Origin of the sequence: Amycolatopsis suaedae (genome assembly GCF_004214935.1) — a bacterium.
Lineage (GTDB): Bacteria > Actinomycetota > Actinomycetes > Mycobacteriales > Pseudonocardiaceae > Amycolatopsis > Amycolatopsis suaedae.
In genome coordinates this window covers 1-56,705 of sequence record NZ_SFCC01000024.1, presented here as the reverse complement: position 1 = coordinate 56,705, position 56,705 = coordinate 1, and the positions used below count along the sequence as shown (strand labels likewise).

Here is a 56,705-nt window from a genome sequence, read left to right as displayed (position 1 = left end):
CCAGCTCCGTCAGCAGAGCGGCGAGGATCTGCTCGGCGTGGGTCCACAGCACGGCGCCGCCGATGCCGGGCACCACGGTCCGCACCGCGCCGGGGATGCGGGTGGCCAGCGTCTGGCCGCGGTCCGGCGAGTGGGTGGTGTCGTCCTCGCCGTACCAGAGGTGCACCGGCACGGTGATCGACGACAGGTCGAACGGCCAGCGCCCCATGGCCAGGACGGTGTCGCGGGCGTACCCCGCCGCCGCGCCCTGCGCGAAGCCCTCCTTCAGCGCCCGCAGGTAGGCCTCGGTGAACGCCGGCTGCCGGTAGACCGCCAGGTCCGACGGCGGGCTGGCGGCCATCACCAGGTCGTACATGGCGTCGGCGTCGAAGCCGGTGAACATGCCCTCGTCGACCCGGCCGGCGGGTTCCACCTCGTCCGAGCCCGCGACGACGGCGAGGCAGGCGACGATGCCCTCGACGGCGCAGGCCAGCGCGAACGGCGCGCCCTGGGAGTTGCCGACCATCGCCGGCCTGCCGAGCCCGAGCCGCTCGCTGAGTTCGGCGATGTCGGCGGCGAACCCGGCGAACGTCCGCCCCGGCGCCGGGGTCGACACGCCCAGGCCCGGCCGGTCCACGGCGATCAGCCGCACGCCGAGACCGTCCACCACGCTCGAGCCGAACCCGAGCGAGCGGCTGGTCGCCGCGCCCGGGGAGAACAGCACCGGCCTGCCGTCGCGTGGTCCCCACTCCGCCCAGCCGAGCACCCGGCCGTCGGACAGCATCGCGTCCCCGCTGCGCCCGGGGCCCTCCATCGTGATCACCTGCCGGAGGCTAGCTCACGCGGCGTGAGCAGGACGACCGGAATTACCCGCGTACTCGTCGTAGAGCGGGAAGGAGGCCGAGCCAGTCACCGCACGGTCACCCTGAAGCCGGGCCGGGGAGATTCCCGGATGTCCGGGACCCCGGCCGCCACTAGCGTCGCGATCATGACCCGACGGATGTTGCTGACGGTATTGGTCGGCGCGGCGGTCCTGCTCGTACCCTGGACCGTCTACCTCGCACACACGCTGCCCGACCGGTTCGACACCGGCCAGTGGCGCCTGGCGTGGGTCGGATTCGACATCGCCCTGCTGCTGAGTTTCGCGGCCGCGGCATGGCTTGGGTTGAACCGTCGCCGGGCGGCCGTGCCCCTGCTGTCCGCCACGGCGGCTATGTTGTGCTGTGACGCGTGGTTCGACGTCATGCTCGGTTGGACCTCGCCCGAGCGGTGGAGCAGCGTCGCGCTCGCCGTCTTCGTCGAGCTCCCGGCCGCCGCGCTGCTAGTGTTCGCCTCGCGGCGGCTGCTCGGCGACGCTCTCCCCCGTCGATCGGTCACCTTGCGGGACATCGCCCTGCGGGAGGACCCTCGCTACCAGCGAGTGACCCACGTGCTTCCCGCCGGTGCGGCGGAGGTCGCGCGCCGAACGGGACTGGAGCGAGCCGAAGTCACCGAATGTCTGGAGAACCTGCGGGCGAACGGCTTCGTGCGCCATGACCGGAAGGGGAACTGGCTCCCGGTCCCGCAGGAGCTGCGTGAGCCGAAGCCGGACGACTACGACGGTGCGGACCGGCAGCGAGTCACCGCGTTCCTCGACGCGAAGTATGCGGAGGAGGTGGCCCTGCTGTCCTGGGCCGCGGAGCACCGCGACGAGTTCGGCCCGTGGGCGATGGCGCAGCGGACCTCGACGCGGCTGACCCAAGCGGAATTGCGTGAACTGGACGCCGAGTACCGCGAACTTGTCACGCGATACTGCCGACGTCGTCGTCCAGGAAAGGGTGAGAAGGAAATTTCCGTGCGGTTCTATGCCTTTCCGCCGCCAGGAGGTCACCCGGGTCTAGGCGCTCCTGGAGTTTCGCCGACCGGATTTTCGTAGCGGCCTGGCCACCACATGAGACGGTCAGCGCGGCTGGTAGGTGCGCAGCGGCTGCGTGGCCCGGACCAGGGCCCGCAGGTCGGCCAGCTCCCCCGGCACCACACCGAGCGCCCTGGCCTGCACCAGCGCGTTGCCCATGGCGGCGGCCTCCACCGGTCCGGCCACCACCGGCACGCCGCAGGCATCGGCGGTCAGCTGGCACAGCAGCTCGTTGCGGGCACCGCCACCGACCAGGTGCACCACGTCGACGGCGTGGCCGGACAGCCGCTGCGCGTCGGCCACCGCCCGGGCGTGGGCCCGGGCCAGGCTGTCCATGATGCAGCGCACCACGGCCGCGGGCCCCTCCGGCACCGGCTCACCGGCGCGGGCACACCAGGCGGCGATGCGGGCGGGCATGTCGCCCGGCGCCAGGAACTCCTCGTCGTCGGCGTCCACCACGGCACCCGGCGGCAGCCGGGCCGCCGCACGCAGCAGCTCGGGCAATCCCGCGCCGAGCCCGTCCGCCCGCCACTGCCGCAGGCACTCCTGCGCCAGCCAGAGTCCCATCACGTTACGCAGAAAGCGAACCGTACCGTCCACACCGGACTCGTTGGTGAACCCGGCCAGCCGCGCGTCCTCCGAGAGCACCGGTTCGGACAGCTCGACCCCCACCAGCGACCAGGTGCCGCACGAGATGTAGCCGAACCGTTCCGTGGCCGCGGGAACGGCGGCGACGGCCGACGCCGTGTCGTGCGAGCCCACCGCCGTCACCGGCGTCCCCGCGGGCAGGCCGGTGTCCGCGGCGACCTCCGGCCGCACCGGCCCCAGCTGCTGGCCGGGTGTCCGCAGCACGCCGAACAGCTCGCGGCGCAGCCCCAGCTTGCCGATCAGCTCGTCCGACCACTGTCCACTGTGGATGTCCAGCAGCTGGGTGGTGGACGCGTTGGTCGACTCCGCGCCGGCGACGCCGGTCAGCCAGTAGCCGATCAGGTCCGGGATCAGCAGCAGCCGCGCCGCGGCGGCCAGCCGCGCCGAATCCGCCTCGGCCACCAGCTGGAACAGGGTGTTGATCCGCAGCGGCCGCACCCCGGTGAGCGCGTACAGCTCCGGCAGCGGCACCTGGCCGGCCACCTCGTCGACCACGCCCTCGGTGCGGTCGTCGCGGTAGTGCACGGGCAGCCCGACGAGCGTCCCGGCGGCGTCGATCAGGCCGTAGTCGACGGCCCACGAGTCCACCCCGACACTGCCCGGCACCACCCCGGCCGACGTCACCGCCCGCAGCCCGTCCAGCACACCCCGGTACAGCCCCAGCACGTCCCAGTGCAGCGTGCCGCCGAGCAGCACCGGCTGGTTGGCGAAGCGATGCCGCTCGCTCAGCGCCAGCCGTCCCGGCCCGACCCGCGCGAGCATCACCCGGCCGCTGGACGCGCCCAGGTCGACCGCCACGACCGCGGTGCTCACAGCAGCCGCCGGTGCGCCGCCCACACGATCGCCTGCACCGGCGCGGTCAGGCCGAGCTGGTCACAGATGGCGCGGGTCCGCCGCCGCACCGTCCGCCCGGACAGGTCCAGCCGCCGCGCCACCGCGTCGATCGGCAGCCCGGTGGCCAGCAGCCGCAGCAGTTTCAGGTCTTCCTCCGACAGCTCCACCGGGTCGTCGGCGTCGCGCACAGCCGGCAAGATCCCCGTCATCGACCACTCCTTCCGTGCCGGTCACCGTAGGAACGCCGCGGCCACCCCCGAGTCCACCGGAACGTGCGTCCCGGTCGTCCTGGACAGTTCCCCGCCGGTGAGCACGAACACCGCGGCCGCCACGTGCTCCGGCAGCACCTCCCGCTTCAGCAGCGTCCGCCCGGCGTAGTAGGCGCCCAGGTCCTCCTCGGCCACGCCGTACACCGCCGCCCGCTGCGCACCCCACCCGCCGGCGAAGATGCCCGAGCCCCGCACCACCCCGTCCGGGTTGACCCCGTTGACCCGGATGCCGTGCTCCCCCAGCTCCGCGGCCAGCAGCCGCACCTGGTGCGCCTGGTCGGCCTTCGCCGCCCCGTACGCCACGTTGTTCGGGCCGGCGAACACGCCGTTCTTGCTGGCGACGTACACCAGGTCGCCGCCCATGCCCTGCGCGGTCATCACCCGCGCCGCCGCCCGCGACACCAGGAACGACCCGCGCGGCATCACCGCGTGCTGCCGGTCCCAGTCCGCGTCGGTGGTGTCCACCAAGGCTTTCGACACCGACAGGCCCGCGTTGTTCACCACCAGGTCGACCCCGCCGAAGACCAGGCACGCCGCCGCGAACGCCGCGTCGACGGCGGCCGAGTCGGTGACGTCGGCGGTCACCGCCACGGCGGTCTCACCGCCGATCTCCGCGCACACCGTCCGCGCCGCGTCCGCGTCCAGGTCGGCCACCACCACGCACGCGCCCTCGGCGGCCAGGCGCCGCGCGGTGGCCCGCCCGATTCCCGACCCCGCCCCGGTCACCAGCGCCACCCGCCCGGCCAGCGGCTTGGGAGCCGGCCTGCGGCGCAGCTTGGCCTCTTCCAGCTCCCAGTACTCGATGCGGAACTTCTCCCGTTCCTCGATCGGCCGGTACTCCGAGACCGACTGGGCGCCCCGCATGACGTTGATGGCGTTGACGTAGAACTCGCCCGCCACCCGCGCGGTCTGCTTGTCGGCGCCGAAGCTGAACATGCCGACGCCGGGCACCAGCACGACGGCCGGGTCGGCACCGCGCATCGGCGGTGAGTCCGGCTCGGCGTAGCGCTCGTAGTAGGCCCGGTAGTCCGCCCGGTACCCGGCGTGCAGCGCCCTGGCCCGCGCGAGGACCTCGTCCAGCGGCGCGTCCGCGGCGGTGTCCAGCACCAGGGGCCGGACCTTGGTGCGCAGGAAGTGGTCGGGGCACGACGTGCCCAGCGCGGCCAGCTCCGGCATCTGCGAGCAGGCCAGGAACTCCAGCACCTCGTCGCTGTCGGTGAAGTGCCCGACCTGCCGGCGGTCGGTCGAGGCCAGCCCCCGCAGCACCGGTGCCAGCGCGGCCGCCCGCTCCCTCCGCGCCTGGACGGGCAGCGGCTCCCACTCCGCCACCCGGGAACCGAACGGGTCGGGCCTGCCCCGCTCGGCCAGGAACTCCGTCGCGGTGCGGATGATCTCCAGCGAGTGGTCGCGGCACTGCTGGGACGTCTCGCCCCACGCGGTGATGCCGTGCCCGCCGAGGATGACGCCGATGGCGTCCGGATTGGACCGTTTGATCTCGGCGATGTCCAGTCCCAGCTGGAAACCCGGCCGCCGCCACGGGACCCACGCCACCCGGGAACCGAAGCACTCGGCGGTCAGCCGCTCCCCGTCGGCGGCGGTGGCCAGCGCGATCCCGGCGTCGGGGTGCAGGTGGTCGACGTGCGCGGCGTCGACCAGCCCGTGCATGGCGGTGTCGATCGACGGTGCCGCGCCGCCCTTGCCGTGCAGGCAGAAGTCGAACGCGGCCACCATCTCGTCCTCCCGGTCGACGCCCGGGTAGACGCCGGTCAGCGCCCGCAGCCGGTCCAGCCGCAGCACGGCGAGCCCGTCCTCGGTCAGCGTGCCCAGGTCGCCGCCGGAACCCTTGACCCACAACAGGTCCACCTCGTCACCGGTGACCGGGTCGGGCGCGCTCGCCTTCACCGAGGCGTTGCCGCCGGCGTAGTTGGTGTTGCGCGGGTCCGCGCCGAGTTCGTGGCTGCGTTCCAGCAGCGCCTTCACCTCGGGGTGTGTCATGCTCCCCATCCCATCGCCGCGCCGCCGGCGCGTTCGGACTCGATGCGCTGCTGGTAGCCGCTGCGGTGGTAGGCGGCGAGCGGGTCCGGGTCCAGGCCCATGTCCTCGCGCAGCCCGGCCAGCATCGGCCGCACGTCGGTGTGGAACGCGTCCATCACCACCGCGTGCGCGCCGAGTACGTCACCGTCCCGCTGCGCGGCGGCCAGCGCCTCACGGTCCACCAGCAGTGCCTTGGCGGTGGCTTCCTGCACGTTGACGATCGACCGGATCAGCGCCGGGATCTTCGGCTCCAGGTTGTGGCACTGGTCGAGCATGAACGCCACCCCGGAATCCGGCTCCAGCGCGCCGGCACCGGCCAGTTCGTGCAGGATGCGGAACAGCTGGAACGGGTCGGCCGCGCCGACCATGAGGTCGTCGTCGGCGTAGTTGCGGCTGTTGAAGTGGAACCCGCCGAGCCTGCCCTCCCGCAGCAGGATCGCCACCAGGAACTCGATGTTGGTGCCCGGCGCGTGGTGGCCGGTGTCGACCAGCACCTGCGCCCGCTCCCCGAGCCGCAGGCACTGCGCGAACGACGTGCCCCAGTCCGGCACATCCATGGTGTAGAAGTGCGGCTCGAAGAACTTGTACTCCAGCAGCAGCCGCATCGACTCCGGCATCGCGTCGTAGGCCTCGCGCAATGCCGCTTCCAGCCGGTCCTGGCGGGCCCGGATGTCGTCCTGCCCGGCGTAGTTGGTGCCGTCGGCCACCCACATCGACAGCACCGGCGACCCGATCCGCGCACCGATCTCGACGCATTCCAGCAGGTGATCGGTGGCCTTGCGCCGGACGGCCGGGTCGGGGTTGCACAGGCTGCCCAGCCGGTAGTCGTCCTCCTGGAACACGTTGGGGTTGACCGCGCCCAGCTCGATCCCCGCATCGGCAGCGTGCCGGGCCAGCGCGTCCCAGTCGTCCACCCGGTCCCACGGGATGTGCAGCGCCACACTCGGCGCGACCCCGGTGAACCGGTGCACCTGCGCGGCGTCGTCGATCTTCTCGAACGGCGTGCGCGGGATTCCCGGCTGCGCGAACACCTTGAACCGGGTCCCGGAGTTCCCGTAGGCCCACGACGGGGTCTCGATGCGCTGCCGCCGCAACACCTCTAGCACGTCGCGTCCCCTCAGAAGTCGAACCGGTCGATGTTGGCCTTGTCGAACACCGTCGGCGGGCCGAGCACGATCTCCCCCTGGGCACCGACGGTGTACTCGCCGAGGTTGCCCGCGCGGAACTTCTGCCCCTGCGCGCCGGTGATCTGGTTGGACGCCAGCGCGGCGGCGGCGAACGTCGCCAGGTAGCCCAGCTTGGCCGGTTCCCACAGGGCGAACGAGCCCACGGTGCCGTCCTTGACGTACTGCCGCATCTGGTTGGGTGTGCCCAGCCCGGTCAGCGCGACCTTGCCCTTGTACTCCGAGGAGGACAGGTACCGGCCGGCTGCGGCGAGCCCCACCGTCGTGGGCGAGACGATGCCCTTCAGGTTCGGGTGGGCCTGCAGCAGGCCCTGGGTCTTCTGGAACGAGGTCTGGTCGTCGTCGTTGCCGTAGGCCACCTCGACCAGCTTGAGCGCCGCGTACTTCGGCGTGGCCAGCTCCTGGCGCATCACCTCGATCCAGGTGTTCTGGTTGGTGGCGTTGGCGGTGGCCGACAGCACCGCGAACTCCCCCGCGCCACCGATGGCGGCGGAGATCAGCTCCAGCTGCTTGACGGCGACCTCGCGGGAGTCGACCTGGTTGATGAACAGGTCGCGGGCGTCGGGCGCGGCGTCGGAGTCCAGCGTCACCACCTTCATCCCGGCCGACCGGGCGGCCTTGAGCGCGGGCGCGACGGCGTTGCGGTCGTTGGCCGCCAGCACCAGCACGTCCTGCCGCTGCTGGGCGGCGGTGTTGATGTAGGTGACCTGGGAGGCGGCACTGGCCTCGGACGGCCCGGTCGCCTTGTACTCGGCCTTCAGCTCACCGGAGGCCTGCTCGATTGCCTTGCCCACCACGGTGAAGTACGGGTTGTTGACCTGCTTGGGCAGGAACGTCACCTTCAACCCGGTCTTCAGCTGGGCATTGGGATCGGCGGCACCCGCGGGCCCGGACGGCCCGGCCTGCTGGCCGGCGCCGTCGCGCGTGGTACATCCGGCCAGCGCCAGTACGGCTACAGCCAGTACGGCTAGTGTCCTCATGGGGAGGCTCCTTCCGTGGGACGTCTGATGCGGGCCGCTATCCGGGACACCGTCGGCGGCGTGAGGACGCCGAGCAGCAACAGCAGGCCGGTGACGACGGTGAGCGTCTCGGTCGAGACGTCGCCGAGAATGAGGACGTTGCGCAGCGCGCCGAGCAGCAGCACCCCGGCGATGACACCGCCGAGCGTGCCGCGGCCGCCGAAGATCGACACCCCGCCCAGCAGCACCGCGGCGACCACGGCCAGCTCCAGCCCGGTGCCGTTGTCGGCGCGGGCACTGGAGAACCGCAGCGTGTACACGATGCCGGCCAGGGCGGCGACGGCGCCGGTGAGCACGAACAGGATCAGCTTGGTGCGGTTGACCCGGATCCCGGAGAACCGGGCCGCCTCGGTGTTGGCGCCGATGGCGAACGTGGCGCGGCCGAACGGCGTCGCGTGCAGCAGCACCACGAACACCACGGCCAGCACGGCGAACGCGAGGATCGGGTAGGGCAGCCACGTCCCGGGGACCGGCGTGGTGCCGAACTGCGTGTAGGCGGCCGGGAAGTCGGCCACCGCTGTGTCGCCGAGCAGGACCAGCGCGAGCCCGCGGTACAGCGCCAGGGTGCCGATGGTGACCGCCAGCGACGGCAGGCCGAGCCGGGTGACCAGCAGGCCGTTGACCGCGCCGCAGGCGGCTCCGGCGACGATCACCGTCGGCAGGATCAGCTCCAGCGGCCAGCCGGCCGTCCACAGTGTACCGACCAGTGCGCTGGCCAGGCCCAGCGTGGACGCCACCGACAGGTCGATCTCGCCGGACACCACGACCAGCGTCAGCGGCAGCGCGATGAGCGCGATCTCGGCGATGTCCAGGCCGAGGTAGAACAGGTTGTCCCCGGACAGGAACGTGCCACCGGTGCGGACCGAGCCGATGACGGCGACCAGTACCAGCAGGACCACCAGCGCCGATTCCCAGCGCAGCACGCGGGTCATGTCCGCCCCCTTCCGCTGCTGCGGCGCAGCGCGGCGGCCAGCCGCAGCGCCACCAGCCGGTCCAGCGAGATGGCGGCCAGCAGCAGCGCGCCGGTGATGGCCTGCTGCCAGAACGCCGGAACGCCCAGTACGACCAGGCAGCCGGAAATGGTGCTCAGCAGCAACGCGCCCAGCGCGGCGCCGACCACGGTGCCGGACCCGCCGAAGATGGCCACACCCCCGACCACGACGGCCGCCACCACCTGCAGTTCGAGCCCGGTGCCCGCGGCGGCGTCGACGGTGCCGTAGCGGGCAGTCCACAACGTGCCGGCCAGCCCGGCGATGGCCCCGGACACCACGAACGCGGCGAACACCCTGCGCCCCACCGCAATCCCGGCCAGCACCGCGGCCTCCGGGTGCGAGCCGATGGCGTACAGCTCCCGCCCGGACCGGTAGGACCGCAGGTAGAACGCGGCCAGCAGCACCGCGGCCAGCGTCACCAGCACCAGGTAGGGCACGCCGAGCACCCGCCCGCCGCCGAAGCCCAGCAGGCCCGACGGCAGGTCGGCGGCGCCGACCTGGGTGCCCTGGGCGACGGCGAAGTCCAGGCCGCGCACGACGTAGAGCGTGCCGAGGGTGACGACCAGGCTGGGCACCCTGCCGACGGCCACGACGAGCCCGTTGAGCACCCCGCAGGCCACCCCGGTCAGCACGCCGACCGCCATCCCGGCGACGACGGGCAGCCCGGGATTGGACGCCAGCGTGTCGGCGGTGAGGAACGCGGACAGGCCGAGCACCGAGCCGACGGACAGGTCGACGTTGCGGGTGACCACCACGATCGTCTGGCCGACGGCGAGCAGCGCGACGATGGCGGCGTTGAGCAGGAGGTCGCGCACGCCCTGGGGATCGAGGAACCGCGGGTTGGCGATGGTCGCGGTGGCGACGACGAGCACGAGCGCACCGGCGATGCCCAGCTCGCGGACCCGGCCCACCCGCCGGGCCAGGCGGCGCGCGGTGGCCGGTTCGGCGCCGGTGGGCTTCGGGCGGCTGGTCAGCTCGGTGGTCATCGGCGCCCCGCCGCCGCCAGGGCCACCGACTGCTCGGTGGCGTCGTCGCGGTCCAGTTCGGCGACCAGCCTGCCCTCGTGCATCACCAGCACCCGGTCGGCCATACCGAGGACCTCGGGCAGTTCGGAGGAGATCATCAGCACCGCCACCCCGTCGGCGGCCAGTTCGGCCAGCACCCGGTGCACCTCGGCCTTCGTTCCCACGTCGATGCCGCGGGTCGGCTCGTCGACGATCAGCATCCTCGGGCGGCGGGACAGCCACTTGGCCAGCACCACCTTCTGCTGGTTGCCGCCGGACAGCACACCGACCGGGTCGGTGAGCCTGGCGAACTTCAGCCGCAGCCGGACCGCCCAGTCGCGGGCCAGTTCCCGTTCGTCGCGGCGGCGGATCAGCCAGCCGCGGCGCAGGCTGCCCAGCGACGCGAGCGCGGTGTTGCGTTCGATGGAGGCGTCCAGCACCAGGCCCTGCTGGCGGCGGTCCTCGGGCACGAAACCGATCCCGGCGGCCATGGCCGCACTCGGCGACGCCGCCCGCAGCGGACGGCCGTCGACGGTCACCGTCCCGGCGTCGAGCCGGTCCACGCCGAAGATCGCGCGGGCGACCTCGCTGCGGCCCGCGCCGACCAGGCCGGCCAGCGCGACCACCTCACCGGCCCGCAGGTCGAACGAGACGTCGGTGAACACACCTTCCCTGGTCAGCCGGCGCGCCGACAGCACGACGCCGCCGGGCGTGCCGCGGCCGTCCGGGTAGAGCGCCGACAGTTCGCGGCCCACCATGCGGTGCACCAGTTCGTCGGGCCCGACGCCGGCCAGCGGGCCGGTCCACACGTGAGCGCCGTCGCGCAGGACGGTCGCCTGCTCGCACAGCTGGAACACCTCGTCCAGCCGGTGCGACACGAACAGCACCGCGACGCCCTCGGCCAGCAGTGCCCGCGCGACGTCGAACAGCCTGCGGACCTCGGCGGGCGAGAGCGCGGCGGTGGGCTCGTCCATCACCACCACGCGGGCGTCGAACGACAGCGCCTTGGCGATCTCGACGACCTGCTGGTCGGCGATGGACAGCCCGCGGGCGGGCCGTTGCGGGTCCAGCGTGACGCCGAGCCTGCCGAACAGGCCGCGGACCAGCCCGTCCAGCGCGGCGGCGTCGATGCGGCGGCCGGACCGCAGCGGCTGGCGTCCCATGTAGACGTTCTCGGCGACCGAGAGGTCGGGGAACAGCGTGGGTTCCTGGTAGATCACCGCGATCCCGGCCGCGCGGGCGTCGGCCGGGCCGGTGAAGCGGGCCGGCCTGCCCGCGACCTCGACGTGGCCGGCGTCCGGGCGGTGCACCCCGGCCAGCAGCTTGATCAGCGTCGACTTGCCCGCGCCGTTCTCCCCCAGCAGCGCGTGAGCCCGGCCCGGCAGCAGTTCCAGCGAGACGTCGTCGAGGGCACGGACCGCGCCGAACGCCTTGCCGGTCCCGCGCAGGGCGACGACCGGCGCGGTGTCGTCCTCGGGCATCCGCGGCTCCAGTCTTTGAATCGTTTCAACCAGACATGCGGGATCAGCCTGCGTGACCGGGGTCACGCGTGTCAAGCCCCAGGGTGAATGGCCGAAGATCAACCGGCAGATGGGTTATCGTTCTGTGAGACGTTTCAATAAGGAGGTACCGCCGTGGCGGTGGGCATCCGGGAGGTCGCCGCGCTGGCCAGGGTGTCGGTGGCGACGGTGTCCAACGTGCTCAACAAGCCCGACGTCGTCGCCGTCGCCACCCGCGAACGGGTCCGGGCGGCGATCGCCGAGCTGGGGTTCGTGCGCAACGAGTCGGCACGGCAGCTGCGGTCCGGCACGGCCAGGGCGATCGGGCTGCTGGTGCTCGACGTCGGCAACCCGTTCTTCACCGACGTCGCCCGCGGGGTCGAGGAGGCCACCTCGGAGGCCGGGCACGCGGTGATCCTGTGCAACAGCGACTCCTCCCCCGGCCGCGAGGCACGCCACCTGGAACTGCTGGCCGAACAGCGGGTGCACGGCGTGCTGGTCACCCCGGCGGGACCGTCGCTGGACGGGGTGCGGCGGCTGCGCGACCGGGGCGTGTCGGTGGTGCTGCTGGACCACCCCAGCCGGGAGCCCGACCTGTGCTCGGTGGCGGTCGACGACCACACCGGCGGCGAGCTGGCGATCAACCACCTGCTCGCCGAGGGCTACCGGGAGATCGTCATGGTCAACGGCCCGTCCCGGCTGCACCAGGCACGGCAACGCAGGCGGGGCGCGGAGGACGCGGTGCGGGCCGCCGGCTACCCGGCGGGCACGCTCTCCGTCGTCGAGGTTCCGGCGCTGACCGTCGCCGGCGGCCAGCGGGCCGGGGAGCAGCTGCTGGCGCGGCGGAACCGGCCGCCCGCGATCTTCTGCGCCAACGACCTGCTGGCACTGGGCGTGCTGCAGGCCATGGTGCGGGCGGGGGTGCGGGTGCCCGAGGACGTCGCCATCGTCGGCTACGACGACATCGACTTCGCCGCGGCGGCGGCCGTCCCGCTGACGTCGGTGCGCCAGCCGCGGCACGAGCTGGGCCGCACGGCGGCGGCACTGGTCATGGCCGAGAGCCAGGACCCGGACGGGCACGAGCACCAGCACGTCCTGTTCACCCCGGAACTGGTGGTGCGCGAGTCCAGCCGCCGCCCCCGGGTCTAGCCCCAGGCCCCGTCCAAAGCTCGTGAAGGCCACCTTCATTACGTGAGACGTGGTGAAGGTGGCCTTCACGTGCCTTGCGTGTGCGACCCGGCTTTGCCGGGGCGCCGTGGTTCACAGGACGATGACGGTGCGCTCGCCGGGTGCGTCCTGGTGGGCCCAGGCCGCCTCGACCCGGTCGAGCGGGAACGGGTGCGGGCGCACGGCCATGCCACCCGCGGCGATCGTGGCGACGAGCTCGGTGAACTCCCGCAGCATGACCTGCATGTCCACCGAGCCGAAGCCGCTGCCCAGCACCCGGAACGCGGTGGACCGCAGGGTGTGCCCGGACAGCGTGATCGCGTCCCCGCCCATGCCGCCGATCTGCACCCAGTCGAGCAGGCGGGTGCGCTGGGTCCGGGCCCCGAGGACGGCACGCATGGCGAGTTCGGTCGGCGGCCCCCACACGTAGTCGAGGACCACGTCGACGTCGGCTGCGGCCTCGGCGAGCGCGGCCGCGGTGGCGTCCTGGTCGGGGACGAGCGCGACGATGTCGTCCGCGCCCTCGGCCGCGAGTTCGCCGAGGCGGGAGCGATTGCGGCCGGCGGCGATCACCCGCCCGGCACCGAGGTGCTTGGCGACCTTGACGGCCATGGACCCGGCGTTGCCGGTCGCGCCGTGCACCAGGACCGAGTGCCCGGCCTGGAACGGCACGCGGGTGCGCAGCGCTCCCCACGAGGACAGGGCGGGATTCATGGTCGCGACCAGGACCGCGGGATCGGCTCCGTCCGGGACCGGGATGACGGCCGCCGGATCGATGACGATCCGCTCGGCCAGCGTGCCCGCGCCCATCATCATCACGTAGGCGAGGCTGCCGTCCGCCCTGCGGACGACGGCGTCGGCACCGGCCAGCGCGGGCAGCGTCTTCGGGCTGGTGTAGTGCTTGCCCGCGGCGATGCCCCGGGTGGCGGGGTGCACGCCGACGGCGAGGACCTCCACCTCTTCCTGCCCGGGGGCGGGCTCGGGCGCGGGAACGGACCGGAAGTGCGGCGGCTCGTCGAACGACTCCACCACCGCGGCATTGATCATCGACATGTTCGTACTCCTTGCCTGCGTGTCACCCATAAGATACCGTTGCGTATCTTATGAACGAGTGTACGCCGAACATCGGGGAGCTGTGGTGAGCCGGCGGCGCAGGGGCGCCGCCCTGGAGAACGCGATCACCGATGCCGCCTGGGAGGTACTGGTCGAGCAGGGCTACCACGGCCTGACCTTCGAGGCGGTCGCGGCACGCGCCGGAACCAGCAAACCGGTGCTGTACCGGCGCTGGCCGCGGCGCGAGGACCTGCTGCTCGCCACACTCGCCCGGCACTGGCCCCCGCTCGACCTCCCCGACACCGGCAGCCTGCGCCAAGACGCGCTCACCGTCCTGCGCACGGTCAACGCCGAGCGCTCCCGCACGCTGATCCTCATGCGGGTCCAGCTCGCGGACTACTTCCGCGAGACCGGCACCACCTTCGGCCAGCTACGCGACCGCCTGCGTCCCGCGGACCGGACGCCGCCCTTCCCGGCGCTCGTCGCCCGCGCGGTCGAACGCGGCGAACTCGCGGACGTGCCGCGATCGCAACGCGTGGTGAACCTGCCCTTTGACCTGGTGCGCCACGACATGCTGATGAACATGGGCGCGGTACCGGACGAGACGATCACCGAGATCGTGGACACGGTGTGGCTGCCCCTGCTCGGCCTGCCGCCTAACCGACCCGGAACCGCAGCTCGCCCGAGCCGGCGGTGAACACCGCGAAGCCGTCCCGCATCTCCTGGAACCGCGCGCCCCCACGGCCGAGCACCCGCACCGACTCGCGGTCCGGCGCGGGCACGTGGATCGTCGCCGTCGTGTTCGGCGGCACGGTCACCGCCAGCGTCAGCACCGGCCCGGCCTGCCGCCAGCTCGACGCGACCGTGCCGTACACCGACTCGAAGCTCGCCTCGGCCGCGGTCAGCCCGCCGCCGGGCCGCGGCCGGATGTCGACGTGCCGCGCGGGCGCGTCCAGCGAGATCCCGCTGACCGTGCGGTACATCCAGTTGCCCACGGCGCCGTAGGCGTAGTGGTTGAACGAGTTCATCGCCGGGTCGCCGAACGTCCCGTCGGGTTTGATCGAGTCCCACCGTTCCCAGATGGTCGTGGCGCCGCGGTCGACCTCGTAGCCCCACGACGGGAAACTGCGCTGGGTCAGCAGCCGGTAGGCGACGTCGAGGTGGCCGGTGTCGGACAGCACGCGCAGCAGGTCCGGCGTGCCGAGGAAGCCGGTGGACAGGTGCCAGTTCCGCGATTCCAGCTTGCGCACCAGGTGCCCGGCGGCGGCCGCCCGGCGGTCGGCCGGCAGCAGGTCGAACGCCAGCGCCAGCACGTAACCGGCCTGCGCGTCGCCACGCAGCTTCCCGTCCGGTTCCAGATAGGTGGCCTGGAACGCGGCGCGCACCCGGTCGCGCAGCTCCCGGTGGGCGGCCGCGTCGGCCGGTTTGCCGATGGCCTCGGCCAGTTCGGCGGCCAGCCCCGCGACGTGCGCGAAGTACGCGGTGCCGACCAGGTCGCGGGGTGCCGGGTCGCCGAGGTTGAGCCAGTCGCCGTACCCGGCGTCCGGGCGGATGAAGCCGGTGCTGCTGGCGCGCAGGTAGTCCAGCCATCGCACGATCGCCGGATAGCTGCGCTCGACGACCCGGGTGTCACCGTAGGTCCGCCACAGGGTGTGTGGCAGCGTCACCACGGCGTCGCCCCAGCCCGCGTTGCCCGCGCCGACGATCGGCACGTACGGCACCACGTCGGTGACCGCGCCGTCGGGCCGCTGCGCGTCACGCAGGTCGCGCATCCACTTGTCGCCGAGGAACGCCGACACGTCGGCGTTGAACGCGGCCGTCGGGGCGAACACGTTGATGTCGCCGGTCCAGCCGAGCCGCTCGTCGCGTTGCGGGCAGTCGGTGGGGACGCTGAGGAAGTTGCCGCGCTGGGACCAGACGATGTTGTCCTGCAGTCGGTTCAGCATCGGATCCGACGTGCGGAAGGTGCCGGTGGCCGGGGTGTCGCTGGTGAGCACGACTCCGGTGACCGCGTCCGCGGGCAGCGGCCCGGGATGGCCGGTGACCTCGACGTAGCGGAAGCCGTGGAAGGTGAACCGCGGCTCCCACACCTCCTCCGCGCCGCCGCGGGCGAGGTAGTGGTCGGTGGCCTTGGCGCCGCGCAGGTTGGCGGTGTACAGGGTGCCGTCCGGGTTGAGCACCTCGCCGAAGCGCAGCGTCACCCTGGTACCCGGCGCGGCGCCGCGCAGCCGCAGCCGCGCGGTGCCGACCATGTTCTGCCCCAGATCCACAATGGATACCCCGGGTGCCGGGCTGGTGACGGCCTTCGCCGGCAGTTCCGCCACCGCGCGCACCGGCGGGTCGGCCTGGGCGACCAGGCGTGCGGTCACGTCGGTCTTGGGCCGCGCCGGCGTCCAGTCCCCGGCGTCGAACCCGGGGCTGCTCCAGCCGGTCAGCTCGGCACGGGCGTCGTGGGTCTCGCCGTGCTGGAAGTCGGCGGTGCGGATGGGGCCGACCGTGCTGCGCCAGCTCTCGTCGGTGCCGATCCGGGTCGTCGCGCCGCCGGGGTGGACGACCTCCAGTTGCGCGAGCAGCCCCGGTGAGCTGCCGTACAGGTTCTGCCCTGCCGAGGCGATGCTGCCCGCGTACCAGCCGGTGGACAGTGCCGCGCCGAGGGCGTTGCCACCCTCGCGCAGCAGCGCGGTGACGTCGTAGGTCCGGTACTGCACGCGGGTGGCGTAGTCGGTCCAGCCAGGCGCGAACCGGTCGGCGCTGACCCGGTGGCCGTTGATCTCCGGCTCGGACACGCCGAGCGCGCTGGTGTACAGCCGGGCCCGCTCGACCGGCCGGTCGAGCGTGAAATCCTTACGCAGCAGCGAGGTCCGGTGATCGGGCACCTCGGGTGCGGGGGTCCAGCGAATGGTCCGGTCGCCGGCCACCGGTTCACCGCCGGCGAACGCCTGCCCGTGCGGGTAGCCGTCGGCGGGATGGCTCCACCAGCCGACCTTGCCCCGGGGCTGCGACTGTTCGAGGTAGTACCGCCCGGCCGGAGCGGCCTCGGCCAGCGGCAGCTCACCCCAGCCGTTGTCGGCGTGGTCGTCCAGCCGCCGCGTGGCCACCCGCTGCCCGCCGGGGCCGTCGCGGTAGAGCGTCAGCGTCACGTCCGAGTCGGTGGTGTGCCAGGTGGGAAAACTGCCGGACACCGCCACGAACGGCCGGTCCGCGGTGAACGTCTGGCCGAGCGTGCCGTTCGCGGGAGTTTCCGCCGGGTCCTGCTTGGCGGTGTGCTCGGTCGGCAGCAGCGTGGGCGCGTCGTGACTGATCCAGCGTGCCGTCCAGTCCTGCTGCGTGAGCAGGCCGGTCTCGAACCACCTCGGCTCGGCCCAGCCGGAGGCCTGGCCGCGTTCGTCCCACACGCGGACGGTCCAGTGGTAGCGGGTGCGTGCCGCGAGTGGCCCGCCGGCGTAGGGAATCTGGACCGAGGCCCCGGAGGCGACCCGGCCGCTGTCCCAGACGTCGGCCCGCCCCTCGGCGAGTTTGTCCACAGTGGACGCTACGAGGACGTGGTAGGCGGTCTGCAGGGTGCCCGGCCGCCCGGCACGCAGCCGCCAGCCCAGCCGCGGTGCCGGCTCGTCGATCCCGAGCGGCCGGTCGGCCGACTCGGTGGTCAGGCCGGTCACCGCGGCCGGGGTGGCGCCGGCGGACGGCGACGCCGGCGCCACGCTCGACAGCAGGATCACCAGCAGGGCGGGGATCGCCAGGCGTCTCATCCCGCTCACCTCCCGTCCGGGTCGTCGCTGGTGAACCGCCAGAATCCGGAGGGCACGCGCAGCACGACGTAGCCCGGCTCGGTCCGCAGCACGGACGCGGCCGGGCTCGACTCGACGCCCGCCTGGGCGGGCACGTGCACCTCGGCGACCGAGCCGACCGGTACCTGAACCCGCATCCGCAGCTTCCGGGCGTCGCGCGACCAGGACACCGCGGCGCGGCCGCGTACGGTGTCCACCCCGAACCGGGCCCAGCTCAGCCCCACGCGTGCGTCCGGCCGGACGGTGAAGGTCCGGTAGCCGTCCTCACCGGGCCGCAGGCCGGCGACGTTCTCGTACAGCCACTGCGTGACGGTGCCCTGGAAGTAGTGGTCGCGGGAGCGTGAACCCAGGTGCCACATCTCCCACATGGTGTCGGCACCGTTGTCGAACCAGTGTCCCCAGCTCGGGTAGGTGCGCTGGGTGGCCACGGCGTGCGCGAGGTCGGCGTGGCCGTGTGCGGTGAGCACCGGCAGCAGGACGCTGGTGCCCAGCGCGCCGGTGTTGAGGTGGTTGCCGCGCCGCCGCACGTCGGCGGCCAGGCTCGCCACCACGGTGCCCACCGCGCCGGCGGGAACGAGCCCGAACGCGAGCGGGACGGCGTTGGACGTCTGCCGGTAGTCCGGGTCCTTCGCGGTGCGGTAGTGCCCTTCCGGGGCGAGGAACGCCGTGTTGAGTGCCGTTCGCAGGTCGTCGGCGGCGCCACGGTAGCGGGCCGCGGTGGCCTGCTCGCCGAGCAGCGTGCCCAGCTCCGCGGTGTGGATCAGCGCCCGGTGCAGGTACGCGGTCGCGGTGAGCCGGGTGTCCTCGGGCGGGATGCCGCCGGGATAGCCGGGTGGCAGGTAGTCGCCCAGCGCGGTGACGGCGAGGCCGTCGACCAGCCTGCCGAGTTCGTAGTCCAGGTAGCGGGTCAGCGGCCGCCAGTGCGCGCGCACCAGCTCGGTGTCGCCGTACCAGCGGTGCATCCCGCGCAGCACGAACGGGTACACGGTGGTCCACTCGGGCGCGGGTGCCAGCTCGCGGTAACCCCAGCCGCCGCTGGGCACGATCACCGGCGGCTGCCCGGCGTCGTTCTGGCCGTCGGCGATGTCGCTCAGCCACTTGGTGAACAGCCTGCGCATGTCGAACGCCGCCGCCATCGTCGGCGCGCCCAGCTGCGCGTCGCCGGTCCAGCCGTTCTTCTCGTACATCGGCGTGTCGGTGGGCAGGCCGTGCAGGTTGTTCAACAGGGTGCGGCGCATGGCCCGGTCGAACGTCTCGAACAGCGGCTCGGAGCAGCCGAAGTCGCTCACCGCCGGGACGGCACTGTGCACGACCCGGCCCAGGATGTCCGACGGGCGGGCGCCGGTGATCTCGACGTGGCGGAATCCCTTGTAGCTGAACCGCGGCTCCCAGGCCTCGGTGCCGGTCCCGGCGCTGACGTACTCGTCGACCTGGCTGCGGCCGGTGTAGACGTGCTCGTTGAACGAGTCGACGGTGCCGTCGTCGCGGACCTTCTCGCCGTAGCGGACACTGACCACCGTGCCGCGTGGCGCGTCGGCCGACACCCGCACCCAGCCCGCGGTGGTGCGGCCGAGGTCGGCCACCCAGGTGCCGGGTTTCACCTCCCGCACCGAGGCGGGCCGCACCGACTCGACGATCTCGATCGGCTCGTGCTGCTGGGCCCGCACCGCCCCGGCCGGTGCGGGGCGGACCACGGCCGGTGCCCAGCCGCTGTCGTCGAAACCCGGCTCGGACCAGCCGCCGACGGCCAGCCGCGCGTCGTAGGTCTCCCCCTCGTACAGCGAGTCGAACCGGGTCGGGCTCTCGGCGACCCGCCAGCCGCCGTCGGACACCACGACCGTGCGCGTGCCGTCCGGATGCTCCACTTCCAGCCGGGCCAGCAGCTTCGGTTCGGCCCGCCAGAACGCCTCGGTCCAGCGCCACGCGCTGGGTGTGGTCATCGAGTGGAAGCCGCGGCCCAGCGTGACGCCCAGCGCGTTGTCACCGTGGCGCAGTGCGGCGGTGACGTCGTGCGTGGCGTAGAGGACCGTGCGGTGGTAGGCGGTGAAGCCAGGGTCGAGAACCTGCGTGCCGACGCGGCGGCCGTTGAGTTCGGCCTCGTAGTAGGCCAGCCCGGCGATGTAGAGCCGCGCCCCGGCGATCGGCCGGTCCACCCGGAATCCCTTGCGCAGCAACGGAGCAGGGGCCGTCACCGGTACCGACACCCCGCTGCCCCACGGCCCCTGGCCGTACGGTGCGAGCACGGTGGCCGGCGCCCAGCCGGAGTCGTCGAAGCCGGGCTCGGTCCAGCCGGGGACCTCCGCGTCGGTGGCCCGCCAGCCGGGGCCAGTGACCAGTTCCCGCTCCCCCGACGCGGTCTCGGCGACCAGGCGCACCAGCAGCCCGGCGGGGTTGACCGACGCGCCGCCGCGGTTGGTCGCCACGGCCGCCAGCACGAGCCGCTCCGCGGGGGCGGCCTCGGCCTGCCGTCCGGTCCGCCAGCCGTCGGTGCGCTGCGGGGCATGCAGGAGCCGTTCGCCGTTGCAGTACAGGGTGAAGTCGTCGTCGGCGGTGGCCACCACCCGGACGCGCCGCACCCCGGCAGGCAGGTCCACCGCGCCGCGGAACCACCGCGGGCCGGGCGGCGCGCCGGACGTCGACCCGTCGGCCGTCCAGATCCACGACGCGCCCGCGAACGGCAGCGCGGGCTCCGGTTCGGGCGCGCCGATCCAGGAGGCCTGCCACGGCCTGCCCAGCAACGCGGTCTCCCACCAGCCGGGCTCGCTCCAGCCGCTGACGCCGCCGTGGGCGTCCCACACCCGTACCCGCCAGAAGTACCGGGTCGACGGCTTCAGGTCCGGCCCGGCGTACACGGCGGCCTGCGTGTCGCCGGGGACGCGGTCGCCGCGCCAGACGTCGGCGTGACCGGGCCGGGTGCCGACCTCCAGCTGGTAGGCGGTCTGGGTGGCGCCGTGCCCGTCGGCGGCCAGTGCCCAGGACAGCCGCGGCCGGGCGGTGTCGGTACCGAGCAGGTTCGGTGCGTGCTCGACGTAGCAACGGTCCACTCGCAGCACGGATTTCCTTCCACCGCCGGGTGTTGCCGCCGCCGCGGGCCCGCCGAACGCCGCCGCGCCGGCGACCAGGCCCGCTCCGGTGGCCGATCTCCGCAGGAATACTCGCCGGTCGAACCGCGTCATCGCATCTCCCGCCGGTGGTTTTCCCGCTACGGTAGGAAAATCGCCTGCCCGCGGACAATCGTGCTGTCCCGATGTGGCCATGTCGGCAGGCACGCCTAGACTCGCGGCATGTCTGCGGTGGACACCCTGCGCCGGGTCTTCGGCTACGACTCCTTCCGCGGCGAGCAGGAGTCGATCATCGACCACCTGGTCGCCGGCGGAGACGCGCTCGTGCTCATGCCCACCGGCGGCGGGAAGTCGCTGTGCTACCAGATCCCGGCACTGGTCCGCGAGGGCGTCGGGGTGGTGATCTCACCGCTGATCGCGTTGATGCAGGACCAGGTCGACGCACTGAAGGCACTCGGCGTGCGGGCCGGTTTCCTCAACTCGACGCAGGACTTCGCGCAGCGCCGGGAGGTGGAGTCGGCGTTCCTGCGTGGTGAGCTGGACCTGCTGTACCTGGCGCCGGAGCGGCTGCGGGTGGAGTCCACGATCAGCCTGCTCGACAAGGGCAGGGTGTCGCTGTTCGCCATCGACGAGGCGCACTGCGTCTCGCAGTGGGGGCACGACTTCCGGCCCGACTACCTCGGGCTGTCCGAGCTGCACGAGCGCTGGCCGGACGTGCCGAGGGTGGCACTGACCGCGACCGCCACGCAGGCCACCCGGGAGGAGATCGCCACCCGGCTGGACCTCACCGGCGCCAAGCACTTCGTGGCCAGCTTCGACCGGCCCAACATCCAGTACCGCATCGTGCCGAAGGACCGGCCGCAGCAGCAGTTGCTGAAGCTGCTGAAGACCGAGCACGCCGGTGACGCGGGGATCGTCTACTGCCTGTCCCGGGCGTCGGTGGAGAAGACCGCGGACTTCCTGACCGCCAACGGCATCGAGGCACTGCCCTACCACGCGGGCCTGGACAACCGGACGCGGGCGGCGCACCAGTCGCGGTTCCTGCGCGAGGACGGCCTGGTCGTCGTGGCCACGATCGCCTTCGGCATGGGCATCGACAAGCCGGACGTGCGGTTCGTCGCGCACCTGGACCTGCCCAAGTCGGTGGAGGGCTACTACCAGGAGACCGGCCGGGCCGGCCGCGACGGGCTGCCGTCGACGGCGTGGCTGGCCTACGGGCTGCAGGACGTGGTGCAGCAGCGCAAGATGATCGACACCAGCGAGGGCGACCTCGCGCACCGGCGCAGGCTGAGCACGCACCTGGACGCCATGCTGGCGTTGTGCGAGACGGTGGAGTGCCGCCGGGTGCAGCTGCTGGCCTACTTCGGGCAGGAGGGGCAGCCGTGCGGCAACTGCGACACCTGCCTCAACCCGCCGACGGCCTGGGACGGCACGGTCGCCGCGCAGAAGCTGCTGTCGGCGGTGTACCGACTGGACAACGAGCGCGGCCAGCGGTTCGGCGCCGGTCAGGTGATCGACATCCTGCTGGGCCGCAAGACGCCGAAGGTCGAGCAGTTCCGCCACGATCAGCTGTCGGTGTTCGGCGTCGGCACCGACCTGTCGGAGAGCGAGTGGCGGGGTGTGGTGCGGCAGCTGCTGGCGCAGCGGCTGCTGGCCGTCGAAGGTGACTACGGGACGCTGGCGCTGACCGAGGACAGCGGCGAGGTGCTGGGCCGCCGCCGCACGGTGCGGCTGCGGACCGAACCGGAACGCACCGCCGCGCCCCGGTCCTCGGCGCGTGCCAAGGCAGCGGCGGTGGACATGCCGGCCGAGGCGGCGCCGGTGTTCGAGCGGCTGCGGGCCTGGCGGGCCGCGGCGGCCAAGGAGCAGGGCGTGCCAGCGTACGTGATCTTCCACGACGCGACGCTGCGCCAGATCGCCGCCCGCTCCCCCGCCACGCTGGCCGACCTGGGCGGCATCAGCGGCGTCGGCGAGAACAAGCTGGCCCGCTACGGGCAGCAGATCCTCGACACCCTGGCCGAGCCCGCGGCGTCCTGACGGCTGGCGGAGGCTCGTGAAGGCCACCATCATTAGGTGAGCGTCAGGGCCCCGGCAAAGTCGGGGCGTCGTGGGCGATTGCCGTGAGGGCCCCCTTCACGGCATCAGACGCCACCACATCCGCCCTCACCCCGGCACACCCGCCCCACCAGCCTCGAACACCACAACCACCCCACCAGCCACCACGAACGAGACAACCCCAGCAAGCACCAGAGCACGTGAAGGCCACCATCACCACGTCACACGTAATGAAGGTGGCCTTCACGTGCTCTAACGGCTCCGGCCTGGCAAAGCCCGGCATCCGGCAGGGCGAGGTAGGTGGTCCCCCGAGCGCAGAACTCGCGTCAGGGCGGGGCTGTCTCGTCCGTGGTAGCTGATGCCGTGAAGGCCGCCCTCACGGCACCAGATGCCGTGAGGGCCCCCTTCACGGCACAGGCGAGGCGGCCCAGTGAGTCAGAAGCGGCTGGCGGCCAGCTCGCCGACGGCCATCACGTGCTCCATCAGCGTGATCAGCACCTGCTTGGTCGAGTCGCGGTCGCGCGCGTCGCACAGCAGCAGCGGCACCGTCGGGTCGACGTCCAGCGCCGCACGCACCTCCTCGGTGCCGTAGCGGTACGCGCCGTCGAAGCAGTTGACCGCCACCACGAACGGCAGCCCGCGCCGCTCGAAGAAGTCCACCGCGGCGAAACAGCTGTCCAGTCGCCGGGTGTCGGCCAGCACGACCGCGCCCAGCGCGCCGTCGGCCAGCTCGTCCCACATGAACCAGAACCGGTCCTGTCCCGGCGTGCCGAACAGGTACAGGATCAGCTCGGGGTTGATGGTGATGCGGCCGAAGTCCAGCGCCACCGTCGTCGTGGTCTTGCGTTCCACCCCGGTCAGGTCGTCGACACCGGCCGACGCCTCGGTGATCAGCTCCTCGGTGCGCAGCGGGGGAACCTCGCTGACCGAGCCGACCATGGTGGTCTTTCCTACTCCGAACCCGCCCGCTACCAGCAGCTTCACCGCGGTCGCGGTGAGGGACCGCCTCGGCGCGTCAGAGTTTCCGGATGCCATCGAGAACCGCCTGGAGTACGTGTTTGTTGGGTCGTTCGGTCACCGGGTCCGCCACCGTGGCCGTGCGGTAGAGCATGTGCCCGTCCTCGATGAGGTCGCCGAGCAGCACCTTGACCACCGGCAGCGGCAGGTCGACCCGGGCGGCCACCTCGGCCACCGAGAGGGGACGTTGGCACAGCCGGATGATCTGCGCGTACTCGGGGTCCATCGTCACGCATTCGGCGGCCGACCGCATGGCGACCACCAGCGTGATCATGTCCAGCCCCACGGCGGCCGAGCGCGTCCGTCCGCCGGTGACCGCGTACGAGCGGACCAGCGGACCGGCCTCCTCGTCGAACCACGCCTCGTGCCGGCCGCTCATGGCGAGCTTCGCTCGACCCCGGCGCCGGCCCGCGGCGCCGCCGTGAGCACCGCGCCGACGCGCTTGACCATCAGGTTCATCTCGTAGGCCACCATGCCCATGTCCGCCGTCTCCGTCGCCAGCAGCGCCAGGCAGGCGCCGCGGCCCGCGGCGGTGACGAACAGGAACGCGTGGTCCATCTCCACGACCGTCTGCCGCACGTTGCCGCCGCCGAAGTGCCTGCCGGTTCCCCTGGCCAGGCTCTGGAACGCCGAGGCCACCGCCGACAGGTGCTCGGCGTCGGCCTCGGACAGGTTGCCCGACCGCCCGATCAGCAGGCCGTCGGAGGACAGCACGACCGCTCTGTCCGCGCCGGCCACGCGCTTGATCAGGTCGTCGAGCAGCCAGTCGAGCTCGTTGACTCCCGCGTTGACCATCAGGCTCAGTCTCCATACCTGTCGTCGTGACCGTCCGGGTCCTGTTCTCGGGCCCGGCGGGTGCCCTGCTGGAACGCCGCCAGCCGGTTGCGGGCCATCTCCGGTGAATCGCCCCTGTCCTGCTCTCGCTCGACACCGGGCAGATCGTTACGCAGCTGCGGCACCAGGTTCTGCTGGCGGCGCCGCTGCGGCAGCGGCGGGCGTCCCGGCGCACCGGGACCGCCCGGCCCGCGCACCGGGGGCTCGGCGGGCGCCCGGCCGGCCGACCGCGGCGGGCGGGGTGGCGCCGGCGGCGGCGGGGTGGGTGGTGCCTCCTGCCGCGGCGGTACCGGCACGTGCGGGCGGAACAGGTTCTGCCGGGTCGGCTCGTCCACCTCGTGGTAACCGTTGCCGGCGGGCTCGGGTTCGGGCTCCGGCTCGGGTTCGTAGTCGTCGTACTCCGAGTCTGGCACCGACTGCAGAGCCTCCACCAGTGCGGGTTCCGGCCACTGCGGCGCCTCGGGTTCCTCGCGCACGGGCTCCTCCGGTTCGGGCAGCGGGCTCAGCAGGTCCGAGCGCACCAGCACGATCGCCCGGGTACCGCCGTAGGCGGACTCACGCAGCGTCACCGAGATCCCGTGCCGCACCGCCAGCCGCGCCACCACGAACAGGCCCAGCCGCGGCTCGGAGGACAGCGCCATGATCCCGAAGTCCGGCGGGTCGGCCAGCATGCCGTTGAGCGCCGCGCAGTGCTCCGGCTCGATGCCCAGCCCCTGGTCCTCGACCTCCAGCACGACACCGCGGCCGACGATGTTGCCGCGCACCTCGACCCGCGACTCCGGCGGGGAGAACGACGTCGCGTTGTCGATCAGCTCGGCCAGCAGGTGCATCAGGTCGCCGACGACCGGGCCGTTCACCGCGATCGCGGGCAGGCCGGACACCCGCACCCTGGCGAAGTCCTCGGTCTCGGCGGCCGCGCCACGGGCCAGCTCGCCGATGCCGACCGGGTTGCGCCACTGCCTGCCCGGCTGCCCGCCGCCGAGAATGATCAGGTTCTCCGCGTTGCGCCGCGCCCGGGTGGACAGGTGGTCCAGCTGGAACAGCGTCTCCAGCTGGTCGGGGTCCTCCTGGCGGCGCTCGGCCTGGTCGAGCACCTTCAGCTGGCGGTGCACGATGACCTGGCTGCGGTGGGCGATGTTGAGGAACACCGTCTTGGTGCCCTCACGGATCTTCGCCTCGTCGACGGCCGCCGCGATCGCGGTCTGCTGGGCGGTGTTGAACGCGTCGGCCACCTGCCCGATCTCGTCGCTGCCGTGGTCGAGCACGGCGACGTCGGAGTCGAGGTCGACGTCCTCGCCCCGGCGCAGCCTGCCCACCAGCTCCGGCAGCCGGGTGTCGGCCAGGTCCAGGGTGTCCTCGCGCAGCCGCGCCAGCCTGCCGATCAGCCGGTTGGACAGCCGCAGCGCCAGCAGGAACACCGCGACGGCGAACAGCAACGCGAGCGCGCCCGCGATGATCGAGGTGATCAGCGTGTTCTCGCCGTCGTCGATGGCCTTCTGCGTACTCTGCGAACTCTGCTGCACGAACAGGCCCATGAGCGAGTCGCCGACCTGCCGCGACGCCGCCCGCCACTCGTTCTCCGCGATCGGCAGCTGCGACTGCGGGCCGCGCAGGAACGCGTTCTCCACCGTCGTCAGCTTCTGCCACGCGTCGCTGGCCAGCAGCTGGTCGTAGCGGGCCTTCACCTCGGGGATCATCCGCGGCACCGTCGAGGTCAGCTGCGCGTGGTAGGCGCCGATCTGCTCGACGTAGGCACGGTAACCGGCCTCGTCCAGCCCGCCGCTGACCAGGCCGGCGGCGGCGAGCGCGTCGGCACGCTGCATGCCGTCGGCCGCGACGAACAACGGCACGGCGATCACCCGCAGGTAGCCGGCCTCCGCGTCGGGCGCCTCCTGGGCCAGGCCGGTGAGTCCCTCGGCGAACTGGTCGAGGATGCGGTTGTAGTAGGCGTAGGCCTCGGTCAGCGGCAGCTGCCCGGCGTCGGCGCGCTGGCGGACCTGCGGCAGCTGCGCGACCAGCTGCCCGGCGGTGCCGATGTTGCGCTGCACGCTCTCCGGCGCCTCACCGGCCAGGCCACGCAGGGTGTCCATGATCCCGGCGCCCGCGGCGTCGGTCTTGGCCCGCTGTTCGACGAGCGCGACCCGCTCGTTGCCGGCACCGCTGACCTCACGCAGCGTCAGCCTGCGCTCCTCCTGCGCGGAGGTGAAGAACAGCAGCGCGGGCCGTTCCGAATTGCGGATCTTGTTCGCGAAGTCGCGCACACCGATGGCGTCGTAGATCAGATAACCGGCAAGTGCCACGCCGACCAGCAACAAGGTGATACTGGGAATCAACGCGATCGACAGCACGCGTGCGCGAATCGAGGCACCGCGTCGTCGCACGGAGGTCTTCATCACCGCTGTCCGTTGTCCTTCCGGCAGTTTCGTCCAAAACCCCCATGCGCCAGACGGCGCCGACCGGACGTTAAACACCCCCACTTGAGTGAGTCAAATGGGCTACTCCGTCCAGCCGAGCCGTGTGGTGATCGCTTAACTACGGCCACCGCGTTCCGGAAACGCCTCAACCCGAAATAGTGACCCAGCTCGCAGTACGGACACCGGGGACGAACGGTTCACGCCGGTTTTCGTGACCCCCGTCACCGAACCGGTGGCGACGAATCCGGAACGTGACGTTGGCGACTCCGCTCAGCGAACGGGCCGGTTCACCGACGGCGGCTCGGCGCCGGGAGCGGTTCCCCACGCCGACGGGGTGTCACCGACGGTGTGCGCGAGCCTGCCGCCGCGGGCGATCGAGTCCCAGGTCAGCCAGGTGCGTTCGACCGGCCTGCCGTTCAACGTGACCGACTGGACGTACCGCCGGGAGTCGCTGACCCCCGGCGCGGTCACCCGCAGCGTGCCGCCCTGGCCGCGGAACCGTCCGATGTGGACTTCGGCGGACTCGAACTGCGGGCTGGACACCGCGAGGAAGTTCGCACCGGCCATCGTCGGGTAGAGCCCGAGCGAGGAGAACACGTACCAGGCCGACATCGTGCCCAGGTCGTCGTTGCCGGTCATGCCGTCCGGGCCGGTGCTGAACAACGTCATCGCCGCCCGCACCACGGTCGCCGTCTTGGCCGGTGTCCCGGTCCACAGGTAGGTGTAGGGCGCCAGCAGGTCGGGTTCGTTGTTCGGGTTGTAGGTGGGTTTGCCGTAGTAGTCGTACGGGTCGGTGATCCAGTCGCGGCGCGCGGTGCCGGCCGGGTCGGTGAGCAGCTTGTCGTAGGCGAAGAACGCGTCCAGCCTGCGCCCGGCGGCGGCCCGTCCGCCCATCAGCTCGACCAGGCCTGCCGTGTCCTGGGGCACCAGCCACTGGTACTGGTACGCGCCGCCCTCGTGGAACTGGTGTCCCGCGGGAACCGGGTCGTAGGGCGTGACCCAGGCGCCGTCGGAGGTACGCGGCCGGAAGTGCGCGATCGAGGCGTCCCACAGGTTGCGGTACCACTGGCCGCGCTCGGCGAACATCGCCGCGTCGTCGTGGCGGCCCAGGCCGCGGGCCATCAGCGCCAGCGCCGCGTCGGCGGAGGCGTACTCCAGCGTCGCCGACGCCGGGTGCTTGCAGTCGTTGTCGCCGCCCTTGTGCGCGCAGTCGGTGCCCACGCCCAGCCCGGACGGCAGGTATCCCTTGGCGGCGTAGAACTCCTGACCGGAACGGCCGTTGTACGGCGAGTCCGCGGGCGGCGTGCTGGTGGCGTTGCGGCGCAGCAGCTCGTAGGCCTCCCGTTCGTGCCCGGCCAGCAGTCCCTTCGACCACGCCTCGACGAGGAACGGCGCGACCGGGTCACCGGTCATGATGTTGGTCTCGCTGTTGGCCAGTCCCCAGCGCGGCAGCCAGCCGCCGTCGCGGCCCGCCGCGACCACCGACAGCGCGACGTCGCGGGCCACGCCCGGTTCGATCAGCTGCAGCAGCTGGTTCTGCGGCCGGTAGGTGTCCCACAGCGAGAGGTTCTGGTACGGCGTGTAGCCGCGGGCGCGGTGGACCCTGCCGTCGAACCCGGCGTAGCTGCCGTCGACGTCGCCGGCGAGATTCGGGTGCAGCTGCGCGTGGTAGAGCGAGGTGTAGAACGCGGTCCGCCGCTCGGGCGTGCCGCCGGTGACCCGGATCGAACCCAGCTTCTCCGTCCACTTGCGGTGCAGCGCGGCCCGGGTGGCGTCGAAGTCGAACGACCCACCGGTCTCGGCGGCCAGGTTGCGCCGGGCGCCCTCCAGCCCGGTGTAGGACAGGCCGACCTTCAGCACGGCGTCCCGGTCGGCGCTGGCGTCGAAGCTGACCCAGGCGCCGTTGCCGCCCGTACCGGCCGCGTCGCGGCCGCCGGGGGTCAGCGTGGCCCCGCGCCAGGTGCCGGTCGCGGTGAACGGCCGGTCGAAGGTCGCCGAGAAGTAGACGGTGTGCTCGTCCTTGCCCGCGCAGAACCCGCCCGCCCGCACCCTTCCCTCGATGGTGCGGTCGCCGACGACGTGGATCTCCGAGTCGTGCACCTTCTGGTTGGCCTTGCCGGTGTTGAACAGGACGTTGGCCTGCCCGATGGCCGGGAAGGTGTAGCGCTGCCAGCCGGTCCGCTGCGTGGCGGTCAGCTCGGCGCCGACGCCGTAGCGCTTCAGCCCCACCCGGTAGTAACCGGGCTCGGCCTCCTCGTCGTCATGGCTGTAGGTCGACTTGTAGGCCTCGTGGTCGGCGGTGGTCACCGGGCCGGTGGTCGGCATGACCGGCAGCTCCCCCATCACGCCGCAGCCGACGCCGGACAGGTGGGTCTGGCTGAAGCCGTAGATGGAGTCCTGCAGGTAGTCGTACCCGCCCTGGCCGCCGGTGTCCGGGCTGACCTGCACCATGCCGAACGGCGCGCTGGCGCCGGGGAAGGTGTTGCCGAAGTTCTGCGTGCCGATGAACGGGTTGACCAGCGTCGTCGGGTCCTCCGGCGCCGCCGCCGCGGCGCTGCCGCTGACCAGCCCGGCGCCCAGCGTCGTGACCACGGCGATCGTCCCGAACCTGCGCATTCCGGCCTCCCGGTGACATCGTTGTCAGAGCGCGTCACGGGACGCGGCCCGCCCAGGAACTTTCCACGGCGGGCCCGCCGCTGTCAACGATTCACGTACCGGTACGCACCTGTGCGACGTTGGACTGCGCGCCGTAGACGTAGGGCCGCACCCGGAACGTGGCCACCTTCTCGTCGGGCAGGGTGATCAGGCCGAACGAGGTGATGTTCGCGTCGAGTACGGCGGCCACGCTGAACTCCGGCTTGCCGCGTGGCCGGATCTCCACCAGGTAGCCCTCCTCGTCGGCGGCGTGGTCGACCCAGGTGAAGTGGATTCCGTTGGCGTGCTTGACGGCCGCCTTCAGGTCGGTGGCCGCACCCCCCGCCCTGGTCCGCTCGTCGCGGATCGCCACGGGCGCCACCGACGTGCCCGGCAGCGCCTTCGGCTCGGCCCAGCCGTGGTCGGCCTGCTCGCTGCCCGGCGCCATCTCGCCCGGCGGCAGGGTCACCTCCACCTCGGCCGACGCCGGTCCGAAGTAGGGCCGCAGCCGGTAGAAGAACGGCGTCTCGGGGATCAGGTCGGGATGGGTGAACGCGGTCTGCTGCGGCGGCGCGTACTGCAGGACGGTGTACTGGCCGTTCTCCTCGGTGGCGAACTCGACCACCCGGCCGGCCGCGCCCGGCTCCAGCCCTTCCCAGTGCAACTCGGCGTGCGTGGGCGAGGTCAGCGTCGCGGTGAGCCGCACCCCGGCCTCGGGGGTGTCGGCGGCGCAGCCAGCCGCGGCGAACACGATCGCCGCGGCCGCCACGGAGAGCCTCATTTCTGCCAGAACCGGACTCCGCTCCAGACCACGGTGGCTGGGCCGTTGCCGCTGTTGGTGCGGTAGGCGCCGAACTTGTCGTAGAACGAGCCGCCCGGGCTGGCCACCTCGTGCTTACGGGAACCGTTGATGTAGGTGCGGTGCTGGCCGCCGACCTGGTGCACGGTGTTGACCCGCACCGTCGCGCCGACCGTGGCGCCGGTGGCGATGGTCGTGCCGCCGTGCACCGCGTACAGCCGCCCGCCGCGTTCGACGGCGAGCATGAAGAACGGGCCGCTGCCGAAGGTCTGCTTCAGGCTGATGCGGGTGCCGCCCATGCTGGTGATGCGGAAGCTGCCCTCGAACTGGCGGGTCCCGCTGCTGTAGGTGTCGTAGCGGCGCTCGGCACGCTGGTCGCCGCTCGCGGTCGAGCAGGTGAGGCGGAACGTCAGGTTGTCCACCTGGCCGCACCCCCGTTCCTGCACCTTGAACGATGGCGAGTACGAGCGCCACGGGCCGGACTCCACCTGGGCAACGGCGGGCGACGCTGTCATCAGCAGTCCGCACACCGCCGCGAAACCCGCGATCACGCGGGGCCGTCGAGACATTCCAACCTCCTAGTTGGGGTGTGGCAGGCGGTCATGTCTGGCGGCGCGCTCAGCTTAGGAGAGCGCTTTCACCGGCACAAGATCCGGCGTTTGTTTAACCGGTCCGGCCCAGCGGTATCCGGGGCCCATGGCTGACACCGTTGCCGACTTCGTACTGGCCCGCCTGCGTGAATGGGGTGTCGAACAGGTCTTCGCCTACCCCGGTGACGGCATCAACGGGCTGGTCGCGGCGTTCCGCGACGCCGGCGACCGGCCCCGGTTCGTGCAGTCCCGGCACGAGGAGATGTCGGCGTTCCAGGCGGTGGGCTACGCCAAGTTCGGCGGCGGGGTCGGCGTATGCATGGCGACTTCCGGCCCGGGTGCCATCCACCTGCTCAACGGGCTCTACGACGCCAAGCTCGACCACGTTCCGGTGGTCGCCATCGTCGGGCAGACCGCGCGCAGCGCGATGGGTGGCAGCTACCAGCAGGAGGTCGACCTGCAGGCGCTCTACCGCGACGTCGCCGGCGAGTACCTGGTGGAGGTCAACGTCGCCGAGCAGCTGCCCAACGCGCTGGACCGGGCCCTGCGCACGGCGCTGGTGCGCCGGGCGCCGACCGCGCTGATCATCCCGAACGACCTGCAGGAGGAGAAGTACTCGCCGCCGGAGCACGCGTTCAAGCACGTGCCGTCCAGCCCGCCCGCGTCGCTGCGCAGCACGGCCGTCCCGCCGGCCGAGGAGCTGGAACACGCCGCGGCGATCCTCAACGAGGGCAGCAAGGTGGCCATCCTGGCCGGCCAGGGCGCCCGCGACGCGGCGGCCGAGCTCCGCGAGGTCGCCGAGCTGACCGGCGCGGGCGTGGCGAAGGCGTTGCTGGGCAAGGACGTCCTGCCCGACGACCTGCCCTACGTCACCGGCTCGATCGGCCTGCTGGGCACGCGGCCGACCTACGAGCTGATGCAGGGCTGCGACACGCTGCTGATCGTCGGGTCGAACATGCCCTACTCGCAGTTCCTGCCCGAGTTCGGCCAGGCGCGCGCGGTGCAGATCGACGACGACGCGCGGTTCCTCGGCCTGCGTTACCCCGTCGAGTCCACCCTGCTCGGCGACGCCGGAGGCACACTGCGGGCACTGCTTCCGTTGCTGGAGCGCAAGACCGAGCGCTCGTGGCGCGACGGCGTGGAGAAGTCGGTGACGCGCTGGTACGAGACGCTGGAGCGGCAGGCCATGCTCGACGCCGACCCGGTGAACCCGATGCGGGTGGTGCACGAGCTGTCCCAGCGGATCCCGGACAACGCCCTGGTCACGGCCGACTCCGGGTCGTCGACCAACTGGTACGCGCGCAACCTGCGCTTCCGCGGCACGATGCGCGGGTCGCTGTCCGGCACACTGGCCACGATGGGCCCCGGCGTGCCGTACGCCATCGGCGCCAAGTTCGCCTGCCCGGACCGGCCGGTGGTGGCGCTGGTCGGCGACGGCGCGATGCAGATGAACGGCATGGCCGAGCTGCTGACCATCGCCCGCTACCGGGACCGCTGGCCCGACCAGCGGCTGGTGGTCTGCGTGTTCCACAACGGCGACCTCAACCAGGTCACCTGGGAGCTGCGGGCGATGGGTGGCTCGCCGAAGTTCGAGCAGTCGCAGACGCTGCCCGAGGTGTCCTACGCCGACTTCGCCCGCGGCATCGGCCTGCGTGGCATCGCCGTGGACACCCCGGAGGCGCTGGGGTCCGCGTGGGACGACGCGCTGGCCGCCGACCGGCCGGCCGTGCTGGACGTCCGCTGTGACCCGGAGGTCCCGCCGATCCCGCCGCACGCCACGTTCGAGCAGGTGAAGTCGATGACCGAGGCGGTGCTGCGGGGCGACCCCAACGCCTGGCACCTGGTCACGCAGGGCGTCAAGACGAAGTTCCAGGAGCTGCTGAGGTGACGGCGCCCGCCCGCTACCGGGCCGCCTGCGACTACCTGTCGGTGGCGCAGATCTACCTGCGGGACAACGTGCTGCTGCGCGAACCGTTGCGGCCGGAGCATCTCAAGCCGAGGCCGCTGGGCCACTGGGGCACCTGCCCCGGCCTCAACCTTGTCTACAGTGGACTGAACGGGCTGGTGCGGCGGACCGGGCAGCGCACCCTGCTGGTGACCGGTCCCGGCCACGGCGCCCCGGCCGTGCACGCCAACCTGTGGCTGGAGGGCACGCACGCCGACGTCGACCCGGCGCTGAGCCCGGACGGGCGCGGGCTGGCCGAGCTGGTGCGCCGGTTCTCCTGGCCGGGCGGCTTTCCCAGCCACCTCTCCCCCGAGGTGCCCGGCGTCATCCACGAGGGCGGCGAGCTGGGTTACGCGCTGGCGACGGCGTTCGGCGCGGCACTGGACGACCCGGAACTGCTGGTGGCGTGCGTGGTCGGCGACGGCGAGGCGGAGACCGGGCCGACCGCGGCGTCCTGGCATTGCCCGCGGTTCCTGGACCCGGCCACCGGCGGGCGGGTCCTGCCGATCCTGCACCTCAACGGTTACAAGATCGCCTCGCCGACCGTGTACGGCACGATGCCCGACGAGCAGCTGACCGCGTACTTCACCGGCTGCGGCTGGTCGCCCCGGATCGTCGACGTGGCCGCCGCAGACGATCCGGACGCGGCCTGGGCGTCCGCGCTGGACGGCGCCTGGGCCGACCGGGACGCCGAGCGTCCGCCGATGCTGGTGCTGCGCAGCCCGAAGGGCATGGGCGCGCCGGATACCGACCCGGGCGGCACGCCGCTGGCCGGGACGTTCCACGCCCACCAGGTTCCGCTGGAGCACGCCGCCGACGATCCGGCCGAGCTGGCCGCCCTGGAGCACTGGCTGCGCTCCTACCGGCCGGAGGAGCTGTTCGGCGCCGACGGCAGCCCCGCCGGTGACCTGACCGCGCTGGCGCCCGAGGGCGATCTGCGGCTGGGCTCGGTCCCGCAGGCCAACGGCGGGCGGCTGCGCCGCGACCTGCCGCTGCCGCCGCTGGAGAAGTTCGCCGTCGGCCTCGGCACCGAGGTGAGTGCCACCGCGACGGCGGGTGAGTGGCTGGCCGAGCTGATGCGGGCCACCGAGCGGCGCCGCGACTTCCGCGTGGTGTGCCCGGACGAACTGGAGTCCAACAACCTCGGGGCGCTGCTGTCGGCGACGTCGCGGGCGTTCACCGGCGAGACCGGCGAGTACGCCGAGCACCTGGCCGCGGGCGGCAGGGTGATGGAGGTGCTGTCGGAGCACCTGTGCCAGGGCTGGCTGCAGGGTTACCTGCTCACCGGCAGGCACGGCCTGTTCCCCTGCTATGAGGCCTTCGTGTCCATTGTGGACGGAATGGTCAACCAATACGCCAAGTTCCTGAAGATGTCCGGCGAGGTGCCCTGGCGCGCACCGGTGGCGAGCCTGAACTACCTGCTCACCAGCGACGGCTGGCGTCAGGAGCACAACGGCTACAGCCACCAGGGTCCCGGGTTCATCAACGCCATGCTGACCAAGAAGGAGGGCGTCGCCAGAGTCTACCTGCCGCCGGACGCCAACACGCTGCTGGTGACGCTGCGCGACTGCCTGGCCTCGACCGGCCTGATCAACGTGGTGGTGGCGGGCAAGCAGAGCGGTCCGCAGTGGCTGGACCTGGACGCGGCCGAGCGGCACTGCCGAGCCGGGGCGGGGGTCTGGGAGTGGGCCTGCACCGGTGATCCCGGGCGGCCCGACGTGGTGCTCGCCTGCGCGGGCACCACCCCCACCGTCGAGACCCTGGCCGCGGTGACGCTGCTGCGGGAGCGGGCGCCCGCGCTGCGGGTGCGGGTGGTCAACGTGGTCGACCTGCTCACCCTGGCGCCGTCGCGGCGGCATCCGCACGGCATGGACGAGCGTGAGTTCGCCGCGTGCTTCGGCACCGGCGTCCCGGTGGTGTTCGCCTTCCACGGTTACCCGTCGGCGGTGCACGAGGTGCTGCACGGCCGGCCCCGGCCCAACCGGTTCCACGTCCACGGCTACCTGGAGGAGGGCACCACGACGACGCCGCTGGACCTGCTGGCGGACAACCGGATGAGCCGCTACGACCTGGCCGCCGCCGCGGTGCGGCACGCCGCCGGGTGGTCGTCGGCAGGTGGTGCCGTCGCGCAGGGCCTGCTGCGCACGCGAAAGGAACTGGTGGCCAGGGCCTACGCCGACGGCGCGGACCCGCCGGAGTTCACCGAGTGGAGGTGGTCGCAGTGCTCGTCCTGACCGTCAATCCCGGCTCGTCCAGCCTGCGGGCGCATCTGGTCGACACGACCGACGAGCGGGTCGTCGACGAACTGGAGACCGGGCAGCCCGCCGACTCCGAGGAGGCGCTGCGCGCGCTCGGGGAACTGCTGGACCGGCTGCCCGCCGAGCCGATCAGCCTGATCGCGCACCGGGTGGTGCACGCCGGGAAGATCACCGAGCCCGCCGTCGTCGACGAGACCGTGCGCGAGGCGCTGCGGTCGGCGGCTCCGCTGGCGCCCGCGCACGTACCGAAGACGCTGGCGCTGCTGGACTTCCTGCACGACCGGCTGCCCGACCGGGTGCAGCTGATCTGCCCGGACACGGCGTTCCACCGCGACCTGCCCGAAGCCGCGTACACCTACCCGGTGCCGGCGTCGTGGCGGGAGTGGGGCGTGCGCCGCTACGGCTTCCACGGCCTGTCCTACGGCTGGGCGCTGCGGCGGGCGGCCGAGCTGCTGGACCGGCCCGCCGGGGAGCTGCAGGTGCTGATCGCGCACCTGTCCGGCGGCTGCTCGGCCTGCGCGGTGCGCGATGGCCGCAGTGCCGACACGTCGATGGGGTTCACCCCGCTGGAGGGCATGGCCATGTCGACCCGGTCCGGCTCGGTGGATCCGGGGCTGCTGTTCTGGCTGCTGGAGGAGCGCGGGCTGGAGCCCGGCGAGGTCTCCGAGCAGCTGCAGCACGCGTCCGGGCTGCTCGGGCTGTCCGGCGGGTTGTCGGCGGACACTAGGGACCTGGTCGCCGACGGTTCACCCGCCGCCCGGCTGGCCCTGGACGTGTTCTGCCACCGGGTGCGCCGCGAACTGGGCGCGCTGGCCACCAGCCTGGAGCGGCTGGACGCCGTGGTGTTCACCGGCGACATCGGCTGGGACCAGCCGGAGGTGACCGAGGCGGTGTGTGCCGGCCTCGGCACATTGGGAGTCCACAGCGGACTCGACTCGCGCCGCGAGGAGGACGCGGTGATCAGCTCCTCGGGCGTGCCGGTGCTGACCGTGCGTTCGCGGGAGGAACTGCAACTGGCCGCGGTCGCCGCCCGGCAGGGCGTCAGCGACCGGGAAGGGACCCCGGTATGAACCAGGCCGACAACATCGACAACGACCCGGTACGCGAGCAGGGCCCGCCGACCGTGTGGGAGGGCGCGGCCGGGGCACCGGCGCTGCTGGTGCTGGACCCGGCGGGTGCGGCCAACCACGAGGGGCTGCCCGCGAGCTGGCGGGACGTCACCACGCGGCGGCAAGTGGTGTGGTTCCGCCTGCCGACCGACGGCGCGCTGTCGGCGGCGGAGGAGATGCTGACCGACCCGTCCGCGCTGGGCGGCACGGTGGACCTGCTGGCCAGCGGTCCCGCGGCGGGCACGGCGGTGGCGCTGGCCGGGCGGCACGCCGACACGGTGCGGTCGCTGCTGCTGGTCGATCCCGAGGAGGAACCGGCGCGGATCCCGGTCGACGTCCGGGTGGTCGCGCACAGCACCGGCGGCCCCCGCGACCGGGTGCCGCCGCCGTTGCCGCTGGGACATCCGGACGTGGTGGCGGCTGTGGAACGGACGCTGGCCGAACTGGACGCTTAGAGGCGCCGGGCCGCGGCGGTGAGGTCGTCGACGAAGGCGGCGTAGGCCTCGTCCCGGTCGGGCGCGCGCAGCACGGCCGACGGGTGCACGGTCGCCATTCCCCGCGCGCTGCCGAACTCGGCGGGCAGTTCGAGAACTTCGCCGCGATGCCGGGTGAGCCGGAAGGACGCGCCCAGCACCGCCTGCGCCGCCGTCGCGCCCAGCAGCACCAGCAACTCCGGGCGGACGGCGTCGATCTCGGCGAGCAGCCACGGCCGGCAGGCGACGACCTCGGTCCGCGACGGCTTCTGGTGGATGCGGCGCTTGCCGCGCTCGGCGGGCACGAACTTGAAATGCTTGACCGCGTTGGTCAGGTACACCTGATCGCGCTCGATACCGCTGTCGTCCAGCGCTCGGTCGAGCAGGCGCCCCGCCGGGCCGACGAACGGCGCGCCCTCGACGTCCTCCCGGTCGCCGGGCTGCTCCCCCACCAGCATGGCCCTGGCCTGCCGCGGCCCCTCGCCGAACACGGTCTGCGTGGCGTCGCGGTACAGCCCGCAGCCACGGCAGCCGGCGGCAGCCGACCGCAGCGCGCGCAGGCCGCGGCTGTCCGGGACGAAGTCGGCGGCGGTGCCCGTGGAGTCGGCTGTGCGCGGCATGAATCCCGGTTACCACCACACCGGAGCGTGGAAACCGGTTAGTCACCGGCCGTGCCGGGTAACCGGTGGCCATGACCGAGCAGACAGCGAACGGAACGGCGACCGGCACCGACCGGTCGATCGCTGCGCTGGTCAGCGACCTGTCCTCGCAGGTGAGCCGACTGGTGCGGGACGAACTACGGCTCGCCGTCGCCGAGGTGCGAGCCAAGATCACCCGGCTGACCCGCGGCGCCGGCCTGTCCGGCTTCGCGGTCGTTCTCGCCTTCTTCGGCGCGGCGACACTGGTGGCCGCCGCGGTACTGGGGCTGGCCACCGCGATGCCGGCCTGGGCGGCCGCCCTCGTGGTGGGTGGCGCGTTCCTCGTGCTGGCCGCGTTGTTCGGCGCCGCCGGGGTGAGCCAGGTCCGCAAGGGAGCACCACCGGTACCCGAGGAAGCCGCCGCGGGAGTACGGGCCGATCTGGAGACGATCGGTGAGTCACGAGAGAAGGCACGCACATGACGGGCGCCCACCGGACCCAGCAGGACCGCCAGCAGTGGGAGGACTTCCCGCACGATGTCGACCAGGCCCGCCTCGACGCGGAGCTGACCCGGCGCGAGCTGGACGAGACGCTCACGGCCTTGTGGCGCAAGGTCGACGCGGAGACCCGGGTGTGGCTGCGGGTCCGCGCGCCACTGCTGGCCGGCGGCCTCGTGCTGGTGGTCGTGGTGGCCCGCCTGCTGATGCACCGCAAGCACGACAGCTGACGCCCGCTACGGAGAAAGGACCTCTCATGACCAAGGCACGCGACATCATGACACCCGACCCGACCTGCGTACGCACCAGCGATTCGGTGCGTGACGCGGCCGCGCAGATGGCCCAGCATGGCGTCGGCGCCCTGCCGATCTGCGGCGAGGACAACCGCCTCAAGGGCATGCTGACCGACCGCGACATCGTCGTGAAGGTCCTCGCCGAGGGCAAGGACCCGATGGCGGTCCGGGCAGGCGACCTCGCCCAGGGCGAGGCGGTCACGATCGGCGCGGACGACGACGCCGGCGAGATCCTGGCGACCATGACCAACCACAAGGTCCGCAGGCTGCCGGTCATCGACGGCCACGACCTGGTCGGCATCGTCGCGCAGGCCGACGTCGCCCGGGCACTGAAGGACCCGGAGGTCGGCGACCTCGTCCAGGCGCTGTCGGTCGACAGCTGAGCCACCCGCGGCGCCGCCTCACCACCCGGCGGCGTCGCGGGCCACCATCGCCGCCTGAACCCGGTTGGCCAGCCCGAGCTTGGTCAGGGTTCTGCTCACGTGTGCCTTCACCGTCGCCTCGCTCATCGACAGCTGCTTGGCGATCTCCGCGTTGGACAGACCGTCGGCCACCCCGTTGAGGACGTCCATCTCCCTGCCGGTGAGCGTGGCCAGCTGCTCGCGTGCCTGCCGGGTACGGCCGGGCTCGCGCCCGGCGAACTCGTCGATCAGCCGCTTGGTCACCGTGGGCGACAGCATCGCGCTGCCGGCCGCCACCGTCCGCACGGCCGACATCAGGTCGTGCGGCGAGGTGTCCTTCAGCAGGAACCCGGACGCCCCGGCCCGCAGGGCCGTGTGCACGTAGTCGTCCAGGTCGAACGTCGTCAGCATGATCACCTTCGGCGCCTTCGGGAGCCTGCTGATCTCCTGCAGCGCTCGCAGTCCGTCCATTCCGGACATCCGCACGTCCATCAGCACCACGTCCGGCCAGTGCTTCAGGACGGCGTCCACCGCCTCCTTCCCATCGCTCGCCTCGGCGACGATCTCGATGTCGTCGGCCGCCTGCAGGATCATCCGGAACCCGGCCCGCACCAGCACCTCGTCGTCGACGATCAGCACCCGGATCATCCGGCCGCCCCGTCCGCGACGCCGGCGGGCCCGGCCAGGTCGTCCGCACCGTCCTGGGTTTCCGCCACTGCGGGCAGCCGGGCCCGCACCGTGAACCCGCCGTCGAGCCGGGGGCCCGCGGTGAAGTGCCCGCCCAGCAACTCGACCCGCTCACGCAGGCCGACCAGGCCCATGCCGCTGCCGGGCATCGCCGCACCGGTCCGGACCGCCGCCACGTTGTCCACCACCACCTCCACTTCGTCGCCGGAGTACCGCACGGTGACCCGGGTCGTCACCGCACCGGCGTGCTTGTGCACGTTCGTCAGCCCCTCCTGGACCACCCGGTAGCCCGTGTGGTCGACCACCGGCGCCAGCGTGACCGGCTCGCCCTCCTGCCGCAGGCTGACCGGGATGCCCGCGGTCCGCGACCTGGCCACCAGCTCCTCCAGATCGGCCAGGCGCGGCGGCGGTCCCGCCGTGGCCCGGCCGGGCTTGAGTATCCCGAGCACCTCCCTCAACTGCGCCAGTGCTTCCTGCCCGGTCGTGCGGATCAGCCCGGCCGCCGCCGCGACCTCCCCGTCGCTGTTCACCTCCAGCGCTCCGGCGTGCAGCACCATCAACGACACCCGGTGCGCCACGACGTCGTGCATGTCCCGCGCGATCCGCGCCCGCTCGCGCGCCCGCGCCTCGTTCACCTTCGCCTCCTGGGCCCGCTCGGCCTGGCGCGCCCTGTCCCGTTCCTTCTCCGCGATCCGCCTGCGCCCGGTCTCCCACAGCCCCACGGCCACGGGGAACCAGACGAACAACGCGGGACCGCCCAGCGCGTCGGGCAGCACCGGCCACAACCGGTAGATCCCGTCGCTGTCCGGCGCGACCGGTATCAGCGTCAGCACCGTCGCACCGGCCGCGTAGCCGGCCAGCAACCGCATCCTGCCGAACCGGGCGGCCACCCGGAACGACACCAGCGCGATCAGCGGCCCGCCCGCCTGCAGCACCCAGCCCACCACCGCGACCGCGAACAGCGGCCACCACCGCGCCGGCGTGGCCCATATGGCCCAGGCGGCCAGCACGGCCAGCAGGCCGCACTGCACCATCAGCGGAACCCCGGCCTGCTCCGCCAGTTCACCGACTCGGGGGACGATCCTGTTGATGCCCGGCAGCAGCGGCACCAGGCAACTGAGGAACGTCAGCGCCGGCAACAGGAACGGCACCACCCGCCGTACCCGCGACCACGCCGCCGCCACCCCGCCTACTCGCATGGACCGAGACTAACCACGGCGATCGTGGCCCGCCCTCCGGCGAAAGTCGATGATCACCCCCTACTTAAGTGACATCCGGAATCGCATATCGATGGATGTCGCGGCCCTGTGCCGGACCGCACGCTGGGCCCATGACAACAGCGAACCCCGCGGCCGTGCAGGTCAGCGGGCTCACCAAGACCTACGGAGCGGGCGTCACGGCGCTCGACGACGTGGACGTGACGTTCCCCAGGCACCGGTTCACCGCGATCATGGGCCCGTCCGGCTCGGGCAAGTCGACGCTGATGCACTGCGCCGCCGGGCTCGACCGGCCCACCCGCGGCACGGTCCTGGTCGGCGACACGGACATCACCACGTGGTCCGACGACCAGCTGACCCGGCTGCGCCGGGACCGGATCGGTTTCGTGTTCCAGGCGTTCAACCTGCTGCCCACGCTGAGCGCGCTGGAGAACATCACGCTCCCGTTCGACCTGGCCGGGCGGCCGGTGGACCAGGACGTGGTCGACCGGGTGGTGGACACGATCGGCCTGCGCGAACGGCTCAGCCACCGCCCGGCGGAGCTGTCCGGCGGCCAGCAGCAGCGGGTGGCCTGCGCCAGGGCGCTGGTCACCGGGCCCGAGGTGGTCTTCGCCGACGAGCCCACCGGGGCGCTGGACTCCCGCGCCTCGGCCGAGCTGCTCGGCTTCCTCCGGCGGGGCGTCGACGAGCTGGGGCAGACGGTCGTGCTGGTCACGCACGACCCCGCCGCGGCCGCTTTCGCCGACCAGGTGCTGTTCCTGGCCGACGGGCGCCTGGTCGGGTCGCTGCAGCAGCCGACCGCGGCCACGGTGCTCGACCGCATGAAGTCCCTCGAACTCACCACCGTCCGAAGTGGAGGAACACGCTGATGGAACGCCGACCACCACGGGGTGCGCTGGCCCGCGCCATGCTGCGCGACCTGGCCGCGCACCGGTCCAGGGTGGCGATGACCCTGGCGGCGATCACGCTGGGCGTGGCCGCCGTGGTCGCCGGCTGGAGTGTGGGCGACTCGGCCGTGACGACGGTGACCCACCAGGAGCTGCGCACCCTCGACGGGGTGAGCGTGCGGCGGGCCGAGAACGGCACCCCGCTGACGGCGGCCGAGGTGGACCGCATCGCGGACGCCGCCGGTGGCGGCACCGTGACGACGGTGCTGTCCGGGTACGCGGGCGTCGTCGGCGCCGACGGACGGCTCGTCGCCTCCCCGACGCCCATCGACCGGGCAGGCACCGGGTGGGACACCACCGGCCGGTTCCTCCTCACCGCGGGGCGGGCACCGGCCGGCCCCGGCGAGGTCGCCCTCAGCAGGGCCCAGGCCGAGGCCGTGGGCGCGACGGCGGGCACCAAGGTGCCGGTCCTGCTCGCCGGCGGCAGGCGGGAGAACCCGGTGGTGGCGGGGATCTACGAGTACCGCACGGTGGACGCGGAACTCGACCCCACACCGGCGATCGCCTACGACGCCGCGGCCGCGGCGGACCGGTTCGGTCCCGGCGCCGAACGGATCGAGCTGGCCACGCCGGGCGCCGACGCCACGGCGGCGGCCCGCGCGATCACCGCGATCACCGGCGCCGACCGGGAGGTGCGGACCGGGCCGGAACTCACCACCGCCGCCAGGCAGGAGCAGGAGTCGGCCCGCGACGACCTGCGGTGGGCGGTGCTGCCGTTCGCCGCGGTGACCCTGCTCGCCGGGATGTTCGTCATCGCCAACACGTTCAGCATGCTGGTCGGCCAGCGCATCCGGCAGCTCGCGCTGCTGCGGGCCGTCGGCGCCCGGCGCTCCCAGGTGCGGCGGGCGGTGTTCACCGAGGCACTGGCGCTCGCCCTGGTCGGCGGCACCACCGGCGTACTCGCCGGGCTGGCGCTCGGCCCGGCCGCGCAGGCCGCGCTCGGCACCGGCGACGTCGAGTTCGTCGTCTCCCCGGCCGCGATCGGGCTCGGCTACGCCGTGGCCGTCGTGGTGACACTGGCCGCGGCGCTGGGCAGCGCCCAGCGGGCCGCCTCCGTACCCCCTGTCGCGGCGCTGCGCGACGACGCGCGGCCGGACCGGCCGCTCGGCCGCCGCTCCGCGGTGGGCGTGGCGGTGCTCGCCGCCGGGATCGGCACGGTCGCCCTCACCTCCGACCCGGCCGCGCCGAACCTGGTGCGCATCACCACGCTGATCGGCGCGGTGGTCGCCGCCGCGGGTGTGCTGCTGCTGGCTCCGTGGCTGGCCTCGGTCGTCCTGCGCCCGCTGGTCCGGCTGACCGGCCGCCGTGGCGGTCCCGCGCTGCGGCTGGGCCTGCGCAACGCGGCCCGCGACCCGCGGCGGACGGCGGGCACGGCGGCCGCGATCACGATCGGGCTCGGGCTGGTGTGCGCGTTCGCCACGCTCAGTTCGACGCTGGAGACGCTCATTTCCTCGACCGTGCGCGCCACCGTGCCGCTGACCAGCACCGTGGTCGTCCCGTCTGCCAACGGCGCGAAGCTGACCGCCGCGGACGTGACGGCCGCCCGCTCGGCGCCCGGTGTCGGCACGGTCGCGCCGGTCAGCGAGATGCTGGCCGAGGTGGGCCATCCCGGTGGCACGGCCCGGCGCAACGTGTCGGTGATCGACCCCGGCGCGCTGGGCACGCTGGTGACCCCCGACGTCACCGCCGGGGTGGGCGACCTGCGCAAGGGGGTCGTCGTCGCCCGCAACCAGGCCGACATGCTCGGGCTGAGCCCGGGTGCCGCGATCACGCTGACGCTGGGCAGCAGGCCGCCGGTGCACACCACGGTGGCCGGGGTGTACGAGGCGACCGAGTACTCGGCCAGCATCTACCTCGACGCCGCGCTCGCCCCGGAGGTGGCCAACACCGGCATCACCCACGTGTACGCGAGCGGAACCGATCCGGCGGCGGCCCGGCAGGGTATTGAGCGGGCGTTCGCCGGGCGGCCCGACGTCCGGGTCACCGACCGCGACGGGATGGCCGCCGAGTACGTCGAACGGCAGCGTGTCGGCTTCACCGTCATGTCGGTGATGTTCGGTGTTGCCGTGGTGGTAGCCGTGTTCGGCGTGGTCAACACGCTCGCCCTGTCGGTGCTGGAACGGCGCAGGGAGATCGGCGTCCTGCGGGCGGTCGGCGCGAACCGCGCGCTGGTCCGGCGGGTGATCAGAGTGGAAAGCCTGGTGATGTCGCTGTTCGGTGCCCTGCTCGGGGTGCTGACCGGCCTCGGCACCGGGGCGGTGATGCAGGGGGTGATGCTCGGCCAGGAACTGTCCACCACGACGTTCCCGCTGGACACGGTCGCGCTGGCGATGGCGGGCATCGTGGTCGCGGCGGTCGCCGCGGCCCTGTGGCCCGCCCGGCAGGCGGCCCGCACCGACGTGCTGACGGCGGTGGCGGCGCCATGAGCAGCGGTTCCAGTGTCCTAAGTCGTTGAAGCTCGTGAAGGCCACCTTCACCACGTGAGACGTCAGGGCCCCGGCAAAGTCGGTGTCCGGTGGGGTGGCTGGTGGTCCCGAGCGCAGAACTCGCGGGCCGGAACGCAGAACTCGCGTGCGTGAGCGCAGAACTCACGATGTGGACCGGGTTATCACGTCGTGCCGGTCGCCCCGCGTGAGCGGCCCGTTCGCGCGAGTCCTCCGTTCCGGACCCGTGCCTGAGGTCAAGCTCGTGAAGGCCACCTTCATTACGTGTGACGTGGTGATGGTGGCCTTCACGTGCTCTGGTGCTTGCGGGGGATGAGGCCGGATGCTCCACGCTCACTCCTGACCCACGACGCTTACTACGCGAGGCCGCGCACCGCCCTGCCCGGCGGGCGCGTGCCCTGCACCGAGGCGACCATCTCCAGCACCTGCCGGGTGCGGCGCACCTCGTGGGCCCGGAACATCACCGCACCGGACGCGGCGGCCAGCGCCGTGGCGGCCAGGGTGCCGTCCACCCGCTCGGTGAGTTCCACCCCGAGGGTCTCGCCGACGAAGTCCTTGTTGGACAAGGCCATCAGCACCGGCCAGCCGGTGGCCACGAGTTCGTCGGCGTGCCGCAGCAGGGCCAGGCTGTGCCAGGTGTTCTTGCCGAAGTCGTGGGTCGGGTCGATCAGCACCCCCGCCTTGGGAACGCCGAGCGCCACCACCCGCTCGGCGAGGGCGGTGGTCTCCTCGATCACGTCCGCCACGACGTCGGTGTAGCGCACCCGGAACGGCCGGGTGCGGGGCACCGCGCGGCCGGTGTGCGAGCAGACGTAGCCCGCGCCGAACTCGGCGGCGACCTCGGCCAGGGCCGGGTCGGCTCCGGCCCAGGTGTCGTTGAGCAGGTCGGCGCCGGCCTCGCAGGCGACCCTGCCTACCTCGGCCCGCCAGGTGTCGACGCTGATGACGATGCCGGGGTGCCGGTTGCGCACGACCTCCACCAGCGGCACCACGCGGCGGATCTCCTCGGCGGCGTCCACCTCGGCGCCGGGGCCGGCCTTGACCCCGCCGATGTCGACCACGTCGGCGCCCTCGGACACGACCCGGTCGACGGCGGCCAGGGCCCGCTCGTCGCTGAAGGTGGCACCCCGGTCGTAGAACGAGTCCGGGGTGCGGTTGATGATCGCCATCACCAGCGCGCGGTCCCGGACCACGCGCCGGCCGCGGAACGTGAGATCGACCGGCATGGGCTGCTGCACGCCGTCCACCCTGGCAGACTGCGAACCGGGGTGGTGTACCCGGATACGGCGGGAGTGATCCATGTCCGAGCAGGTGGCGCAGGTCAACGGCATCGAGCTGTGTTACGAAACCTTCGGTGACCCGGCGGACCGGCCGCTGCTGCTGATCATGGGGCTGGCCGGGCCGATGACCTGGTGGGACGACGAGTTCTGCCGGCAGCTCACCGGCCGGGGGTTCCACGTCATCCGGTTCGACAACCGCGACTGCGGCCGCTCGACGGCGGGCAGCGGTCACGCCACCCCGCTGGCGGCGCTGGTCGGGCGGCGCTCGCCCTACGCCCTCACCGACATGGCGGCGGACGCGGCCGCCCTGCTCGACCGGCTGGGCGTGGCCTCGGCGCACGTCGTCGGGGTGTCGATGGGCGGGATGATCGCCCAGACGCTGGCGCTGCACCACCCGGAGCGGGTCCGGTCGCTGACGTCGATGAGTTCCACCACCGGCGCCAAGCTGGCCGGGCTGCCGACCCCGAAGGCGGCGGCGACCCTGCTCACCCGGCCGCCGCGGGACCGCGACGGCTACATCGAGCACATGGTCGGCGTGTTCCGGGTGATCGGCTCGCCCGGCTACCCGGCGCCCGAGGAGCGGCTGCGGGCACGGGCGGAGGCCAGTTTCGAGCGCGGGATCAACCCGGCGGGCACCGCCCGGCAGCTGGCGGCCGTCCTGGCGGCGCCGGACCGCACCAGGGCGCTGGGGACGCTGCGGGTGCCGACGCTGGTCGTGCACGGCGAGCAGGACCCGCTCATCACCGTCTCCGGCGGGCGGGCCACCGCCAGGGCCGTGCCCGGCGCGGAGCTGGACGTCGTCCCGGGCATGGGCCACGACCTGCCGGAAGCGCTGTGGCCGCGGTTCGCCGGCGGGATCGCCCGCACCGCCGACCGCGCCGAAGCCACGGTCGCCTGACCCGTACCCGGCTGGTGACCATACGGTGACGCACCGGAGCCGGACACTGGGGCTACCCGCCGGTCGCCCCGGCGTGGCGTGGTCCACAATGCCCGCCATGAGGACGCAACTGCGGCGGCTGGCCAGGCTGGCGGCGACCCGGCTCGACGCCGGCGCCAGGGCGCTGCGCCGCTTCGCCCGCGGCGCCGCCGCCGCGGAGCGGACGCTGGTCATCGGCGGGGTACGCAGCGGCAAGTCGCGCCACGCCGAGCGGCTGCTGTCCCGGCACCACCAGGTCACCTACCTCGCCGCCGGGCACCAGGACCCGGCCCGGCTGGCGGCGCTGCGCTCGCGGCTGCCCGCGGGCTGGCTGGTCCGCGAGCTCGGCGACACCTCCGACCTGGCCGCCGCCCTGCACACGGCGACCGGGCCGGTGCTGATCGAGTGCCTCGGCACTTGGCTGGGCCGGGTACTCGACGAGGTCGGCGCCCGGCGGGCGGCCGAGGGCTGGGAGTACCGGCTCGACGAGCGGCTGCTGGAGTTCCTGCAGGCCTGGTCGCAGACCCGGCACCCGGCGGTCGCGGTGACCAACGACGTCGGCAGCGGGATGGAACCGGAGTCCGCCACCGCGCGGCTGTTCCGCGACGTGCTCGGCACGCTCAACACCCAGGTCTCCGCGCACGCCGACGCCGTGCACCTGATGGTGGCCGGACGGGTGCTCGAACTCGGCTGATCGTCACCACGCCAACCGCGCCGACTGTCCACCGTGGCGCGATAGCACGACGCATCCGGTGGCCGGTAACGGTATCCCACCGCACATCGATGAAATGCGGGCCGCTAGCGTTGGCCCGGTGCCGACCACTATTCGTGTTCGTTCGGCCAAGCCTGACCCGGCCACAGACGCGGAGTCGTCGAGTGCGGAATCGAGCCGCCTCCGACTGTGGCGTGCGATCGCCGTCACGCTTGGCCTGATCGCCGCTGCCTGCGCACTGGCCACGCCGTTGATGCCGGTCGTCCAGGACACCGCCCGCATCGTCTGGCCGAACGGCAATGACACCCAGTCGGTGAACGCGCCCCTGACCGGCTACTGGGCCCAGGAGCTGCGCGCCGACATCCCGTGCGCGACCGTCCTCTCGCTCGACGAGCGCAGCAGCGGCCCGGCGTTGCTCTTCGCGACCGTGCCCGAGGCCCGGTTCGACGAGGGCGCGGGCATGCACCTGCAGATCGACAACGGCACGTTGATCGCGTCCAACCGCGCCCAGCAGGTCGCCCGGCAGCCGCTGCCGCCCGAGGGCTGCGACATCCGGATCACCTCCGACGTCCACCGGACCGAGCTCACCGTCGCCGGCACGCCGATCTACACCGGCCAGGGCGACGTCCGCCCCCGCGTGGTCGGCATCTACACCGAGATCGACGAGACCAAGGACGAGGTCGACGGCCTGGACGTCTCGATCACCCCGGACACCCGGTACCAGTCCTCCCCCACCGGCTGGAAGATCGCCGTCGGCGCGCTCGGCGTCGCCGCCCTGATCGGCTGCCTGATCGTCGTCAACCGGATGGACCGGCGCGGGGCCCGCCGCGCGCCCCGATGGGCGCCGGTCGGCTGGTGGAAGCTCACCAAGCGGGACGCCACCGTGTTCGCGGCGCTCGGCGCCTGGGTGTTCATCGGGCCGGTGACCTCCGACGACGGCTACATCCTCACGATGGCCAGAGTCACCGAGGACGCCGGCTACCTGCCCAACTACCACCGCTGGTTCGGGGTGGCCGAGGCGCCGTTCGGCTGGTTCTACCACGTCTACCAGCTCATGGGGCACGTCAGCGTCGCCCCGCCGTGGATCCGCCTGCCCGCCTTCGTCCTCGGCGTGGTCAGCTGGCTGCTGATCAGCCGCGAGGTCATGCCCAGGCTGGGCAAGCTGGTCCGCACCAGCCGCGCCGCCGGCTGGGCCGCCGCCGCGGTCTTCCTGGTCTGGTGGCTGCCGTTCAACACCGGCACCCGCCCGGAGCCGGTCGCGGCGGTCGGCTCGCTGATCGCCCTGTGTGCCGTGGAACGCGCGCTGGTCACCCGCAGGCTGCTGCCCGTGTGCCTCGGCTTGCTCGCCGCCGCGCTGACCCTGGCCGCGACCCCGACCGGCCTGATCGCGGTCGCCCCATTCCTGGTCGCCGGCCGCCCGCTGTTCCAGCTGCTGCGCCAGCGCGCCCGCACCGTCGGCTGGCTGCCCGTGCTCGCCCCGATCCTCGGCGCCGGGCTGCTGGTGCTGGTCGTGGTGTTCGCCGACCAGACGCTGGCCTCGGTGCAGGAGGCCACCCGCCTGCGGGCGCAGGTCGGGCCGAACCTGTCCTGGTTCGAGGAACTGTCCCGGTACCAGCTGCTGTTCAGCAACTCCGCCGACGGCTCGGCCGCCCGCCGGTTCCCGGTGCTGTTGCTGCTGCTGTGCACCGGCGCGTGCTTGGTGGTGCTGCTGCGCCGCGGCCGCATCCAGGGTGCGGCGCTCGGCCCGTCGCGCAGGCTCATCGGCACCGTCGCGTTGTTCTTCCTGCTGCTGGCGCTCACCCCGACCAAGTGGACGCACCACTTCGGCGCGTTCGCCGCGGTCGGGGCCGCCATGGCCGCGCTGACCGCACTGGCGACCAGTTCGACGGTGCTGCGCTCCAACCGCAACAGAGCCGCGTTCCTGGCCGGCCTGCTCGTCGTCGCCGCGCTGGCGATGACCGGGCCCAACTCGTACTGGTTCGTCTCCAACCTCGGCGTGCCGTGGGCCGGTGTCGCACCGTCGATCGGCGGGTTCGCGCTGTCCAACATCCTGCTCATCGCGGCGGGGATCGCGGCGGTGGTGGCGTTCATCGAGAACGTCCGGGCGCAACGCTCCGACCTGCTTCCCGGGGCACAGGAACGCCGTGGCTACTCGCTGAAGATGGCGTCGGTGTCGTTCGTGGTGGTGTGCGGCCTGGTCGCGGCGGGCGAGTTCGCCTCCATGACCATGGCCATCTACCAGCAACGCGACAGCTACAGCCTGGGCGCGGCCAACATCGACCACGTCTTCGGCTCGGGCTGCAACCTGTCCGACCACGTGATGGTGGAGAACGAACCGGTCTCCAGCATGCTCACCGAGCTGCCCAGCGACCAGCAGAACACGGTCGACGAGAAGAAGGAACAACCGCAGCAGGAGAACAACCCGCTGCCTCCGCCGGAGGAGGACAACGGGCGCGTGCAGACCGGGTTCCGCACCGAGCCCGCCGACCCGGAGGACCCCATCGACGAACCGCCGCACGGGTTCACCCGCGACGCGGTCCGGATGTGGAGCAGCTACCGCAACCCGGACACCCCGGTGGGCAAGCTGCGCACCAACTGGTACTCGGTGCCCAGGGAGAACCGTGAGGGCCGGCAGGCCGTGATCTCCGTGGCGTCGCCGCCGTTCAAGGCGACCAGGGTCGTGATGGAGTGGGGCCAGATCACCGACGAGGGCGTCAAGGTGGTGCGCACCAACCAGGTCTACGGCCCCGGCGGGCCCGGCTTCTGGCAGGACGTCCGGTTCAACCTGCGCGACCTGCCACCCGAGGTCGACGCGATGCGGATCTTCGCCGCCGACGACGACTTCACCGAGGACGGCTGGGTCGCGGTCACCGGGCCGAGGGTGCCGACGTTCACCACGCTCACCGAACGGATCGGCAAGACCCCGGTCTACATCGACTGGCCCGCCTCGTTCGTCTACCCCTGCCTCAACCCGATGAAGATGCGCGACGGCATCGCCGAGCTGCCCAAGTACCGGATCACCGCCGGTGCGCTGGCGTTCGAGGGCGACGTCGGCGGCAACGCGGGCGGCGGGCCGAACGGCTTCCTCGAGGAGGTGGCCGAGCAACCGGACGTGCCGAGTTACCTGATCGGGCAACCGGACCAGTCGTGGGGCCAGCTCAAACAGCTGGAGCCGTACACCAACGGCCGCAAGCCGACGGTCATCCACGGCAGCGAGGTGCGGCCCGGCTGGTGGTCGCCCGGTCCCGGTCCCGAGCAGCCCGACGGCAGGCAGCCGACCCGCTGACCCACACACGTCGCGGCCACGCGCCGACGACGGTAGCGTGCAGTCATGATCGGACTGCCGGACTCGATCACGACCTGCCTGTTCGACCTCGACGGCGTGCTCACCGGCACGGCCGCGCTGCACAAACAGGCGTGGAAGGAAACCTTCGACGAGTTCCTGCGGGCGCGGGATCCGGACGGCTTCGCGGAATTCACCGACCGCGACTACGCCGACCACGTCGACGGCAGGCCGCGGGCGGACGGGGTACGTGAGTTCCTGTCCTCCCGGGGCATCACGCTGCCGGAGGGCGAACCGGACGACCCGGTGGACGCGCGGACGGTCAACGGGGTGGGCAACCGCAAGAACGAACTGGTGCTGCGGATCATCGACGAACAGGGCGTCTCGCCGTACCCGGGCTCGGTGCGTTACCTGGAGGCCGCCCGCGACGCCGGGCTGGCCATCGGCGTGGTCACCTCCTCGGCCAACGGGGCCAAGGTGCTCGACGCCGCCGACCTCAGCCGCTTCGTGCGGGCCCGGGTCGACGGGCTGGTCATCGCCGAGCGCGGGCTGCGCGGCAAACCGGCGCCGGACTCGTTCCTCGCCGGGGCGCAGGCCCTGGGCGCCACCCCCGCGCAGGCCGCCGTGTTCGAGGACGCGCTGGCCGGCGTGGCGGCGGGCAAGGCGGGCGGCTTCGGTTACGTGATCGGCGTCAACCGCGCCGACCAGGCCGACCAGCTACGCGCCCGCGGTGCCGACGTGGTGGTGGACGACCTCGCCGAACTGCTGGAGGCAGGCGATGGCTGAACACGGCTACCGGATCTCCCCGTGGGAGCTGCGCTGGTGCGGCCTCGACGTCGACCAGCTGCAGCGCACCGAATCGACGTTCGCGTTGTCCAACGGCCACATCGGCGTCCGGGGCACCCTGGAGGAAGGCGAGCCGCGCGGGCTGCCCGGCACCTACCTCAACGGCTTCTACGAGGAACACGGGCTGCCCTACGCCGAAGCGGGCTACGGCTATCCGGAAGCGGGCCAGACCGTGGTCAACGTGACCGACGGCAAGATCATCCGCCTGCTGGTGGAGGACGAGCCGCTGGACATGCGCTACGGCCACGCGACCGCGCACGACCGGGTCCTGGACTTCCGCAGCGGCACGCTGCGCCGCACCACCGAGTGGTCCTCCCCCACCGGGCGCCGGGTGCGGGTGAGCACCGAGCGGCTGGTGTCGTTCACCCAGCGCGCCGTGGTCGCCATCCGCTACGAAGTACAACCGCTGGACGGCGAGATCCAGCTGGTCGTCCAGTCCGACCTGCTGGCCAATGAGCCGATCGAGTCCGACACCAGCGACCCGAGGGTGGCGGCGGCACTGCAGTCGCCGCTGGTCTCGGAGTTCGTCAGCGCCGAGGACTTCCGGGCCGTGCTGGTGCACCACACCCGCCGCTCGGGCCTGCGGATGGCCGCGGCGATGGACCACCAGGTGGAGTCCTCCGGCAACGGCCTGCGTACCCAGATCGACGCCGAGGACGACCTGGCCCGGCTGACCGTCGCCGTCGACGTGCCGGAGGGCCAGACGCTGAAGCTGACCAAGTTCCTCGGCTACGGCTGGTCGGCGCAGCGGTCCGCGCCCGCGTTGCGCGCGCAGGTGGAGGCGGCGCTGGCGGGTGCGCTGCAGACCGGCTGGGACGGGCTGGTCGCCGAGCAGCGCGAATTCCTCGACCACTTCTGGGAAACCGCGGACATCGAGATCCACGGCGATCCCGAACTGCAGCAGGCCGTCCGGTTCGCCCTGTTCCACGTGCTGCAGGCCGGTGCCCGCGGCGAGAGCAGGGCCATCCCCGGCAAGGGACTGACCGGGCCGGGCTACGACGGGCACGCCTTCTGGGACACCGAGTCCTTCGTGCTCCAGGTGCTGACCTACACCATGCCCGAGGCCGCCCGCGACGCACTCCACTGGCGACATTCCACAATGGACAAAGCAAGGGCCAGGGCCGACCAGCTCGGCCTGCGGGGCGCGGCGTTTCCCTGGCGGTCCATCAACGGCGCCGAGTGCTCGGCCTACTGGCCGGCCGGCACCGCGGCGTTCCACGTGTCGGCCGACATCGCCGACGCCACCGCCCGCTACCTCGCGGCCAGCGGCGACACCGCCTTCGACCGCGAGTACGCCGTGGAACTGCTCGCCGAGACCGCCCGCCTGTGGCTGTCGCTGGGCCACCACGCCCAGCACGGCGGTTTCCGGATCGACGGCGTCACCGGGCCCGACGAGTACTCGGCGGTGTCGGACAACAACGTCTACACCAACCTGATGGCACAGCGGAACCTGCGCGAGGCGGCAGCCGCCTGCCGGCGCCATCCCGACGTCGCCCGGCAGCTCGACGTGACCGACGACGAGATCGCCGCCTGGTGCGAGGCGGCCGACGCCATGTACGTACCGTTCGACGACGTCCTCGGGGTGCATCCGCAGTCCGAGGGGTTCACCACCTACGCCGAATGGGACTTCGCCGGCACGTCCGCCGAGCACTACCCGCTGCTGCTGCACTACCCGTACTTCGACCTGTACCGCAAACAGGTCATCAAGCAGGCCGACCTGGTGCTGGCCATGCACCTGCGGGGCGACGCGTTCAGCCCGGAGCAGAAGGCCCGCAACTTCGCCTACTACGAGGCCCGCACCGTGCGGGACTCCTCGCTGTCGGCCGGGACGCAGTCGATCCTCGCCGCCGAGGTGGGTCATCTCGACCTGGCCTACGACTACCTGGCCGAGGCGGCGCTGACCGACCTGCACGACCTGCACAACAACGTCCGCAACGGCCTGCACATGGCGTCACTGGCCGGGTCGTGGCTGGCCGTGGTCGCCGGGCTGGGCGGCATGCGCGACCACGGCGGCAGGCTCGCGTTCGCACCCAGGCTGCCCGCCCAGCTCGACCGGGTGAGTTTCCGGCTCACCTTCCGGGACAGCCGGTTCGTGGTGCGGATCGGCCAGGATTCGACGGACTACCAGCTGGTGTCCGGCGAGGAGCTGGCCATCAGCCACCACGGCACCGAACTCACCGTGGGCGCCGAACCGGTCACGATGGCGATCCCGCCGATCACCCCGCCCGGGCCGGTGACGCAGCCGGAGGGCCGGGCACCGCGGCGCCGGAACCCGCTGGAGCACGACGGCCGCGGTTGAGCCCGCGGCTCAGTCCGGGGGTTCGGTGGTCCCGGCATCCCGGTTGGCGTCGGTGGCCGGGGGCACGTCGGTGCGGTTGGGCAGGTTCTCGGTGTCGACGTCGGGCGTGCGCTCCGGGTCCAGGTCGGGGTGCTTCGGCCGGGGGACGGAACCGGACGGCGGTCGCTGTTCTGGCTGTGTCATGACTCCGGCATACCCATCCGGGCGAGCGGGCACAACCTCACCACACGTGTGAGGCCCGGATCATCCGGGTACGCCAGCGCCATGGCACAACCTCCGCAGCAACAGCAGCCACCCGGCACGACCGGCGAGATGACCCCGCAACCGCGGGACACGATGGCCGACTACACCGGCCGCGACCTGCTGGCCGGGCGCCGGGCGCTGATCACCGGGGGCGACTCGGGCATCGGCCGGGCGGTGGCGATCGCCTTCGCCAAGGAGGGCGCCGACGTCGCCATCGCCTACCTGTCCGAGCACGAGGACGCCGAGCGCACCGCCGACCTGGTGCGCGCGCAGGGCCGGCGCTGCGTCCTGCTGCCCGGCGACCTGGCCGGCGCGCAGCACTGCCGCGACGTCGTCGACCAGACGCTGCACCACCTGCACGGGCTCGACGTGCTGGTCAACAACGTGGCCACCCAGCACGAGCTGGACTCGCCCGACGAGCTGACCGAGCAGCAGTGGCTGCACACGTTCGAGGTGAACCTGCACAGCTACTTCCGGGTCACCGCCGCGGCGCTGCCGCATCTGCCCGGCGACGGCGTCATCATCAACACCGGATCGGTCAACGGCCTGCGGGGCAACAAGAAACTCATCGACTACTCCGCCACCAAGGGCGCCATCCACGCCTGGACCTACGCGATGGCGCAGGCGCTGGCACCGCGCGGCATCCGGGTCAACTGCGTGGCGCCCGGTCCGGTGTGGACACCGCTGATCCCCGCGACGCTGTCCCCCGAGCACGTGGAGGGCTTCGGCGAGCACGTGCCGATGGGCAGGCCGGCGCACCCGGACGAGCTGGCGCCGTCCTACGTCTTCCTCGCCGCGAACCAGCTGTCGTCGTACTACACCGGCGAGGTGATCGCCGCGCTCGGCGGCGAGACCCACCCGGGCTAGGCGACGCGGTACAGCCCGGCCGGGCGCTGCCCGGCCGCGACGTCGTCGAGCAGGCCGAGCAGCAGCCCCTCGGTGGTCGACCACGGGCACACGGTCAGCCGGGCGCCGACGACGCTGAGCAGCGCCTCGGCGACGATGGCGCCGGCCAGTGCCTGCCGGGACCGGCACCGGGAGATCCCGGGCAGCTCGGCGCGGCGCGACGGCGGCATCTTCGCCAGGCGCGGGATCCACCGGCGCAGGTCGTCGACGTGCAGGCCCCGCTCGACGAACAGGCCGTCGCGCTGCGGCCGGGCCCCGGCCAGCCGCGCCAGCTGCTGCAGCACCTTCGAGCAGCCGACGACCATGCCCTCGCGCACCATCGACTCGGTGCCCGCCAGGGCGTCGCGGACCCGTTCCAGTGTGTGCTCGCGGACGTGCGCCACCCGTTCCGCCGACGCGAGGTCCTCGCCCAGCCAGGTCCGGGTCAGCTCACGGGCGCCCAGCCGCAGCGAGCGGGTCATCGACGCGTGCTCGCCCGCCCCGGCCGCGATCTCGACCGTGCCACCGCCGACGTCGAGCACCACCAGCGGGCCGCCCGCCGCGCCGTACCACCGGCGGGCGGCGACGAAGGCCAGCTCGGCCTCCCGGCGCCCGCTCAGCGAACGCAGCTCCACCCCGGTGTCGGCCGCGACGCTGCGTACCACCGCGGAGTTGTTGGCCGCGTCCCGGATCGAGGAGGTGGCCAGCGGGAACAGCGTGGAGACACCCGCGTCGCGGGCCGCCCGTCTGGCCGCCGCCACGGCGTGGCTGATCGCGGCTATCCCCGCCCGGTCAATGCGGCCCCGGCCGTCCAGCGCCCGGTCCAGGCGCAGCCGGGTCTTGTGGCGTACCGCCGGACGCGTCGGCGTACCGCCGGCGGGCACGGCGACCAGCCGCGCGCTGAACGAGCCGACGTCGAGGACTCCCACCAGCTCCGGCACCACACCACCTCCACACGCGCGCGCATCTGCGCACCCACTTCTGCCTATCGCAAGCGAATGTCCGATTGTTCCCGAAAACGGAAGCTCACAAACCGGATTTCGGCGACGTCGCGTTCCCCGCCCATCCTGCTCACCGCCCGTCACCACTGGACAGGACGACTTATGCCCCGTTGACCAATCCGGCGGATTTCTTTTCGCCCAACCTGCCCGCGTTGGGCCGAACGGGTGCTCTAATCAATGTTATATCTCACTCGTGTAACACTGTGTCGCGGTGAAACGATCTTCTGGACATGGCGGACATGCCGCGGAAGCGGGGGGACAGCGGTCGGCTGCTGGTCACGGCGGGGGCCGTGATCGCGGGCTGCGTCGTCACCGCGGTGGTCGCCGCGCTGGTGTTCGCGCCGGGCCGCGACCAGTCACCGGGCTCCGCGACGGCCGAGGCGGGGCAGGCCGTGCCGGTGGCGCGGGCGATGACGTCGTCGCCGCCGAGCGGCCTGCGCATTCCGGCCATCGACCTGGTGACCGAGGACCTCGTCGAGCTGGGCCGTACCCCGCGCGGGGTCATGGAGGTGCCGGCCGACGCCAGGCACGCCGGCTGGTACGCCACCGGGCCCGCGCCGGGTGAGGCGGGCACGGCCGTCATCGCCGGGTACGTCGTCCACGGCTACGCCAAGGGCGTGTTCGCCCGGCTGCACGAGCTGCGCCCCGGTGCCGAGGTCGTCGTGCACCGCCAGGACGGCAAGCAGGCCCGGTTCGCGGTCGACCGGGTCGAGACCTACCCGCGTGACGCGGTGCCGGAGGGCGAGCTGACCGGCTCCACCACCGGCGGGCCCGAGCTGCGGCTGGTCACCTGCAACGGCGACTACGACCCCAGCTCGGCAACGCAGCAGTACGCCGTGGTCGTCTCCGCGCACCTGCTTCCCTGAGCGGCCTCATTGCCGCGAAGGGGCCCTCACGGCATCTGGTGCCAGGGCCTGCGGCAAAGTCAGGTTGCCCGGGCTCGGCCCCGGGTGCCAATGTGGCAGGTGTGTCCCGTCCGTGGGTCTGGCCAGGGTGGTGAGGGCCCCTTCATTACGTCTGACGTCACGGCCCCGGCGAAGTCGGCGCGCCGGGCGTGAGCGAGGGAGCTTTACTAGCGAAGAAGGGTAGTAAAGCTCCCTCGCTGCCTTACGGGTGTGGCTGGTGGGGCTGGCGTGGCCTGCGATGCCAGCGGGACACCTGGGATCGCGTGAAGGCCGAGTTCCTGTCGCCAGACGTGATGAAGGTGGCCTTCACGTACCCGTCACGCGGGCACACCTGTCACACCGGCACCAGCCAGCACACTCACCCCACCAGCCACCACGAACGAGACAACACCCCCGCACCCCGCCGCCACCAACGGCACCATACTTGCGCAAGACGCAACCACAGCGCCCCTGCCCACGGACCCAGGCCATCGCTGCCCACGACTTCGCCGGGACCCTGACGTCTCATGCCGTGAGTGCCCCCGTCACGGCATTGCTCCGGTGTCCGGTATGAAGGCCGAGTTTCTGTCGTCTCATGTGATGAAGGATGCTCCTATAGAGGTCAAGTGGTGTTGGTGAGCTGGGCTATGTCGGTGGTGAGGGCGCGGTAGAGCTGTC

At 72.5% G+C, this 56,705-nt stretch carries 45 protein-coding genes (1 of these 45 running past the window's edge); 20 read left to right on the top strand and 25 right to left on the bottom strand.

Annotated elements, in window-relative coordinates:
* Window positions 1-793, bottom strand: the 5' portion of a protein-coding gene (locus EWH70_RS34210; RefSeq protein WP_205669382.1) for an alpha/beta fold hydrolase. Its footprint begins 14 nt before the window's first position; 793 of the gene's 807 nt are visible here — the first part of the coding sequence; it begins with the start codon at window positions 791-793; its stop codon lies off the left edge, out of view.
* A 138-nt stretch (window positions 794-931) separates the two neighbouring features.
* On the opposite strand from EWH70_RS34210, the gene EWH70_RS34205 reads away from it, so the two are divergent.
* Window positions 932-1,894, top strand: coding sequence for a helix-turn-helix domain-containing protein (locus EWH70_RS34205; protein ID WP_240687382.1), 963 nt, complete (start codon window positions 932-934; stop codon window positions 1,892-1,894).
* A gap of 24 nt (window positions 1,895-1,918) precedes the next feature.
* On the opposite strand, the gene EWH70_RS34200 is transcribed toward EWH70_RS34205, so the two are convergent.
* From EWH70_RS34200 to EWH70_RS34165, 8 genes are read right to left on the bottom strand one after another with little or no spacing between them, the layout of a single operon-like run.
* Window positions 1,919-3,334 (bottom strand): rhamnulokinase, encoded by a 1,416-nt coding sequence (locus EWH70_RS34200; RefSeq protein WP_276320597.1) that lies wholly within the window; start codon window positions 3,332-3,334, stop codon window positions 1,919-1,921.
* The gene (locus tag EWH70_RS34195; protein WP_130479741.1) at window positions 3,331-3,564 is read right to left on the bottom strand and encodes a LuxR C-terminal-related transcriptional regulator; all 234 of its coding nucleotides are present in this window, start codon (window positions 3,562-3,564) and stop codon (window positions 3,331-3,333) included. Before EWH70_RS34195 ends, EWH70_RS34200 begins: the two co-directional genes overlap by 4 nt.
* A 21-nt stretch (window positions 3,565-3,585) precedes the next feature.
* On the bottom strand, window positions 3,586-5,619 hold the full coding sequence (locus EWH70_RS34190) for a bifunctional aldolase/short-chain dehydrogenase (RefSeq protein WP_240687381.1): 2,034 nt from the start codon (window positions 5,617-5,619) through the stop codon (window positions 3,586-3,588).
* Window positions 5,616-6,764: an L-rhamnose isomerase gene (gene rhaI / locus EWH70_RS34185; protein WP_130479739.1), complete on the bottom strand. Its 1,149-nt coding sequence runs from the start codon at window positions 6,762-6,764 to the stop codon at window positions 5,616-5,618. Before rhaI ends, EWH70_RS34190 begins: the two co-directional genes overlap by 4 nt.
* Window positions 6,765-6,775: 11 nt before the next feature.
* Window positions 6,776-7,822 carry a rhamnose ABC transporter substrate-binding protein gene (rhaS, locus tag EWH70_RS34180; protein ID WP_130479738.1) on the bottom strand — a complete coding sequence of 349 codons (1,047 nt, stop codon included), beginning with the start codon at window positions 7,820-7,822 and terminating at the stop codon, window positions 6,776-6,778.
* Complete coding sequence (locus tag EWH70_RS34175; protein ID WP_130479737.1) at window positions 7,819-8,793, bottom strand: ABC transporter permease; 975 nt, start codon at window positions 8,791-8,793, stop codon at window positions 7,819-7,821. The genes rhaS and EWH70_RS34175 overlap by 4 nt, the downstream gene beginning before the upstream one ends.
* Window positions 8,790-9,839, bottom strand: a complete 1,050-nt coding sequence (locus EWH70_RS34170; protein ID WP_130479736.1) for an ABC transporter permease — start codon at window positions 9,837-9,839, stop codon at window positions 8,790-8,792. The genes EWH70_RS34175 and EWH70_RS34170 overlap by 4 nt, the downstream gene beginning before the upstream one ends.
* Window positions 9,836-11,338 carry a sugar ABC transporter ATP-binding protein gene (locus tag EWH70_RS34165; RefSeq protein WP_130479735.1) on the bottom strand — a complete coding sequence of 501 codons (1,503 nt, stop codon included), beginning with the start codon at window positions 11,336-11,338 and terminating at the stop codon, window positions 9,836-9,838. Before EWH70_RS34165 ends, EWH70_RS34170 begins: the two co-directional genes overlap by 4 nt.
* 153 nt (window positions 11,339-11,491) lie before the next feature.
* Between EWH70_RS34165 and EWH70_RS34160 the strand changes: the two genes are divergently transcribed.
* The gene (locus EWH70_RS34160; protein ID WP_130479734.1) at window positions 11,492-12,505 is read left to right on the top strand and encodes a LacI family DNA-binding transcriptional regulator; all 1,014 of its coding nucleotides are present in this window, start codon (window positions 11,492-11,494) and stop codon (window positions 12,503-12,505) included.
* Between the two features lie 111 nt (window positions 12,506-12,616).
* On the opposite strand, the gene EWH70_RS34155 is transcribed toward EWH70_RS34160, so the two are convergent.
* A complete protein-coding gene (locus EWH70_RS34155) occupies window positions 12,617-13,576 on the bottom strand; it encodes a quinone oxidoreductase family protein (protein WP_130479733.1) in 960 nt (319 codons plus the stop codon).
* Window positions 13,577-13,661: 85 nt separating this feature from the next.
* Between EWH70_RS34155 and EWH70_RS34150 the strand changes: the two genes are divergently transcribed.
* Window positions 13,662-14,273, top strand: a complete 612-nt coding sequence (locus EWH70_RS34150) for a TetR/AcrR family transcriptional regulator (RefSeq protein WP_240687380.1) — start codon at window positions 13,662-13,664, stop codon at window positions 14,271-14,273.
* Here EWH70_RS34150 and EWH70_RS34145 read toward each other — a convergent pair.
* Both EWH70_RS34145 and EWH70_RS34140 read right to left on the bottom strand, forming a co-directional pair.
* Window positions 14,233-17,325, bottom strand: coding sequence for an alpha-L-rhamnosidase (locus tag EWH70_RS34145; RefSeq protein ID WP_130479732.1), 3,093 nt, complete (start codon window positions 17,323-17,325; stop codon window positions 14,233-14,235). The genes EWH70_RS34150 and EWH70_RS34145 overlap by 41 nt on opposite strands.
* A gap of 5 nt (window positions 17,326-17,330) precedes the next feature.
* Entirely contained in the window at window positions 17,331-20,540 is a 3,210-nt protein-coding gene (locus EWH70_RS34140) for a family 78 glycoside hydrolase catalytic domain (RefSeq protein ID WP_130479731.1), read from the bottom strand.
* Window positions 20,541-20,648: 108 nt separating this feature from the next.
* Between EWH70_RS34140 and recQ the strand changes: the two genes are divergently transcribed.
* Window positions 20,649-22,463, top strand: a complete 1,815-nt coding sequence (recQ, locus tag EWH70_RS34135) for a DNA helicase RecQ (protein WP_130479730.1) — start codon at window positions 20,649-20,651, stop codon at window positions 22,461-22,463.
* 453 nt (window positions 22,464-22,916) lie between these two features.
* On the opposite strand, the gene EWH70_RS34130 is transcribed toward recQ, so the two are convergent.
* The 7 genes from EWH70_RS34130 to EWH70_RS34100 all read right to left on the bottom strand — a co-directional run bounded on the left by EWH70_RS34130 (window position 22,917) and on the right by EWH70_RS34100 (window position 30,748).
* Complete coding sequence (locus EWH70_RS34130; protein ID WP_130479729.1) at window positions 22,917-23,516, bottom strand: GTP-binding protein; 600 nt, start codon at window positions 23,514-23,516, stop codon at window positions 22,917-22,919.
* Window positions 23,497-23,877: a DUF742 domain-containing protein gene (locus EWH70_RS34125; RefSeq protein WP_130479728.1), complete on the bottom strand. Its 381-nt coding sequence runs from the start codon at window positions 23,875-23,877 to the stop codon at window positions 23,497-23,499. The genes EWH70_RS34130 and EWH70_RS34125 overlap by 20 nt, the downstream gene beginning before the upstream one ends.
* Entirely contained in the window at window positions 23,874-24,293 is a 420-nt protein-coding gene (locus EWH70_RS34120; protein WP_130479727.1) for a roadblock/LC7 domain-containing protein, read from the bottom strand. Before EWH70_RS34120 ends, EWH70_RS34125 begins: the two co-directional genes overlap by 4 nt.
* Window positions 24,294-24,298: 5 nt before the next feature.
* On the bottom strand, window positions 24,299-26,725 hold the full coding sequence (locus tag EWH70_RS34115) for a sensor histidine kinase (RefSeq protein ID WP_130479726.1): 2,427 nt from the start codon (window positions 26,723-26,725) through the stop codon (window positions 24,299-24,301).
* A gap of 291 nt (window positions 26,726-27,016) precedes the next feature.
* A complete protein-coding gene (locus EWH70_RS34110) occupies window positions 27,017-29,362 on the bottom strand; it encodes a GH92 family glycosyl hydrolase (protein WP_130479725.1) in 2,346 nt (781 codons plus the stop codon).
* Window positions 29,363-29,453: 91 nt separating this feature from the next.
* Window positions 29,454-30,161, bottom strand: a complete 708-nt coding sequence (locus EWH70_RS34105) for a fibronectin type III domain-containing protein (RefSeq protein ID WP_130479724.1) — start codon at window positions 30,159-30,161, stop codon at window positions 29,454-29,456.
* Window positions 30,158-30,748 carry a hypothetical protein gene (locus EWH70_RS34100; protein WP_130479723.1) on the bottom strand — a complete coding sequence of 197 codons (591 nt, stop codon included), beginning with the start codon at window positions 30,746-30,748 and terminating at the stop codon, window positions 30,158-30,160. The genes EWH70_RS34105 and EWH70_RS34100 overlap by 4 nt, the downstream gene beginning before the upstream one ends.
* Before the next feature lie 127 nt (window positions 30,749-30,875).
* On the opposite strand from EWH70_RS34100, the gene EWH70_RS34095 reads away from it, so the two are divergent.
* Genes EWH70_RS34095 through EWH70_RS34080 form a run of 4 tightly spaced genes read left to right on the top strand, consistent with a single transcriptional unit; the run spans window position 30,876 to window position 36,536 of the window.
* Window positions 30,876-32,657: a thiamine pyrophosphate-requiring protein gene (locus tag EWH70_RS34095; RefSeq protein WP_130479722.1), complete on the top strand. Its 1,782-nt coding sequence runs from the start codon at window positions 30,876-30,878 to the stop codon at window positions 32,655-32,657.
* On the top strand, window positions 32,654-34,948 hold the full coding sequence (locus EWH70_RS34090; RefSeq protein ID WP_130479721.1) for a phosphoketolase family protein: 2,295 nt from the start codon (window positions 32,654-32,656) through the stop codon (window positions 34,946-34,948). Before EWH70_RS34095 ends, EWH70_RS34090 begins: the two co-directional genes overlap by 4 nt.
* Complete coding sequence (locus tag EWH70_RS34085) at window positions 34,936-36,042, top strand: acetate/propionate family kinase (RefSeq protein WP_240687379.1); 1,107 nt, start codon at window positions 34,936-34,938, stop codon at window positions 36,040-36,042. The genes EWH70_RS34090 and EWH70_RS34085 overlap by 13 nt, the downstream gene beginning before the upstream one ends.
* Window positions 36,039-36,536 (top strand): hypothetical protein, encoded by a 498-nt coding sequence (locus tag EWH70_RS34080; RefSeq protein WP_130479720.1) that lies wholly within the window; start codon window positions 36,039-36,041, stop codon window positions 36,534-36,536. Before EWH70_RS34085 ends, EWH70_RS34080 begins: the two co-directional genes overlap by 4 nt.
* Here EWH70_RS34080 and EWH70_RS34075 read toward each other — a convergent pair.
* Entirely contained in the window at window positions 36,533-37,174 is a 642-nt protein-coding gene (locus tag EWH70_RS34075) for a UdgX family uracil-DNA binding protein (RefSeq protein WP_130479719.1), read from the bottom strand. The two genes, EWH70_RS34080 and EWH70_RS34075, sit on opposite strands and share 4 nt — an antisense overlap.
* Before the next feature lie 71 nt (window positions 37,175-37,245).
* Here EWH70_RS34075 and EWH70_RS34070 point away from each other — a divergent pair, with 71 nt between their 5' ends.
* The 3 genes from EWH70_RS34070 to EWH70_RS34060 are packed head-to-tail and all read left to right on the top strand — an operon-like array spanning window position 37,246 to window position 38,365.
* A complete protein-coding gene (locus EWH70_RS34070) occupies window positions 37,246-37,674 on the top strand; it encodes a phage holin family protein (RefSeq protein ID WP_130479718.1) in 429 nt (142 codons plus the stop codon).
* Window positions 37,671-37,919: a hypothetical protein gene (locus EWH70_RS34065; protein ID WP_130479717.1), complete on the top strand. Its 249-nt coding sequence runs from the start codon at window positions 37,671-37,673 to the stop codon at window positions 37,917-37,919. Before EWH70_RS34070 ends, EWH70_RS34065 begins: the two co-directional genes overlap by 4 nt.
* A 26-nt stretch (window positions 37,920-37,945) precedes the next feature.
* A complete protein-coding gene (locus EWH70_RS34060; RefSeq protein WP_130479716.1) occupies window positions 37,946-38,365 on the top strand; it encodes a CBS domain-containing protein in 420 nt (139 codons plus the stop codon).
* An 18-nt stretch (window positions 38,366-38,383) separates the two neighbouring features.
* Here the strand turns inward: EWH70_RS34060 and EWH70_RS34055 are convergent, their stop codons facing one another.
* On the bottom strand, window positions 38,384-39,031 hold the full coding sequence (locus tag EWH70_RS34055) for a response regulator (protein WP_130479715.1): 648 nt from the start codon (window positions 39,029-39,031) through the stop codon (window positions 38,384-38,386).
* Window positions 39,028-40,269, bottom strand: a complete 1,242-nt coding sequence (locus tag EWH70_RS34050) for a sensor histidine kinase (protein WP_130479714.1) — start codon at window positions 40,267-40,269, stop codon at window positions 39,028-39,030. The genes EWH70_RS34055 and EWH70_RS34050 overlap by 4 nt, the downstream gene beginning before the upstream one ends.
* Before the next feature lie 131 nt (window positions 40,270-40,400).
* Here EWH70_RS34050 and EWH70_RS34045 point away from each other — a divergent pair, with 131 nt between their 5' ends.
* A complete protein-coding gene (locus tag EWH70_RS34045; protein ID WP_205669379.1) occupies window positions 40,401-41,156 on the top strand; it encodes an ABC transporter ATP-binding protein in 756 nt (251 codons plus the stop codon).
* On the top strand, window positions 41,156-43,660 hold the full coding sequence (locus tag EWH70_RS34040; protein WP_130479712.1) for an ABC transporter permease: 2,505 nt from the start codon (window positions 41,156-41,158) through the stop codon (window positions 43,658-43,660). The genes EWH70_RS34045 and EWH70_RS34040 overlap by 1 nt, the downstream gene beginning before the upstream one ends.
* A gap of 374 nt (window positions 43,661-44,034) precedes the next feature.
* Here EWH70_RS34040 and folP read toward each other — a convergent pair whose 3' ends face one another.
* A complete protein-coding gene (folP, locus tag EWH70_RS34035; protein WP_130479751.1) occupies window positions 44,035-44,904 on the bottom strand; it encodes a dihydropteroate synthase in 870 nt (289 codons plus the stop codon).
* A 73-nt stretch (window positions 44,905-44,977) separates the two neighbouring features.
* Here folP and EWH70_RS34030 point away from each other — a divergent pair, with 73 nt between their 5' ends.
* The 5 genes from EWH70_RS34030 (at window position 44,978) to EWH70_RS34010 (ending at window position 53,014) form a co-directional block, all read left to right on the top strand.
* Window positions 44,978-45,856, top strand: a complete 879-nt coding sequence (locus tag EWH70_RS34030) for an alpha/beta fold hydrolase (RefSeq protein WP_130479711.1) — start codon at window positions 44,978-44,980, stop codon at window positions 45,854-45,856.
* Between the two features lie 88 nt (window positions 45,857-45,944).
* The gene (locus tag EWH70_RS34025; protein ID WP_420809119.1) at window positions 45,945-46,568 is read left to right on the top strand and encodes a bifunctional adenosylcobinamide kinase/adenosylcobinamide-phosphate guanylyltransferase; all 624 of its coding nucleotides are present in this window, start codon (window positions 45,945-45,947) and stop codon (window positions 46,566-46,568) included.
* A gap of 271 nt (window positions 46,569-46,839) precedes the next feature.
* The gene (locus EWH70_RS34020) at window positions 46,840-49,872 is read left to right on the top strand and encodes an arabinosyltransferase domain-containing protein (protein ID WP_240687378.1); all 3,033 of its coding nucleotides are present in this window, start codon (window positions 46,840-46,842) and stop codon (window positions 49,870-49,872) included.
* A 45-nt stretch (window positions 49,873-49,917) separates the two neighbouring features.
* Entirely contained in the window at window positions 49,918-50,655 is a 738-nt protein-coding gene (locus EWH70_RS34015; RefSeq protein ID WP_130479708.1) for a beta-phosphoglucomutase family hydrolase, read from the top strand.
* On the top strand, window positions 50,648-53,014 hold the full coding sequence (locus EWH70_RS34010; protein ID WP_130479707.1) for a glycoside hydrolase family 65 protein: 2,367 nt from the start codon (window positions 50,648-50,650) through the stop codon (window positions 53,012-53,014). Before EWH70_RS34015 ends, EWH70_RS34010 begins: the two co-directional genes overlap by 8 nt.
* A 9-nt stretch (window positions 53,015-53,023) precedes the next feature.
* Here EWH70_RS34010 and EWH70_RS35720 read toward each other — a convergent pair whose 3' ends face one another.
* Entirely contained in the window at window positions 53,024-53,197 is a 174-nt protein-coding gene (locus EWH70_RS35720; protein WP_165436537.1) for a hypothetical protein, read from the bottom strand.
* Between the two features lie 81 nt (window positions 53,198-53,278).
* Between EWH70_RS35720 and EWH70_RS34005 the strand changes: the two genes are divergently transcribed.
* A complete protein-coding gene (locus EWH70_RS34005) occupies window positions 53,279-54,124 on the top strand; it encodes an SDR family oxidoreductase (protein WP_130479706.1) in 846 nt (281 codons plus the stop codon).
* Here EWH70_RS34005 and EWH70_RS34000 read toward each other — a convergent pair.
* Window positions 54,121-55,083, bottom strand: coding sequence for a Ppx/GppA phosphatase family protein (locus EWH70_RS34000; RefSeq protein ID WP_240687377.1), 963 nt, complete (start codon window positions 55,081-55,083; stop codon window positions 54,121-54,123). The two genes, EWH70_RS34005 and EWH70_RS34000, sit on opposite strands and share 4 nt — an antisense overlap.
* 299 nt (window positions 55,084-55,382) lie before the next feature.
* Here EWH70_RS34000 and EWH70_RS33995 point away from each other — a divergent pair, with 299 nt between their 5' ends.
* Entirely contained in the window at window positions 55,383-56,009 is a 627-nt protein-coding gene (locus EWH70_RS33995) for a class F sortase (RefSeq protein ID WP_165436536.1), read from the top strand.
* Window positions 56,010-56,705: the final 696 nt, after the last annotated feature.

What these genes read in the sequence shown, in the direction of transcription:
- EWH70_RS34205 (WP_240687382.1), top strand. Translation starts at nt 932, where the DNA reads ATGTCCGGGACCCCGGCCGCCACTAGCGTCGCGATCATGACCCGACGG.
- EWH70_RS34195 (WP_130479741.1), bottom strand. Translation starts at nt 3,564, where the DNA reads ATGACGGGGATCTTGCCGGCTGTGCGCGACGCCGACGACCCGGTGGAG.
- EWH70_RS34190 (WP_240687381.1), bottom strand. Translation starts at nt 5,619, where the DNA reads ATGACACACCCCGAGGTGAAGGCGCTGCTGGAACGCAGCCACGAACTC.
- rhaS (WP_130479738.1), bottom strand. Translation starts at nt 7,822, where the DNA reads ATGAGGACACTAGCCGTACTGGCTGTAGCCGTACTGGCGCTGGCCGGA.
- EWH70_RS34175 (WP_130479737.1), bottom strand. Translation starts at nt 8,793, where the DNA reads ATGACCCGCGTGCTGCGCTGGGAATCGGCGCTGGTGGTCCTGCTGGTA.
- EWH70_RS34170 (WP_130479736.1), bottom strand. Translation starts at nt 9,839, where the DNA reads ATGACCACCGAGCTGACCAGCCGCCCGAAGCCCACCGGCGCCGAACCG.
- EWH70_RS34165 (WP_130479735.1), bottom strand. Translation starts at nt 11,338, where the DNA reads ATGCCCGAGGACGACACCGCGCCGGTCGTCGCCCTGCGCGGGACCGGC.
- EWH70_RS34155 (WP_130479733.1), bottom strand. Translation starts at nt 13,576, where the DNA reads ATGTCGATGATCAATGCCGCGGTGGTGGAGTCGTTCGACGAGCCGCCG.
- EWH70_RS34145 (WP_130479732.1), bottom strand. Translation starts at nt 17,325, where the DNA reads ATGAGACGCCTGGCGATCCCCGCCCTGCTGGTGATCCTGCTGTCGAGC.
- EWH70_RS34140 (WP_130479731.1), bottom strand. Translation starts at nt 20,540, where the DNA reads ATGACGCGGTTCGACCGGCGAGTATTCCTGCGGAGATCGGCCACCGGA.
- recQ (WP_130479730.1), top strand. Translation starts at nt 20,649, where the DNA reads ATGTCTGCGGTGGACACCCTGCGCCGGGTCTTCGGCTACGACTCCTTC.
- EWH70_RS34130 (WP_130479729.1), bottom strand. Translation starts at nt 23,516, where the DNA reads ATGGCATCCGGAAACTCTGACGCGCCGAGGCGGTCCCTCACCGCGACC.
- EWH70_RS34125 (WP_130479728.1), bottom strand. Translation starts at nt 23,877, where the DNA reads ATGAGCGGCCGGCACGAGGCGTGGTTCGACGAGGAGGCCGGTCCGCTG.
- EWH70_RS34120 (WP_130479727.1), bottom strand. Translation starts at nt 24,293, where the DNA reads ATGGTCAACGCGGGAGTCAACGAGCTCGACTGGCTGCTCGACGACCTG.
- EWH70_RS34115 (WP_130479726.1), bottom strand. Translation starts at nt 26,725, where the DNA reads ATGAAGACCTCCGTGCGACGACGCGGTGCCTCGATTCGCGCACGCGTG.
- EWH70_RS34110 (WP_130479725.1), bottom strand. Translation starts at nt 29,362, where the DNA reads ATGCGCAGGTTCGGGACGATCGCCGTGGTCACGACGCTGGGCGCCGGG.
- EWH70_RS34105 (WP_130479724.1), bottom strand. Translation starts at nt 30,161, where the DNA reads ATGAGGCTCTCCGTGGCGGCCGCGGCGATCGTGTTCGCCGCGGCTGGC.
- EWH70_RS34100 (WP_130479723.1), bottom strand. Translation starts at nt 30,748, where the DNA reads ATGTCTCGACGGCCCCGCGTGATCGCGGGTTTCGCGGCGGTGTGCGGA.
- EWH70_RS34095 (WP_130479722.1), top strand. Translation starts at nt 30,876, where the DNA reads ATGGCTGACACCGTTGCCGACTTCGTACTGGCCCGCCTGCGTGAATGG.
- EWH70_RS34080 (WP_130479720.1), top strand. Translation starts at nt 36,039, where the DNA reads ATGAACCAGGCCGACAACATCGACAACGACCCGGTACGCGAGCAGGGC.
- EWH70_RS34075 (WP_130479719.1), bottom strand. Translation starts at nt 37,174, where the DNA reads ATGCCGCGCACAGCCGACTCCACGGGCACCGCCGCCGACTTCGTCCCG.
- EWH70_RS34070 (WP_130479718.1), top strand. Translation starts at nt 37,246, where the DNA reads ATGACCGAGCAGACAGCGAACGGAACGGCGACCGGCACCGACCGGTCG.
- EWH70_RS34065 (WP_130479717.1), top strand. Translation starts at nt 37,671, where the DNA reads ATGACGGGCGCCCACCGGACCCAGCAGGACCGCCAGCAGTGGGAGGAC.
- EWH70_RS34060 (WP_130479716.1), top strand. Translation starts at nt 37,946, where the DNA reads ATGACCAAGGCACGCGACATCATGACACCCGACCCGACCTGCGTACGC.
- EWH70_RS34055 (WP_130479715.1), bottom strand. Translation starts at nt 39,031, where the DNA reads ATGATCCGGGTGCTGATCGTCGACGACGAGGTGCTGGTGCGGGCCGGG.
- EWH70_RS34050 (WP_130479714.1), bottom strand. Translation starts at nt 40,269, where the DNA reads ATGCGAGTAGGCGGGGTGGCGGCGGCGTGGTCGCGGGTACGGCGGGTG.
- EWH70_RS34045 (WP_205669379.1), top strand. Translation starts at nt 40,401, where the DNA reads ATGACAACAGCGAACCCCGCGGCCGTGCAGGTCAGCGGGCTCACCAAG.
- EWH70_RS34040 (WP_130479712.1), top strand. Translation starts at nt 41,156, where the DNA reads ATGGAACGCCGACCACCACGGGGTGCGCTGGCCCGCGCCATGCTGCGC.
- folP (WP_130479751.1), bottom strand. Translation starts at nt 44,904, where the DNA reads ATGCCGGTCGATCTCACGTTCCGCGGCCGGCGCGTGGTCCGGGACCGC.
- EWH70_RS34030 (WP_130479711.1), top strand. Translation starts at nt 44,978, where the DNA reads ATGTCCGAGCAGGTGGCGCAGGTCAACGGCATCGAGCTGTGTTACGAA.
- EWH70_RS34025 (WP_420809119.1), top strand. Translation starts at nt 45,945, where the DNA reads ATGCCCGCCATGAGGACGCAACTGCGGCGGCTGGCCAGGCTGGCGGCG.
- EWH70_RS34020 (WP_240687378.1), top strand. Translation starts at nt 46,840, where the DNA reads ATGCCGGTCGTCCAGGACACCGCCCGCATCGTCTGGCCGAACGGCAAT.
- EWH70_RS34015 (WP_130479708.1), top strand. Translation starts at nt 49,918, where the DNA reads ATGATCGGACTGCCGGACTCGATCACGACCTGCCTGTTCGACCTCGAC.
- EWH70_RS34010 (WP_130479707.1), top strand. Translation starts at nt 50,648, where the DNA reads ATGGCTGAACACGGCTACCGGATCTCCCCGTGGGAGCTGCGCTGGTGC.
- EWH70_RS35720 (WP_165436537.1), bottom strand. Translation starts at nt 53,197, where the DNA reads ATGACACAGCCAGAACAGCGACCGCCGTCCGGTTCCGTCCCCCGGCCG.
- EWH70_RS34005 (WP_130479706.1), top strand. Translation starts at nt 53,279, where the DNA reads ATGGCACAACCTCCGCAGCAACAGCAGCCACCCGGCACGACCGGCGAG.
- EWH70_RS33995 (WP_165436536.1), top strand. Translation starts at nt 55,383, where the DNA reads ATGCCGCGGAAGCGGGGGGACAGCGGTCGGCTGCTGGTCACGGCGGGG.